The organism is Desulfocastanea catecholica, from assembly GCF_054657295.1.
Genome location: NZ_BAAHYZ010000010.1, coordinates 1 through 56967 on the forward strand (window position 1 = coordinate 1; position 56967 = coordinate 56967).

Genomic DNA, 56967 nt, shown 5'->3' on the forward strand with positions numbered 1-56967 from the left:
ATGTGACGAAATTCAAAATAGAAGATCTGACATCAGGCTTCAGAATGGTTAGAAAGAGTACTGCCGCACAGTACATCTATCTTTTGCCAAACACCTTTTCGTATCCAACCACCCTGACTATGTCCTATCTGCGTAGTGGTAGAAGTATCAAATACCTGCCCATTGAATCTAAAAAAAGAGTGGGTAAAAGCAAAATACGCCTTGTCGAAGATGGGATTCGCTTTTTCCTGATAATTTCAAAAATTGCCACACTCTATTCACCGTTTCGTATTTTTCTACCTATAAGTGTTTTGCTTTTCTGGGTTGGGTTGGGATATTACTGTTTTGCCTTTGTTACAGAAGGGCGGTTTACCAATATGTCGGCCCTGCTTATTACGACGTCGATTGTCATCTTTATGATAGGCTTGGTTTCAGAGCAGATATCTCAGCTGCGTTATGAGAGAGTTAAATAAGCCATGTCTACTACCATTTTTGTGAACGATGTTCAAAATTATACTTGGCATCAAAACGCAGTTTTTCAAAATAGTATTGGTGGTGATACTGATAGGAAGGAAATAATATCAACGGGTAGTAGTTACATTATTTAGGGGTGGAAAGAGGTAAAATAATAGAAACAACTCCAAGAGTCGCCACGTAGCAGATGAGAATGACATGTGAAGAGATGGCTAAAATTAAACTCTCAGATGCTGTATATCCTAATATTCCAAGAGCAACAACCCAACTTGCCTCATGGTTACCAGCACCAGCAATGCCTTGTAAAGGAAGAAGTTGTAAAGGGAGCTGAACTGCAACAAGAAACCAAATATCAACAAAAGACAAGCTTATTTTCAAGGCATGAACCACACAGAACAGTGTTGCTCCTGTCCAAAACCAGATGATTAGGCTGATAACAGTTTCTAAGAAATTTGGTGTTTGGGGTGATTCTGAGAGCAATAAAAAGCTAAATTTGGCAGGGAAGTAGTGATTTTTTATTTTAATTAAATACACACCAATATATGGAAAAAGCAAAAGGAATAGGGCAAAAGCCAAAAAGATCGCTCGATATATGGCATCAATCTGTAGTGTTGAGAAAAAAGATGTAAAAGTGAGCAAGATACCTAAACTAAATAAATCAAGTATTCTGGCTCGGATGAGAATTCTGGTGCCCTGTGTAAGTGAAATTTTTCCGTACAAATTGAGTAAAAACGGAAGTGTTAGGTCACCACTTCTGAAAGGAAGAAAATAAGAGTTGAACCCGTGAAAGCTAGTGATTTTTATGCACTCTGGGAAAAAAGGCAATTTTTTTTTCAGGTAAATGTGTATCCGATAAGCTCTAGCCAAATAATTACAACCATAACATGCAATACCCATTAAAATCCAAGTGCGATCCGTACTGAATAATATGTCTATTGTTGTTTTCTTATTTCGGTAGAAGATAATTACAACAACAGTAACTAATGCTGCTGTAAATCCAATAGAAAGCCATTTGTTTCGTAAAAACTTCATCAATAATAAGTTAATTAATTCATCAATAGCGAGTATCCTATTGATAGGAAATAGACGTGCTGTCTTCTAGAAACTTCTTGCAGAGATGGATCTGCCACGGAAAGCAAGAGACTGTTTGTGACTTTTCAATTGTCATGAATTCCAGTAATAAGTTTTTAAATTTCTCTTTACCCCAAAATGAAAGATGAGCAGGATTTTTACCTAAATGCTTTACATGACTGCCCATAAATAGTGCTCCATAATGAAAATAGGGTTCATTAGGCACCGATACTATCAAATTGCCTTTTGGCTTCAAAACCCTAACTATTTCCCTCAGTAATAAACGAGGGTTTTCTACATGCTCAAGGAGTTCTGTGGCAATGATAAAATCAATGGTTGAGTCGCCAATTGGTAATATTTCACCTTTTGCCTGTATACAAGTTAGATGAGGAAATGAATTTCTCGCATAGAGAAGATCGTCCAAGTTGAGATCACAGCCAATAACTGATTTTATACATTTACGATTCATGAGCTGGTTAGTGAGATGTCCTTCTCCGCAACCTATATCAAGTCCCTGTTTATTAGGTGCTTGTATTTCAAGTAGCAAAGATGTGATGCAATCAGCGAATCTTTTTCCAATAAAACGAACAATAATATTTGAACTTTTATAAACAATGTGGTGATGATCTTGCTTCATTGTTGACATTTCTTTATTAAACATTGTGTAATTAATTATTAGCAATTTAGGATGAAATTTTCTCAGAAACTACTTTAGTTCCTTGTTGGCTTCCATATCAAACCACATAGCAAAGAGTGTAAATTGACTGCATGCCGAAAAGGAAAACATCGTTGTCAACAGTGTTGTGGGTGGAAAATAACCTCCAGTGAGCTTAAGAATAAATGCACGTGCACAGAGTATTAAAGTGGCAGTACCGAAGAATAACCCAAGAAAATAGAAAAAAACGAGCGGATGAAAATCTCTAATTACATATTTCTGAAACATTCTAGCCCAGAAACCTTTTAAAAGAATCCAAGGAATAGTAAAAATGACTTTACGAATTTTAATTCCAGATACTTCCCCTACTTTGTAGACTGGCCGGGTAGATATATCTCTAACTCTGAAGTTTGAAATATTGAGCTTAATCAGAAGATCATTAGGCATGCCATAGCGTGGATAGATTGATTCCAAATCAATGGCTTTGAGAGCCGGTAAGGAAATGGCAGTATAGCCGCTTTGGGAATCTGCAATATGCCAGTAGCCTGATGCGATTTTGGTGAGGAGAGAGAGAAAAGAGTTACCAAGATATCGATGGTGTGGGATCATCTTCCAGGATTCTCCGCGAAAAAGTCGGTTCCCTTTAGTGTAATCGCAATTATCATTACAAACGGGGCCCAAAATGCGCTCCAAGTCGTTTGGGTCCATCTGGAAATCAGCAGCCATTACTGCTGTAACATCGATCTGGTTATCTCTTGCCCACTTATACCCCGTTGCAATAGCGGCCCCGACTCCTTGATTCTCTTTATGCTGAATATAAACAATTTTTTCATTGCTCTCTGCTATTTTCTTCACCACACCTGCGGTGTTATCTTGGCTCATATCATCAACGATCACAAGATAATCGACATAGGCCGGCATGGTATTAATCACTTTATCAATAAGCTTTTCTTCGTTATAGGCGGGGATGACAACAGCTATTACTTTATCAAGAAACATGAATGTAAGACCTTATGGTTGGTAGAGAATTTAGCGAAAATTTGTTAAAATCTGTTGCATGTCGATTATAGTTTTTAAGAACCATATTCATATTTACGAACGATATCATTAATGAATGCTGTAAGCAAGTAAGTCTTGAACAAAATTTTCGATGATAATTGCGGCGGGTAAAATTTTAACATTTAAAACAATTATCTGATCTGAAATTTATTCTTATAAATTTCAAAATTGTTTTGAATAAAAATTATCATTTTATCATCTACTATCAGTGGCGCTTGAGTGTCGCTTATTAAGTTTTCTATAGAACTTTTAGTTTTTTCAATCCCTGTCATTCGAAAAAAAGCAGTTAATACTTTTAAGGCTTTTTCAGAATCTCTATTTAAATAATAATTTTTAGACATTCTTAGATATACTTGTGGATCATTGGGTTTCTTAGCGACATATATGTTATAAAATAAATTCGCTTTGTTGTGATAGCCTGCTAGACTGAGAGATTCTGCTATGTTCAATAATGAGTATAGATTGTCTGGATTGCTCCTGTAATTTTCTCTACTTAGACTAAGCGATTGTATATAATCTCCAGTATGTAGAAGACAAGCAGATTTTTGGGTTTTGAACGTGGTTGGAGTAAGACTATCGTCAATCGCCTGAATTGCTTTATCCCATTTGCCTTCCTTCATATACGTTTCTATTAGGAAATGATTAGCTAACATAAATTTAGGATCTTTATCTGTTGCCAGCTTAAAAAAATGTCGAGCTCTTTCATAATTTTGCAGATGAAAAAAAATTAGTCCAGCATTGGCTAATGTTGACGCTGTTTCTTCTTTTGGGCTATGCATAAATCCGTTTAATGCCATTGAATAATAATTCAAGGCCTTTTCAGGATTTTTCATTCCAATCACATATCCCATAGATTGCTTTGGTCGAGAATTTCCAGGCGCTTTATTCATTGCATCATACCATATTGTCTCACTATCGGACCAATCAAAATTTCTGGAATACGTAGCGAGGCTAGACATAAAAATGATGATGGTGATAAAAGATATGATAATTGTCGACATAAACACTTTTCTCAATCTAAAATGATCGTACAATCGGTACAGATAGAAAGCTACAGGAGGAAAAAGAAAAGCTGATGGTAGATAATTTCTATGTTCAAAAATCATTTCAAGAGGAATAATAGTTGATTCAATGCCGTGAGCGATGAAATAGAACACAATGCCAATTCTTATTAACAAGTTGATTCGTTTATAAAAAATGCATACACAGAAAGAAGAAACGCAAACAATCAAGTATAAAAAAGTCAGGGGGGGGGAAAATAATCCGGTGGATATAATTATTTCATGCTCAAGAGAAAGACGTTGAGGTAAGGGGTAAAATATAAGAGACAAATAATATAGTAAGATTTTTGGTTGTGTGAGAAGCCTCTCCGTAAGGGAAAAGGATCTTTTTTCATTCAGTTTCAGAAGATTAGAAAAAATGTCAGAGTAAGTAAAATAAAAGGTGATTAGGAGTATAAAAATTAAAAAAGCGAGTATAAATTCTTTTTTAAGAAGTATTTTATAGTCACCTTTTCTGAAAAGAAAATATTCTAATACCAGAATTAAAGGAAAAGTTATAAACCCATTTTCTTTAGAAAAGATAGCGCACATAAATGCTGTTATGCAACAAACAATATAACAAATTTTTTTCTTCCAAAATTCAGCAAGTCGGGCTTTGATAAAAAAGCCGAGCGACATAAATGAAAAAAGAGCGCATAGCGCAGCCATTCGCTGAACAATGTAGGTTACTGCCTGAGTCTGAATAGGATTAACTGTCCATAAAATAGTTGCTAGTGCAATAATAAAATTCTTTTCTCTTTCGGACATTTTTGTAAATGCTGGCGTCTTAAAAACAAGAACTAGCAACCACATTAGGGTCAGTGAAGTTGCTGCATGAACTGAAATATTCACAAAGTGATACCCAAAGACATTTTGCCCGCTTATTAAAGCATTAAGCGCAAATGTCAAGCAAGATAAAGGACGATAAAGCTTTTCTGGAGTGGATTGGTAGGAGAAAAAACTTCCTTTTATATTTTCTAATGAGAAGTTGCTGATTTGTATCTTTTCGTTATATTTTATACTATGGTAGTCATCAAATATCCAAGGAGTTTGGAACGTATTTGAGTATATTAAAAAAACGACTACAATAAGCATGATCCCTACTAACGTATATTTATATTTTGACATTGGTGCCATGGTTAAAGGACCTCGACTATCTGATTATACAGCCTTGTAGAAAATTTTAGCATCGTTTCATGAGACATAATTGTAAATATTAAAATATTGTGTGTACTCATTAAATGTGTTTATTTTTTAAGAGTTTCTCTATAGAAAAGTTAAAACAAGATGTGATAAATAATCTTTTTTAGCAACACCTTTTGGTTGGTGCCATTTTAGCAGATTGCTTCTTAGCAATGTTAATTTTTTAGATTTTAATCTTATACAAAGAATAATTCAAATTTGAAAAGAGTGGAATAAAATTATCTTTAGCCAGTTTAGCTGTAAGGTTTTGTCTGTCCAATGTAAGATTTTGCTGAAGCCATTGTAGAAATAGATCTGTTCGCAGCATGATGTGAGTAATTCCATGCTCTTTAAATCGTTTGGCTATCTCGGTTTCGCTCATACCGGGTTCCCCGAGCCAAGCTAACAGCCATTGACTCCTGATGTTATCCTCAAAAATATGGTTTGGTTGTATATAATAACCTCTGCGGCCCATGAAAATGCAGAGAATTTTTGCCGTCTCTGGTAAGGTGGTGTTGGCATACTGAATTACCTTATATTCTGGACGATATCTTGTCAGATATTCAACTCGAGTCACTTGGCCGCTGATATAACTAAACGGTTCGATCAAGTTAAACTGCTGGTGGATGTACTGTCCATTGTAGACCAACATTAGAATTATCGGCAAAAGTAAGAATGTTTTTTGTATGCACCGATTGGAAACAAGCCTGCTTAGTTGTTGCACCAAGTTGTGAAGGCCGAACATGGACAGGAGGACAAGAAAAGGTATGATTGGGACGAGGTAGCGAATTCTTAACGACCCTGTGTTGAAGGCAAAGAGAAAATAAAGAAAACAGAAAGAGAGAAGGAAGATTTTTTCAATTTGTTTATTATTGTCCTTTGTTGTTCCTTGCATAAAGGCAAAGAGCGGTAGCAGGAGGAGAAATGGATTGAGTCGTCCATCAAAATAGCGAGGATCATTGTCCTGGCCTTCAAAAAAAATCCGAACCGGTAATAACAATAATTGCCAGATGTTTTCCCTATATAGGACATACCTAGTAGAAAAAACACCATGAATATTTGTTTCCTCGCTAGATAAAAAGGTGTCAGCAATAGCCTGAGGGTTGAAAAAGCCATTGTATAATGGATATACCGGGTTACCGGTCCAGATCATATTCCTTATTAACCAAGGGGATACAGTCAGCAGAGCGCATACCATGAAGAGTAGAGCAGCTTGTATTGCTGGTGCCGCGACTCTTTGTTTGGAAGATATATTTCTCATGTAGAGAAAAGGAATAAAAAAGGTCAGTAAAAAAAATACAATTAAGCCGTTGTATTTTGTTCCAACAGCGAAACCACAACAAAAGCCGGCAAAAACCAGATAACGGGTACTGAAATCACTCTCTATCCACCTGAAAAGGAGAAGAATTGCTGCAGTTGTGAAGAAGACGAGACCCAGATCGACGTAGACAGTTATGGATAATTTAACAATTATCGGTATGCTCAAAAAAAAGAGTGCTCCAAGTAGGGCATAATGCGAAGGCAGACTTTTTTTGATGTAACGATATATCAAATACCCAGTGGCCAAGCCAAAAAACATGTGGATGTACTTGGGCAATATGTCACTACCTAGATACATAGCTCCCATATATAACAGATCGAGATTCATGGGATAATAAGAAAATTCCAGCTCAGGAATCTCATATATACCGCCATGTTCGAGATAAAGCCTTGGTACATAAAGGTGATGTGTTAGTGCGTCACGACTTATGGGTGGCACATAAGCAAGCAGTATTGTGGCTAAAGACAGGAGGATAAGTAGAACTGTCAAACCGTAGACAACATATGTCACACGAAAAGAAGGCTTAATTTTTAGCCGGTTGGGCAAGCTCATTGTTTGATCGCCTCAAGGATATCTGCCGGGATTGTGCCCTGATAGACCTTACCGTCGATCACGTAAGCGGGGGTTCCAGTTATACGTAATTTCATGCCCTGGCGTATATCATGAAGGAGAATATCACGGATTTTTGTGTTCCTGATAGCATCTGCCAATTCATCTGGGGTGAATCCGGTAGTTGAAGCAAGTGCCTTGGTATTAAATGGTTGTTTGCTTCGTCCCAATGCATAAAGGGCGTCATTCATTTCCCAAAATTTATTTTTAGCCGCAGCATAAATACCAATCATTGCCATTTTTCCTGAACCTATATGAAATGGTTCTGGAACAATTATGTTATTAAATTGGTGGTCCATTGGGTAATGATGATGAATCAGCTGAATCTTTCCAGGGTGGGCAACTATTACTTTACGCAGCAAAGTGTTCATCTTACTGCATTGAAAACACTGATAATCTGCATAAACATGAATGATTATTTCCGGATTTGCCGTACCAATCCAAGGGTGACCATCATCAGTCATTCCTGCAGGAATTGAAGCTGTGTTTGGAGAAAAAGAATAATGCCAGTAGTGAGGAAGATAGAACTTAATGCCAATAAAAACTCCAAAAAGAAACAGAATGGAAAGTTTGAGTTTTCGAGAGTTAATAATATAATTTAACCCATTTCTTAGCCCAATAAGTAAAGAATCTGTACAGAAACGACGCAGGATGATCCAACTATATACTAACAAAGAAATACTGATAGCGTAACTGACAAGACAGAGAATACAATATGACTTAATTTTTGATGTGGATATATATCCGAAATAAACGGCAGTACCTGAATATAGCAATGCCAGAAGATATAGTACGTACCAGAGTTTTTTTGAGTCGTTTACCATTTTAAAAGCATTGAGAAAAATAACCAAAAATAACAAGTATGCGAAAAAACCCCAGTATGCAAGTGGCAATCCAAGCAGCAGGGACCAAGGGCTTTGTGAAACCGTGTCGCAGTTTATAGCCTTAGAGAGGGCGCAAAAACTGTTGAAAGAGATTTCTGTGTAGTTTTGATAATGTGAATAAGCGAGATAAGATGTGTCAACCAGCCCCAAGATTAGCAGGAGGAAAACAGGAGTGCTGTAAAAAAAATATGGAAGTCTTCTTGTAGACATTGAACTACTTGTCAAATTCATGGTTGTGTATTGGAACATGTGTTCTCATTTTGGCGACAGTACGTTCTGCAGTTTCGGTGATGATTGGCATAATCAAATCAATATCAACTGGGACGGCTGAATAATCGGTTTTTAAACTTTCCAAATTATGGTGAAAAGAAACTATGCCTTGCAGGTTAAGGAGTTGCAACGTATATTTTTGCACACCAATGGTGTCGTCATTTAGTAATCTGTTTTCAATCAAGCTGCAGAGTATTCTCGTATCATTAGGGAAATGTTGTATTGCTCTTTTAAGAAACCATTCACCTTGGCTATGATGTCCAGCTCTACTTAACGCTACACCAGTGTTATAAAAATAGCGCTCCTTGTTGACAAAAGTCTTATGCATGGCCTGATAGCTGCTGACAGCGGCATCCTTTGGTCGATCAAGCCATAGAAGAATCAACGTCCTCAAGTTGAAAAAACGGCTTTGCTGGTCATTTTGGATTATGGCTATATTGATTTGTTCTAAAGCCTGGGAAAATTTTCCCTGCAGGACAAGTGATTCTGCAAAATCATAACGGGAAGTAATAAAGTCAGGGTTAAGTTGCAGAGATTTGTTGAAATATTCAATAGCCAAGTCAAGCAAGCCGTAATTTCGATAGACTTTGCCTATATTGCCGACAATTGCCGCTTTAAATGAAATACGAGGGCTTTCGCGATCAAGAGCTTTATGTAGCAGTGCGACAGAGATTTGCAAATTTTCCGGAGTTTTTTCCTTTTGCCAACCATAGATTTCACCAAGTTTGGCATACGGTCTGGCGTTATATGGCGCTTTGGTCAGTGCGTCTGACCAGAGTGATTCTTCAGTCGCCCATACGGCATTGCGACTGTATGTACCAAATCCGATCACAATCAGAATAAATGGAATCGCCGTTAATAATGTAAAATATATTATCCTTCTTGTGCGAGCGTAGACTTTAAGTGCATGCCATATTCCAGCGGATATGGGGAGAAAGAGAAAAAAAGATGGCAGATAATTGCGATGTTCAAAAATCAGTTCTAACGGGATTATGGTTGATTCTATAAGATGATTGACGAAAAAAAACAGAATTGCAAAAGAGAGTAAAGGATTCTTCCGGTAACGCAGGATTGCCAAAAGGAGCAGTGCTGTTATGAACAGGATAGCGGCTAATGTTGTCCAAGGGTGGAACAGTGAGTTCGCCAAGGGAATACTATGATCTATCGATAATCTCGCCGGATTCGGAAAGAGAAGCAGGGAGAGATAAAAGAGAAGAATGACTGGTTGAGTCAGCAGTCGCTCATAAATGGAAAAAGGTCTGCTTCCAACTGAGCCAAAAAAATTCTGAAAGTAGTTTTGGTCAAAAGCATAGTATAGTGCAGCCAAGAAAAAGAAGAGATTGGCAATGACGAGTCCAACAAAGAAAATATTTGAAATGCGATTTTTTTTATAGAAAAAGAGCACTTCCACCAAAAGCAGGCTGGGAATCAAAGTAACCGCATTTTCTTTACAACCCAAAGCTAGCATAAACGAAATACTACATAAAAAAGTATGGATGATGCATTGTTGCACTTTGTCCGTCTGACGAGCGCGTATGTAACTATAAATTGCCAAGATAAAGAACATAGCCGCAAACGAAGCCATCCGTTGGACTATATATGTGACGGCTTGGGTTTGGATAGGATGTATTGCCCAGAGGATTGTGCTAAGTAACGCAATGGCATAAGCGTCTTTTTCTGTGAATGTATCTCGTTTAAAAGAAGATAAGAGTAGCCAGATGCATTTGAAAATGAAAAAAGTGGTAATAAAATGAACGAACAGATTGACAAGATGATACCCGAAAGGGTCAGCTTGTCCAAAGTACCAGTTTAAGGCAAAAGAGAGATTGGCAATTGGACGGTACAGCTTTCCCTCAGCAAAGGGATAGGCAAAGAATGTTTGCCAGAGAGTCGATGGGTATAGGTCGGTAATATGAAGCAGGTAATTGGCGGTAATATTAGGGGGATCGTCTAACTGCCAGGGGACATTAAAAGTATTAGCGTAACAAAGAAATATAATCGTTGCTAAAAATGGGATTATCCTTGATGATGAGTTGAGCTTATTAGAATTCGTCAATTTCTGCAGTTATTAATTATGAGAAAATTAGTGGTCCTCTATCAGGAGTTATACTATCAAAGAAAGAGGAAAATCAATCCTTCTTTCTTTGATAGTGATGGTCGTGCAAGCAAATTATTGTGCAAGGACCTTTTGGTAAACACCATTTAGCCATCCATTACCGTCTGAATTTACTGGGACTGCTGTCATGTAATCAGTGGGGCAACGTCCCGAAACATCGGTTACGGTAATTGTGATAGCAACATTAGGGGAAGTTGCAGCTATAGTAAAGGTATTCTCATCTGGTAGAAAAGCGGAATTCCAAACATCATAAGTAGCATCGCTTATGGCTGTATGAGTTGGTATCGCGAAGTAATCAGCAATAGATGCAGCAATATTATTACCATCAGATTCCGCTGCTGAACAAAAAGCTTTGTTCCTATAATTAATAAAGTTAGGAATAGCAATAGCAGCTAAAATACCGATGATCGCGATAACAATCATAAGCTCGATCAGGGTGAAGCCTTTTTCGTCGCGATTAATTCTCAGTTTTTTCATTTTTTTCTCCTTAAAAAAATTGTTGGGTTGAACGCCTCTTTTGGAACATCTACTTCAAATCTGGGAACATCTACTTCAAGCCTGGCATTGTTCTATCAAAATCAATGCCAGATGTCAAATCGAGCGAACAGATATTTTTTGTTATTATATTGCAATTATTTATATGATAAGATCTGGTGGATGGGCAAGGGAAAGCTTAATGTGACGCTAGATTTCTCCTGTGCAAAGTGACAAAATTAAGTCGTTGATTGACAAAAAATGTCACCTTCACTCTGGTGAAGGGCACAAGCTTGTTCTCTATGAAAAAACAGAGAGTATGGGTAACTGACCAGTATGAATTTTAAATTTCAGTTTATTTCAGGGGAATGACACAAGGACGCAGAGATGCTCTTTAGTCGATTAAAACTGCGGATTGCCGGGACACTTGCAGTCTTGCTCACTGTTGCCGTTCTGCTCAGCAGTCTCGTTATTATCGCCTTTTGGCAGAAAGCTGTGTTTCGATCCGAGTTGGAACATGAACGAGCGGTTTAGTCAGCTGCCCTCCCAGAAAATAGTAATGCCCAGCCTCCAAGCCGGTTCGAATCCCAGGAAAAACTTTAGCTTCTCTGTAGCGCTACCGGCAGACGTTGTGCTGGCGTGGTCCTTTCCGGTGGTGCGCATTGGCTGCAGACTGATATGCCGGACTTAACGGCAAATGCTATACTTTTAGCCAAAGTAACGACGGTGTCGCAGACGAAAATTATACGGCTTGAAGGTGATCGCTAATGAATTCTCTCATTGAAGAAAAAGTATCTGCTTATCACCGAACCTTTACATTCCTGTTGTCTGCGAAAAGCCGAGAGCTGTGGTAGTCGTTATCGCCCTGGATGCAAGCACTGCCGTTATCTTCAAAAAAACGTCATGCAATATTTGTCTATTTGCCGGTCAACGTGATATTGTTAACGGTAGTCGGTTTTCATCGCTTGATCACCTTACCGTTAAACCAATCCAGAAAAGATCGGCTTGTCCTTTTCCTATCAAGATCCCGATGTGTTGTTTTTTTCTGGGGAATCCGGCATTGGAAATGCGCTGGTGGCACGGGGGTGCACAGCTATTCAGAGCGCAGTGAAAGAAAGGAAAATATCCCGCTCTTATGTTATGATTTCATAAGATATAATAACCGGTTTGCCGCCAGCATAAAGGCGGTAGCGCCTGGGGCGATGGAAACGATATTCAACTATTCCTGGCCGGGCAATGTGCGCGAACTAGAGAATGTTATGCAGTGGGGCGTGGTGTTAACGAGTAGTGAGATGATCGAACGTGAGCATCTGCCCGCACATTTGGGTACCATGGACCGGCGTTTTGATGCCAACGTGCAGGTCATGGACGAGCTGTCCCTGAAAGTGGCACAAAAGACTATGGAAGAAAAATTGATTGCCCAGGCGATGCGCCGCTTCCAGGGCAATACAAGCCAGGCGGCCAGGGATTTGCAGATTAGTTATCCTTCTATGCTGAGTAAGTTAAAAGAGTATGGGGTTGAGTGAACACTATTAAAATATTTAATAGTGAGAAATGTTTTAATAGTGGCTTGCCGTTTATGGCGTTGAAACATGTCTTTTCTAGTTGAGAAAAATTTCATTAATTTTGTTTAAAAACAAATAGTTGGATATAGATTATTTTTAAGTAATTATATGGTTCGTAATTTGCTAGCCAGTACAGGTAGTCACAGAGGCAGCTATTTCCTCTGATATATTATGGCAGGCACAAAAAAGCCAGTGCACTCTGGAGATGTAACATTGAGGAGTAATTCTACATGGCAGTATTAAGAAATAATAGGGGAGTCTCACTCGTTGAAGTGTTAACGGTGGTTGGGATCATAGGTATTTTGAGCGCCGTTGCCATTCCGAATATGTTTTCCTGGCTGTCAAATAAAGGATTACAAAGCGCTGGGCGGGATTTGTATTCGAATATGCGTAAGGCCCAATCGACAGCAATCAAGAATAACAGGAACTGCGCGGTTTCTTTTGATGATGACAAAGGCTATATGGTTTATGTCGATACAGATAAAAGTTTTTCCCATAACGGCGTAGAACAGATAATCGCGCAAGTGCTTTGGTCGCAATATAGAAATGTTCAATTTGTTGGTGTTAATTTTGCCGATAATGATGACGGAGATCCAACTATTGCATTTCGACCAAATCTTTTACCAGATGTTAAGCCACCCAGTTTTCCCAATGGAACAGTGACATTGAAAAATTCCGTACCCAGACAACTTGAATTAAAAGTTAGTAGAAGCGGGAATATTTCCTTAGAATAATTTAATTTATTTTTCACTGAAGATAGAATTTGTGACAACCATGAAAAATACTGAAAGTGGATTTACACTCATTGAATTAATGACAGCCATGGCCATGGCAGGAATAGTTATAGGCGTAATATATGCAGCCTACAATATTCAGACAAAAATTTACACAGAACAGGGCAAGGCTGCAGAAATGCAACAGAATATCAGGGCGGGAATGGCTTACCTACGGAGTGAAACTCTTATGGCCGGATACGATCCTGAGGACGCTACGGATGCTTCTTGTGGTGCCGGGGGAGTTCCCGGTATCCATACCGCCACAGCAACAACATTTGGTTTCACCATGGACCTAGATGAAAACGGGAAATGTGATGGCACCAGTGAAAATGTGACGTATTCAATTTACACAGATGCAGATGGAGTGAACAAACTTGGCCGAAAAGCCCCGACACTTAATGACCCTGTTGCTGAACATATAGACGGAATTAATTTTGTCTATATGTTCCCGTCTCCAACAGCCCCCACTTCATCACCTACCGCAGCTCAACTTGATGATATAGTAGCCGTGCAAGTTTCGCTACTGGCGCGTGCGAGCACGCCGGACCGGAAAACTCCCCGCACAACCTCTTTTGCTGTACCAATGCCGGATGACTCGGGCTCACCAACTGGCACAGCTGTGACCTGGGGGCCTTTTACTGATAGCATCAGTCGACGTTTACTGACTACAACGATCAACTGCCGTAACATGGGGCTATAATAATGAAATATTTCAATGACAATAATGGATTTTCACTTTTGGAAGTCGTCATTGCCCTGGCTATATTTTCCTTAGGTATTGTTGGACTCTATGCCGTGCAAACCCGAACAATTGGCCAGAATTATACTGCAAGTCGTATAACGACAGCTGTCACCTGGGCATCGGAAAAGATCGAAGATTTGATTTCTCTTCCATATGCTGATGTTAAAGATAGTGTTGGCACTGGTGAAACCTCACCTGATGGCGTTTACACTGTGACCTGGGATGTGTCTGCTGACAATGTCCCACTGCCCAACACAAAGACCATAAAAATGGTCGTTACCAGCCATCGGGCAGGTACGGGAAGTCTGGTTGAATTGGAATACATCAAATACAAGTTTCACTAGGTGGTAATATGGAATTTAAGAAAATTTCAGATGAAGAGGATGGATTTGTTTTAGTTGTTGCTTTGATGGTTATGGTGATCCTTTCTCTTATAGGTATAGCCGGCCTTAATACCTCCATATTCGAAGAACAGATCGCCGGCAATGAATGGAATGCTAAACGGTCTTTTTACAAAGCAGATGGTGGAATTTCGACTGGAGTTGAATTGCTCGAACAGAATTTCAACTGCCCCATCGGGTTCAAAAAAACTGATCCCGTCGAAGGTACTATATTAGTTAGAAATATGAAGTTTTCATCTAATCCGCCAATGAGTGTTGACTCTATCAAAACCAAGCTCAACGACCCTGTCAATAAGTACGATGCTGCCTATCCATCTGATACCAATGTTGCTCTTCCAACGCTGGATGTCGGGTATCTCTATTTTGGCGGTCAAACTAAGGTATTGCCGGGCGGCGCTTTGCAGATGGCTGCAGGTTATGAAGGAAAGGGCAAGGCTTCCGCGCAGGGTGGCGTCGCCACATTTGTTAATGTTTATTCACAGTTTCTGGGACCGAGGGGTAGCGAAGCGATCATTCTGTCTGGCTGGCGTCATCTCATCGGTACGGAAGGAAGCTGTATTTATTAGATCATTCCGGTGTGGTTGAAGTTATTCTCGTAGGATTTTTATAAAAAAGGAGTTCAGGAATGTCTGACCAGGAGTCGCAGGGTTGCACAATCTTCTTTAAAGGTGAGTTTATGTATCGATACATTTCTTCTATAAGGTTCGCGATCTTGTTAGCTGTATTGACACTGGTCCTTTCGGTTGGGAATACTGCCGGTGCAGTCGACGGTGTTTGTGATGCAGGTACCGGGATCCCGCCGTTTCTCCCTCCCGATGGAGACCCTAATTTGCTGTTGATCATCGACAACTCGGCCAGTATGTATGATCTGGCCTATGTGAATAATAGCGACTACTGCTATGATGGTAATGATGATGTTGGTGGCGAAAAATACGATCCGACTTATGGGTATACCGGGTATTTCGAGAGTGATTCCTGGTATGCCTACGAAGGTGCCCAGTTTGTAACCAAGACAGATGCCGAGGCAAAGTCATTGTGTGACGTGGCTACCAATCGTAAGACTGTAGATGGAACTGTAGATGGTGCAAACAATATTTGTCTCAAAGCCACTGAGAAGACCTTTGACTCGCTCGTCGCCAAAGGGAATTTTCTCAACTGGGTGGCGGCCTCCAAATTAGATATTGAAAAAAAGGTTCTCACGGGTGGCAAGTATGAGAACGGGAAACTGATCATGGAATCCCGTGGTTGCTTGGAGCGGCGCTTTATTAAAAAAACTGCTTTTGATGTTGGGGGTGGTTATTTTACCCTGGCAGTTCGACCGCCTACTTCCGAAGAGGAGGGATCAGCCACTCGTATAGAACTATTCCCGGTAACGGAAAAGGGATATAACCATGCCGCCTGTCAGCAGGCCGTTGATGAAATGCGAACAGGTGACCCCGCATTAGGTACATTGAAAGGCTATATTGACGAATGCATGGGGTACACCCCTGGGGGTAATACTCCGGAGACGGCTTCAGAGTCGGCATTTAATCACTCGGTACAGAATTGTTGGTATCTGGCAAAACATGGGGTGTGGGAACCGGGGGAGGGCTCGGTCAGCCGTATCATGAACGATTGTGCGAATGTTTATAAAGCTGTTTTACCTGCGAGTATCGAGCCGGATCATAGTGGTTACGTTTGCTTTGGCGACTACACTAGACCCGTGACTGATCTACTTTCTGTGCGTGGTTATGTGGGGCGCTGTTGGGATCCAGTTGGTGAAGGATCTCCTTTAGTTTGTGTGGATCGAGTCTGCAAGAATGAGAAGGCAACTGGTAATCCGAGGTGCGATATTGATGGCTTTGTCTATCAATGTGACGGTATATATGATAAAAAGACAGATACGTGTGATACTACTTGGGTAAGGATTAAAGATTGCACCGGTGGTGGAGTAGTGGGTGATGTTGGCTGGACGAACGATCAATGTGTTGACCAGGGGTTACGTGACTACTGCGGATCGATTGATTTTCCCGAAGTGGTTGACCCCAGTGATCAGGTAGATGGTTCGGGTGATGCAACAGGCGAATTCTGGAACCTGCCCGCGATGATGGTTGATTCCGGTGTTTCTGGACAATTAGGACAACCGTTGGCTGTCCTGGTCGGATCGATAGCTCAAGATACCGCCCCTACGGGGTTGATTCAAGAAAATGCTGCCTATCTGCGAATCGGGGTTATGGAACTTAACCGGGATGGCGCAAAAAGCGAGTGTCTTCCGGAAGAAGACCCATATGTCACCTATGACTGTGAGGATCCCACTACTCGAGACGGTGGTAGAATAATTACCGACATTGACCAGGGAACGGATCATACAGCGAAGCTGGTTGAGGATATCAACAACATTGTCGCCGATACGTGGACGCCCTTGGCCGAGGCCATGTACAATGCCCTTGGCTATTATCGCCAGGATAGCGAGATGCGACTTGATGGTTCTGATTTTATTGTCGGTCCTGATCCTGTCATCGACTGGTGCCAGTTTAACAATATCCTGCTAATCACCGATGGAACTTCCACTGCCGATCAGAATAGAGCGATGGAAGATTTCGTCGAAACCACATATAACTACGTCGATTATGAAGGTCGAACCGAGATTCTCCATGGCAGCACTTACCTGGCAGATCTGGCCTATTATGGACAACACGACATTTGGAAGGACAGCGTCGTCGCGGACGATAATTTTAACCAGCCTATTAAAACCTCTGTTGTCGCCCTTCGTGGCTCTGCTGAGGCCGTCACACTGATGACAGAGACCGCCGAAAATGGCGGTACCGTGCCCTACCTGGCAGATGACATTAGCCAGCTGGGTACTAAGCTAGGCGAAGCTTTTGCCAACATGCGAATTGGAGCTTCAGCCGGTTCCGCCGCCTCGGTGATTTCTTCTTCCCGCAGTGGCGAGGGTGCCATCTACCAGGCAATCTTCTGGCAAAAATTGGTGCGTCAGGGTACCCCCCTCGGCTGGGACCAGGAAAAGACATATGATTTCACGATTGAATGGGTGGGTGACGTGCATGGGCTATTTATTGACGATAACGGCTTTATGTATGAAGATAGCAATAAAAACAGGGCTCTGGATCTGGAACCTGATGATAAGAGAGTTTTCGTGTATTACGATACCGATCAGGAAGAAACAAGGGCCTGCAGTGAAGCTCCGATATTGATCGCTGGGGCGAGCAGCTGTGGTGATAGTAACGGTGGAAAAAGTCTGCAAAATATTGACTACCTCTGGTCTGCCAACGACACTCTTTCCAGTCTGGAGGACGTAAAAACAAACAGAAGTGAAACTAATTTCATATCAGATGATTCGAAGCGATATATTTTTACCTGGAGCGATGGTTTGAACGGAACTAAGGATGGAATTGTCAACAGCTCCGAGGTGGTTCCTTTCGTGGCTGCTAATGATGACACCGCGACCTGCGGAGGAACCTCCGGCGGTTTGAGCGCTTTGTGCAATGAGTTCAATGCAGACAGCCCTGCTGTGGTGGACGATATCATTAATTGGATCCGTGGCGATGACAGTGTTGCAGATTATCGCAGCAGACAGAGTATACGGGAGGAAAATGACTCCACTGTAGCATTCACCTGGCGGCTTGGCGATATCATCCATTCTACCCCCCAAACGGTTGCCGCTCCGGCAGAGAATTATCATCTGCTGTACAATGATGCCTCGTATGCTACGTTTGCTGATAAGTACAAAACCCGCCGTCACATGGTTTATTTTGGCGCCAATGATGGTATGCTGCATGCGGTTAATGCGGGTTTTTACAGCGACACGCTGAAGAAATTTTGCCTTTCCAAGGTCAACACAGACGGCAGTTGTCCAGTTAACGATAGTGGACCGAAACTTGGTACGGAAATGTGGGCCTACGTCCCGTATAATCTGCACCCCCATCTTAAGTGTCTTACTGATCCGGAATATGAACATAAATACTTTGTCGACCTCAAGCCCCGAATATTTGATGTGCAGATTTTCACCGAAGATCCTGTTCATCCTGGAGGCTGGGGTACCATCTTGGTTGGTGGACTTGGTTTTGGTGGTGCGGAGGCCACCTCGACATATAATGATCCAAATAATAACACAATTACACAACCTTATATTTCATCCTATTTCATCTTCGATATTACCGATCCCGAAAAACCACCGGTACTACTTGGCGAAATGACCCAGGAATTCTATGCTGGAATATATAAATGGGCCGATCTCGGCTATTCGACGGTCATGCCCACCATGGTTGTTCAGAAAAATGAAACGACGAACACGAGTAACTGGTATTTGGTGTTTGGCAGCGGCCCACAGGGGGATTATGGGCTGCAAGGCGTGAGTGACCAGCCAGCCAAGGTAAGTGTACTGGACCTCAAAGATATGGTCAGTAATAACAAGGCCATGCGAATTTCCAAGGATTTGAGTACGGGAAATGCTTATTCATGGACAAAACCATTAGGTGCGTCGAATGGTTTTGTGTCCGATATGATTACCATCGATTTTGACATCAATCCGGCTAACAACGGCACGTATATTTCAGATGCGGTCTATTTCGGCACGGTGGAGGGCAATTTTTCCGATGTCAATACCGATTGGAATGGAGGGGGACAGCTCTTTCGAATGGTAATGAACGGCAGTGGGCATGAAATAGGTGTAGACAACGCTACTACACCTGGTTTTTGGGAAATAAAGCCCCTGCTTGATCTCAGTGGTGTGGGCGGCACCCCCACTGTACCTGGTAATCCAATTCAACCGATAACTGCCGCCCCTTCCGTCGGCACTGATGGTTATAATTATTGGATCTATTTTGGCACAGGTCGTTTTTTTGATGCAAAGGATAAAATCGACTCAACCCAACAAAGTTTCTATGGTATCAAAGAGCCAATGGAAATAACACCTGCTACAAGTACAGTGGATACTATAAAAAAACTCACTTGGGACACTGTAACGGTTAGTCAAAGTTCTGGATCTAAAGGGTTGTGGCGGGCTGATGAAATCCTGGTGAAGGATAGTGCTATTAATGATACCAGCATTTCCGAATTGGCATGTAGTGATGTTAACAATACTTGTCTTCCATCTGGTGTCACAACGTTTACCGAACTGGAAAATTATATTGCCGGTGACAAATTAAATTACGGCAATAGCAGCTGCACTGAAGGCAAAAATTGTGCCGATGGTTGGTACATTAATTTCTTTCCCGATTATGAGAATAGAGAAAGAAATCTTGGTCAAGCCACCTTGCTCGGCGGTCTAGTGACTTTCACCACTTACCAACCGTCAGATGATCTCTGCTTAGGGGAGGGCAATTCTTTTCTGTATGCCCCTTATTACAAGACGGGCACACCATGGCATGAGAATGTATTTGGAGAAAATGGACGTAGTGGGGATTACGTCCTAGATAAAATAGGACTTGGTCTCGGTATGACCACAACTCCGAGCCTCTTCGTTGGTAGCGGCACTGATGCCAAGGGGAAAGTCAAAGCATTTATTCAGACAAGTACCGGTGAAATAGTTGAGATCACACAGGAAAATCTTCCAGTGAAGCAATTTGCTACAGGTCGAGATAAGTGGAAGGAATACCAACGACCTTAAATATAAATCTGAAAACCAAAGACAGGGGGAAACAACGCCTCCTGTCTTTGGTTGCAGCATATTTTGTCCATGAGTTGTCGGGGCCATCTTTTACCGCGCTTGGGCAAATTTTTGGTAGAGATATTGCCTCGCTTGGTAGAGCCGGTACCCGGATTATGAGAAAATTACCTGATAATGCCAGATTGAATTCCCTGATTGAGGAGATCAGAAAAGAGCTCTCCGAATTGGCAAAAAGACAAGCCTGGCCGGATATGTCCCCGGATGTATTTCGCTATGGACTATGTTATTGATATGTATTGCCAGAGTATTTTATCCAGCCGTCTAAATGATAACCATCTGGATCATGATGTGTCCAATGGATGACACCGCCTTCCGTGTTCCACTCATATTCTCCGTAAAACTCTACAGTATCATTTATATTTAAGCTGGGAACTCTTGGTGCAATATCTATATTGTGTGATATGAGTACCGTTTGTTTTGGACTTACTCGCAAAATAAACCTTTGGTGTCGGTCTCCCTCAAGATCATCGGGCAAAAGTCTTGTAACAACACCTTCCCCTTGAACCTGGATATCACTCAGATGATTATCATAAGCTGCTTGGAGGATTTGGACAAAATCTAGCGGGGGGGCTTGAGGCTGGGCTGTAACTCCAGCTAAAATTGCGGTAATGGTCAATAAAAGACTGCTGTTCATCTACCTTCGATTCTCCATGAGTGAGTTTTTGCAAATTGTGATTGCTTTCCGTAGGTAGCCGGAACCTTTTTTCAGCTTTCATTTTGTTATCGTAACTGTGTCCTGTTTTGTTATGTCACTGATGTCTACTCAATTCAGGCCGCATTGGCAAGATGATATTTTGCCAGGAAATGAAGAGCCAGGATGACCATATCACACCCTCTGTTGCAAAGATTATTTCTTCAGATAAAGTCTTCTCAGCTTTTCGAGGTATACACTACCTTTGAGATTGGTGGTAAAGGAAAGGACTTTAAGCAGATAAACGACGTTGAGAACAGTTACGTGGTGGCGGATGATATAGAGGTTGGATTTAAAAACAAGCTGCCTTTGTGGCTGTTTGGCTTTATGTATTAGCGATTGGCGCTATGCTGGCCTCCATGGTAATTTCGCCAAGGAGGTTTTAACCGTAAAACCTGTGGGGTATTGAGCGTGTCACTTCCTCATCGCTACCATCCCCCATGCCACGAACAGCCAGACTAGACGCTCCCGGAACCTTGCATCATGTAGAACCTTTAATTTGCATGCCCCTGGGATAGGTTATGCGGTCGTCAGGGGAGAGAAGATTGCAGAAGATAAGAATTTAAACTTAGTTATTTAAGAGCGTCCCCGCCATAATGCTCTAATGCTCTGGCCTTGACAAATTGGCTCCTCTTGTTTAAACTGCGTATAAACATCAAGCACAACTGAAACGTACTATATAACAATGGGTGATCAACATGACCGAAGCAATGCTGAATATCAAACAGTGGGGAAACAATCTTGGTGTTCGCCTGCCTGTAGCAGTGGCAAAGGCTGCACATTTACATGTCGATCAGCGTGTCCGCATTTCGGTGGAAGACGGGACTATCGTTATTCGGCCCATTGAGGATGTTGCTCTGACCCTGGAACAACGCCTGACCAGGTTTGACCCAGCTAAACATGGAGGCGAGGTAATGCAGAGTCAGGTTGTTGGGGCCGAGAAATGGGAGTGATGGGACGCAAAAACGCCAAAGACATAGACGGCCCGTGGGTGCCGGATCGACAGGATATTATCTGGATTGATTGCAATCCCCAGGCAGGACAGGAAATGCGTGATGTACACCCTTTTCTTGTGCTTTCTCCGCGCAATTTCAACAACAAAACATCGCTGGTTATCGGTTTACCTATGACCACAGCGGAATACAATACCGATAACCCCTTTGCTCTTGCTGTTGGTCAAGTTAAGGGTCGCAACAACGAGGGGAAAACCAGCTTCGTGCTCTGCCATCAGCCAAAGTCATTCGACTGGCGTGTGCGCAAGGCTAAGCCGCATCCACTTAAAAAGCTCCTCAAGGCACATTTCACTGAGGTATGTGAGCGGCTGAATCAAATCATCAAATTAAATTAACAAAGGTCAAAAACACACAAACATAGGGAAGGAAGGGGACGCTCTTAAGTAACTGGCGTGTAATTTTTGAGTTCATCAATGGTGACGCATAGATAGTCGATTATGACGACTCCTCATTAGGAGATATCATATAGGAACGAGAGCAATGAAAAGACAACCAACTCACCCTGGAAAAATCTTAAAGGAAGATTATTTAAAACCATTATCCATCACCATTCAGGACATGGCTTCCGGATTGGGTGTTTCGCGTAAAACTTTATCAAAAATCATTAATCAACATGGAGCCGTGACGCCTGACATGGCCTTACGGTTGTCCAGGGCATTTAATACTACTCCTGAATTATGGTTGAACCTCCAACAAAGCTATGAATTATGGCATGCTGCCCATGACTCAACAACATGGAAAAAAGTTAAGCCCGTCTTGCCTGCCATTATGGACTCACATGCATAGGATTGTATGCTTATGCATTTCAAATAGAGAGTGTTGGAATCTTCTACACCCGGTCGCCAGTGCCTCATCGCCAGCGCCAGAAGTCTGGTTTGCTTTTGGGCTGCCAGGGAATTGGGCATGTCTTTGTCGGAATTGGCCCGAACTTTTAATATGAGTGCCCCTGGGATAGGTTATGCGGTCATCAGGGGAGAGAAGATTGCAAAAGATAAGAATTGATATGACCGGACATCGCGATAGCGAAGATGCCAGGCACGTAAACCTCGAATTCATCTGCATCGGTCATTGGCCAAAAGCCCATTTGTCAAGCCCGTCCCCACTCACACCGTGAATGTAGACGAACAAGGCTGATGACATAGAATATCAGGGATTTACATTTGATTGTCGTTGCCGACTTTGGAGAGCACCGGTCAAGTGACTCTGTTTACCGCCGGTGAATCTGAGACCATTGCCGCCTTTGCCAATGTCTCGGGAGGGACTGTACAGTCCGGTGCCAAGTCTTGTAATCAATTAAGCAGAGTCGGCGACAACGCTCAACGACAACAGAAGGGAAGGTCGGATGTTGATTTTTTATTGATTAATCTCTATCCCAGATAGTCTGGACATGCGGGTAATCAATTATCTTATTATCGCGGGTAACAAGAGGTAAACCCATAGTCATTGCCGTGGCTGTAATAATCCTGTCTGCTGGATCAGGATGGAAGTGGCCTGGCAAAGTTACAGATCGCAAGCTAATGGTATTATCCACTGGTACAAAACGAACAAAAGGCAAACCTTCAGTTTTACGGACCCAATCTCGAACATCAATTGTAAGTTCCAGTCGCCCCTTATCAACTAAAAGCGCTATCTCCCATGTCGATATGCTTGAAATAACGATACCATTTTCATCAACTGCTCTTGATATGGCCTTGGTCGCACTCGTTGAAAGATTTTCAGGGTTGCTTATCCACCAAAGCCATATATGAGTGTCTAACACAATCACTTCAGGACGTCCCAATCATCTTGACCGACGGGTTTTAGTGGATCATCAAAGCGACGAACTGAATTGCGCAATTCCTCCAGAACTGACTGGGGTTGTTTCTGAAATGGAATTATTTTAAGTACCGGCTTGGCGCGGTCTGTAATTATTAACTCCTGACCCGTCTCTTGTACTTGGCGGAAAAACTTAAGAGCCTTGAGTTTGAAACATGACTTCGATACGATATTTTCCATGATTTCTCCTTACTTTAACTACAACATATGCACCATGTGACTATTGTATGGTGGTCATATGGTGCCGTCAAGCATAAAACTAGTTATTTAAGAGCGTCCCCGCCATAGAATTCCGATGTTGATTTTTTATTGCTTATCCATGGGTAACGATATAGCGTACCATTTGACATTCAATGACATCTGATAACATTTTTCACACTACCTATCAAGGGGGCGGCAATGAGTCAAATTACTGCGAGATTACCCGATGAGCTGGTTGCTTTATTAGATGAAGCGGCTTTTCGATTGCGTCGGACCCGGGCTGACATCGTTCGGCAGGCAATAGAATATTATCTGGATGACTTTGAGGATATCGCCCGCGCGATTGAGGTGTTGCGGGACCCCGCGGATGTTGTGCTGGATTGGGAGGTTGTTAAGCGTGAGCTTCTGCATCAGGATTAAGCAGAGCGCGGTAAAGGCTTTGCAGAAGATGCCAAAGGAAGATCGGCTGCGCATAATTACAGCCATCGACCTGCTTAAAGATAATCCTGCCGCCGGAGGCGTGTTGAAGGGCGAATTCTCAGGATTACGCCGTATACGCATCGGCAACTATCGTGTGGTATTCGAGGTGCACGATCAAGAATTAGTTGTGCTGGTTATTCGAATCGGTCATCGTCGCGATGTTTATCGCTGACATATTCCGAGATTTACGACGATAGCCTCCGATATTTACGTTGAAGATTTCCAAGCTTAAAAAACTTCTTTATCTCTTGTCAACCGGGGTGCTGTTTAATAAGCGAGATGAATTATGAGAAAGAAACTGCCGATAGGGGTGCAAACCTTTGCCAAGATTCGTGAGACGGATTATTACTACGTTGACAAAACAGCTTTTGCTCTCACTTTGATTGAAAATGGGAGTTACTACTTTCTCTCCCGTCCTCGTCGCTTTGGCAAGAGCCTGTTCCTCGACACCCTGAAAGAGCTGTTTGAGGGCAACGAGCTGCTCTTTCGGGGGCTGTACTGCCATGACAAATGGGACTGGATACGTAAGTATCCGGTTATCAGGATCAGCTTTGGCGGCGGGGTCGTCGGCGACCGAGGCGAACTTGGTGATATCCTGCATCAGCAATTATGCTACCACGAAGGGCGCTTTGGCCTCAAGCCACAGTTCTCTGATGCCCGTAGCCGCTTTCTTGACTTGATCCGACGGGTATATGAACAGACCGGTCAACGGGTGGTGATCCTGGTTGATGAATACGACAAACCGATCCTGGATCGAATCGAAGAACCGGATGCAGCATATGCAATCAGTGAAGGGCTGAAAGATTTTTATTCCGTAATCAAAGATTCTGATGCGCATATTCGTTTTGCTTTCCTGGCCGGGGTCAGCAAATTTTCTAAAGTAAGCCTGTTTTCCGGCCTGAATAATCTGCACGATATAACACTGGATGCTCGTTACAGCGCTCTTTGTGGTTATACCGATCATGATGTAGATACTGAATTTGCTCCGGAATTGGATGGTCTTGACCGTATTCAGGTCAGGCAGTGGTACAACGGATACAACTGGTTGGGGGATGCCGTCTATAATCCTTTTGATCTTTTATTGTTGTTTGATCATCGGCAGTTTCGGCCCTATTGGTTTGAGACGGGAACGCCGACTTTTTTGATCAAGTTGCTTGCGGAACGGCAGCAGTTTACCCCGGATCTGGCACGCATCATGGCTCCTGAGTCGTTGCTTTCGACCTTTGAATTGGGAAATATTCCTGTGGAGGCGCTGCTTTTTCAGACCGGCTACTTGACTATTCATTCTGCTCGGTATCTTCCGGGGCGGTTGGAATTGACGCTGTGTTATCCGAATAAAGAGGTGCAAGCCAGTTTGAATGATAGCCTGCTCCAGGTATTATCCCTGGATGCGATGGTGCCTGCACATAATGTCAGCAAACTTTATGATATCCTGGTGGCTAACGACCTGCCCGCCTTGCGGGATCTGTTCCACAGCTTCTTTGCCTCCATCCCCCATGACTGGTACCGCAAGAACCAGCTGGCCGGGTACGAAGGGTACTACGCCAGCATCTTCTACAGCTATTTTGCCTCCCTTGGGCTTGACATTACTCTGGAGGACAGCACCAACAAGGGCCGGATAGACATGGCCGTTCGTTTTCATGGCCATATTTACCTGTTTGAGTTTAAAGTGGTGGAAATGGTACCGAAAGGCCGTGCGTTGCAGCAAGTCAAGGATAAAGGTTATGCCGAAAAATACCGTCACCACGGTGAACCAATCCATTTGATCGGCGTCGAGTTTAGCCGCGATACCCGCAATATTGAAGGGTTTGAGATCGAGGATGTGTAAATTTTAATTTTTACCGCCGGCTATTTTTTCCGATTCATATTTTAGAGGTCGGAGTCGGGCAACCAGCTTGACACTCTTTCCTCCAGGCGCGTTACCATTACTAAGGCCGTGGTAGTTGGATTTTTCTGCATGGTGTTTCACCAACTGCTATGAGGATTATTCGAAGATCGGTGTGAGCTTCGCCAGCACTTCATCCACTATCTCTGCCGGGACGCTTTCCAACTTACGTCCAAAGCGCGAACCTGAATCAAGGGCGCGGGGCTGGTCACATCGGACGACACCAGTTGTGTTGGTACCTGCCCCCGTCAAAGATACGGTAAAGCCTGCGGTGCGAGCGAAGTTGCCACCGCTGGTAATCGGTAGCACAACCGGTGTTTTCGTCAGCCGATTAAAAGCGGAGGCAGACACAACCAGCACAGGTCGCGTTTCCTGTTGCAAGCAACCTTTGAAAACAATCCGCTCTAACCCGTCATCTATAGAACCTGCATCCCCTGTAGGCTGTGTGTCAGATTGGGGACAGCGTAAACTTACAAGAGGCAGGTGACAAGTAAAGTTGAATGATTATGTCCAGTTAGCAAGCTTCAGGCCCGGAATTCTGCCGAAATGTTTTTGATTGTTTGTGATCAAAGTGAGATTGTGAGTCAGAGATATTGCGGCAATAATAAGGTCCATGTCGGCAAGGCGTAATCCCTGGAGTTCCAGGCCGGCCTTTAATTTTCCAAAAACCTCCACGGTTTCCTGACCCGGTGATAAAAGGATAAATGAGTTTTCTATGGTCTTGAGCTTGGCGAGATTTGCATCAATATTCTGTGATTTATATGCCCCATAATAGAGTTCCATCATTGTAATAATGCTAAGATGCAAGATGGAGTTAAGGTTGAGCCTAAGGTTTGACGCTACTCTTTCATGCCCCTTCAAGGCGTAAATTACCGTGTCGGTATCAAGAAGAAACACTATAGGCCTCCTTGCAAACGTTCGCTGTTTTCATGATGATTCCTGATTTCGGCAATAATCTCATCGGCTGTCCGTTGGTCATCCCAGGAACCGGATAGTTGCAAAAGCACCTCAGCTGGAGTTCGTGAAGAAGAGGCTGTTTTTTTTACAGAGAGATGTGTTTTGATCAGAAAGATTATTTCTTGGCTTATTGACCTGTTTTCGTTGAGGGCCAGTTTTTTTAGTTTATCATACAGATCATCGTCAATACCTTTGACTTGCAAATTTGCCATGATGTCCTCCTCTGCTCCCTTGGGTGCAGGCATATTTTCTTAGCTTATCTCTTCTGTCAATCATGGATGAACAGAACACCTCTTGTCATGAAAAAATATTTCTTTTTCATGATACAGTCAAGGTTTTTCAGGTTATACTGACAAAGCACTGACTTTATCTCTTGTTTTTGACCATAACACTCCCTCCTTGTTCAGGTTTGGCAGTATATCCAACCAGGGTTGGAGGGCACTGGGTTGGCATCCTCGAAAAGAAATTTTCATACTGAGGCTCCTTCTGCGTTTATCTCACCAGCAGGGAAAACAGTCACGTCTTGCTAAACGTTACCCAAGCTCTTTTCCCTTGACTTTCTCGCCATTTTTTTTATATATATGCGCTGTAAATGAATAACGGTTCAGTATGCTATGCATAGGTTTGCAGTGGCGTAAGCTTTATCAATATAAAATTTTTAAAAAGAGGAATTCTATGTCTAAATTAGTTGCACCTCATGGTGGAAAAGGTTTGGTATGTGCTTTACTCGAAGGCGCAGCACGTGAAGCAGAGCTCAAAAAAGCCGCCGGACTCAAGCAGATTGAGATTTCTGCCCGGGCCAAAGGCGATCTGATCATGCTGGGCATCGGTGGTTTTTCTCCGCTGTCCGGTTTCATGGGCAAAGCTGACTGGAAAGGCGTTTGTGAGAACTTTCAGCTGGCCGACGGCACCTTCTGGCCGGTACCCATCACCCTCGACGTTACCACCGAAGAAGCCGCCGCTATTAAAGAAGGTGACGAGATTGCTTTGGTTCGCAAAGGCGAGACCTTCGCAACCATGAAAGTGACCGAGAAATACGCCATGACCGCTGAAGACAAGAAGTGGGAATGTGAAAAAGTTTTCATGGGTGAAGGCGAAGAGTCTGTCGGTGGTAAATTCTGGGAAGTCGCTCCTGAAGATCATCCCGGCGTTATCATGGTAATGGCCCAAAAAGACGTTAACCTCGCTGGTCCGGTTAAAGTTCTCTCCGAGGGCGAATATCCTAAAGAATACCCAGGCGTTTACCTCAAGCCTGCAGAGACCCGCGCCATGTTCGACGAGCGTGGATGGGCCAACGTTGCCGCCCTGCAGCTGCGTAACCCGATGCATCGCTCCCATGAGTATCTGGCCAAGATCGCCGTTGAAGTCTGTGACGGTGTGTTGATCCACTCACTCATCGGTAACCTCAAGCCAGGTGACATTCCTGCCGAGACCCGTATCCAGGCAATCGACATCCTCATCGAGAATTATTTCGTCAAGCAACACGTTATCAATGCCGGCTACCCGCTGGATATGCGTTATGCCGGACCTCGCGAGGGACTCCTCCACGCCACCTTCCGTCAGAACTATGGCGTCAACAACATGCTTATTGGTCGTGACCATGCCGGCGTTGGTGACTTCTACGGTCTCTTCGAGGCTCAGGAAATCTTTGATCGTATCCCCACCACCGGTGATGCCGCAAAAGATCTGCAGTGCCGCCCGATGAAGATTGACTGGACCTTCTATTGCTACAAGTGTGACGGTATGGCTTCCCTGCGTACCTGTCCGCATACCAAGGATGACCGTGTTATCCTTTCCGGTACCAAACTGCGTAAGGCTCTTTCCGATGGCGCCGAGATCGTACCGCATTTTGGCCGTGACGAGGTTCTTGATCACCTGAAGATTTACTACGGTAGTCTGAAAGAGAAAGTTGAAGTCAAAATGCAGGGTGCTGCCTCCGGCGACAAAATGTAATTTTTGATTTTCAATTGCTTTATTGGGAGATATCACCTTAGCGTGATATCTCCTTTTTTTTTCTCGTTCCCATGCTCCAGCGTGGGAATGTACAGCGTTGGAATGCTTGGTGATGTAATGCTTGGTGATGTATGACGCTGGAGCGTCCAGTGTTCGTTACCACGCTGGAGCGTGGGAACGATGGGGCCTCTTGAGCGACTGGGGGATGTATGACGCTGGAGCATGGGAACGATGGGGGGCTATTTGAACGATTTGCACGATTTGAGGGTGTTATGCACGAATTACAGGTTGGACTGGGGGATCGAAGTTATCCGATCATCATTGACAAAGGGTGTCTGCAGCGGGTAGGCGACGACCTGCGCCGGCGCAAGATCGCCAAGCGTTACGGGGTGGTGGCTGATGACCTGATTGCCGACCTCTATGGCAACGAACTGATGGCCGGCCTGCAGACGGCCGGCATCGAGGCTGAGCTGCTCACCTTCCCCCATGGCGAGGCGAACAAAACCTTGCAGACCATCGGCGATCTTGCCGGGAAGCTGGCGAGGCTCGGTTTTGATCGCACCGACGCCCTGATTGGTCTTGGCGGCGGGGTTACCGGCGACATCACCGGCTTTCTCGCCTCTGCCTATATGCGCGGCATTCCCTTTGTGCAGATTCCAACGACACTGCTGGCCCAGGTCGACAGTTCCGTCGGCGGCAAGACCGGGGTGGATATTCCCGAGGGGAAAAATCTTATCGGCGCCTTCTACCAGCCGAAGGCGGTCTATATCGATATCTCCGTGCTGCGCACCTTGCCGCGAGAAGAATTACTGGGCGGCTTGGCCGAGGTTATCAAGTACGGCGTTATTTGCGATAAGGCTTTCTTTCACTTTCTGCGCGATAACCACCAGGGAATAGTCGATCTTGATGCGGCACTGATCAAGAAGACCATCCACACCTGCTGCCGGATCAAGGCGGAGGTGGTTTCCGCGGATGAGCGGGAAGGGGGGAGCAGAAGGATTCTCAACTACGGCCACACCATTGGCCATGCGGTGGAGGGCGCCTCGGATTACAGCATTATCCACGGCCTTGCCGTGTCCATTGGTATGGTTGCCGCGGCTCGGCTGGCGGTACTCAATGGGCTTCTTGCCGAAGAAGCTTGCCGGGCGATTATCAGTATTCTGCAGTTGTATAAGCTGCCGGTTGAGGTGCCGAAAAATCTTGATCGGTCGCGGATCAAGCGCTATCTTCTCACTGATAAAAAGACGGTCGGCGGGAAGGTTTTTTATGTGCTGCCGACGGAAATCGGCAAGACGGTTATTACCGATAAGGTGACTGAGCTTCAGGTTGATGAGGTTTTAGATCGAACAACAACAAATATTATTTGATAAGCTATGCCAATCTACGAATTTTACTGCGACCAGTGCAACGTGATTTTTAATTTTTACTCGTCCAGGGTAAACACCACGAAGATTCCATCCTGCCCAAAATGCGGCAAAAAGGAACTGGCCAAGCAGATCTCGCCCTTTGCCACCATCGGCAAGTCCAGGGATGAGGGCGGTGACGATCAGTTGGCCGGGCTCGATGAATCGAAAATGGAGCATGCTTTTGCCTCACTCATGCGTGAAGCCGAACATATCAACGAAGATGATCCAAAACAGATGGCCAGTCTGATGCGAAAGTTCACCTCGCAGACCGGCATTCATCTCGGCGATTCCATGGAGGAGGCGATTTCGAGGATGGAAGCCGGTGAAGATCCCGAGCAGGTCGAAAAAGACATGGGTGACGTGCTGAACGAAGATGATTTCAGTCTCGAATCGATGAAGAAGAGTGTCTTGCGCCAGCGAAGTCAGCCGACGCACGATGAAAAACTCTATGATTTATAGTAAACGTCCACCAGGACCGAATCTAATCTGCTTCGTCAGTGAACCGTGCCGGTCCCGTCTTCCTCAAAGAGATGCAGAAGTTTATGCTCTTCGTTCTTTTGTTTGAGGATTTCCCTGGCTTCATCTTCGGTAATGCCCAGCGATTGCGCCAGCTCGCCGATGTCATAACAGGCCTGTCCGTCCGGGGTATAGTGGGTTGGCTTTAGCTGCGGAAAGGATGCGGTTGTTGCGATGGTCGAGGCTTCGAGCAGCAGCTGACGAATTTCCGGCGGCCCATAGAGCATCAGCCACTCCACCGCCTCTGCCCATAATTTACTGTCGACACTGTCGTGGGTCAGCACCTTCATGGCACTTTCCAGATCCCAGAGATCTTTTGCTTGCATTGCTATTTTCTCCTGCAATAATAACTGCCGTTTATGCTATGATATGTCTCCATTGAGTCTACTATAATAATCTTAGATGGTGTCTACAATAACGCTTTCACCAATGAAAGCATAATGCGCGGAGGTTACCATGAACCGCTTCGATGGCGGGTTGTTTCTGGAGAATATTGAATGGTTTGATGAGTCCGGCAAGGAGCTGGTCCACCGTCTGCCGCAACAGGGCTCGGGCGAGATCAAATTCGGCGCCCAGTTGACCGTTCGCGAGAGTCAGGCTGCGGTGCTTTTTTATAAGGGCAAGGCCTGTGACTGCTTCGGACCGGGGCGATATACCTTAAGAACCGGTAACCTGCCCCTGCTCACCAAACTCCTGTCCATTCCCTGGCGGGGCGATAGCCCGTTACGGGCGGAAGTGTATATGGTGAACCTGAAATATTTTCCCAACCTGAAATGGGGGACACAGAATCCGGTGGCCTTCCGGGATAATGAACTGGGCCTTATCCGCCTGCGCGCCCATGGCATGTATAATTTTCAGGTGGTGCAGCCGGTATTGTTTATCAATTCCCTCGTCGGCACCATGGGCAGAATGGACACCGACGGCATCGCCGACTACCTGAAAATGGTCATTGTCTCCCGGTTCAATGACTACCTGGGCCAGACCCTTGATTCCATCTTCGACCTGCCCGGCACCTTTGACACACTGTCCGATGAGCTGCAGACACGCCTGGCCGACGATTTTGCCCATTTTGGTCTTCGGCTCAGTCAGCTGTATATCACCTCCATCACCCCGCCGGACGAGGTGCAGAGCGCCATTGACGACAAAAGCCGCATGGGGCTGATTTCCGACATGGATAAATTTCTCCAGCTGAAAGCGGCCATGGCCATGGAAAAAGCCGCCACCGCGCAGGGCGAAGCCGGGGCCGGGCTGGGCATGGGCATGGGGCTGATGCTGCCGGGTTTGTTTACCGGGGGCAAGATGGTGGCAGCCCAGGCCGGCGGTCAACCGATGGCCGTTCCGGTGATACAATGTCCGGACTGCACCAGTGATATTGCCGCTGATGCGCGTTTTTGTCCCTTGTGCGGGCATCAGCAGCTGCAGCTGGTCAGATGCAATACCTGCGGCAAGAATCTGACCCCGAAGGCCAGATTTTGTTCCCAGTGCGGCGAGCCTACCGATCGCCGGCCACAACCGAAACGCTGCCCCGGCTGTAACGCGGAAAATCTGCCGGATTCGATGTATTGCAATGAATGCGGTGCGCGATTGCCGGCGTCTGGCGTGAAGTAGTTTTGGTGGTCTTGGATGGATGTGACGATAGAACAGAGCTGCCCTTCCTGCGGTGCGTCAATAGTTCTCCGCGAGGATGACCGGCTGATAGAGTGTGCCTTTTGCGGGGTGCATAATTACCGCATTGCCGGGGCGGCCAGTCGGTATATGCTGCCCGCGGCGCTGCCCGCCGGGGTTGAGGAAAAGCAGCTTATCTATGTGCCGTATCTGCGCTTCAAGGGGTCGATTTTTTATGTCCGCGATAAAGAGGTGCAGCATAAGATCGTCGATACTACCCGGCTTGGACTGGACAGCACGCTCTTTCCCGCCTCGCTCGGCCTGCGGCCCCAGGCGATGCGCATCCGACCTGTCGTCTCCGCTACGCCGGGGCGTTTTCTTTTACAATCGATTGCCAGCAAAACCGTCTTTGCCCAGGCCGCCATGGTCATCGATCTTTTTCAGGGGCGGGGCGATCGGCGCACCCACCATCAGGCCTTTATCGGCGAGACGCTCAGCCGCATCTATCAACCGTGTTATGTGCAGGATGAGCAGCTGCACGATGCGGTGACCAGGCGGGTGGTCGGGCAGCGCGCCCATGTGGATAAACTTCTGCAGCAAACATGCGCGAGCAAGGTTGCCTGGGAACCGCAGTGTATCACCACGCTTTGTCCCGGCTGCGGCGGACTGCTGGACGGCGAACGCGACAGCCTGGTTCTGCAGTGCACCAATTGCCAATCGCTGTGGCAGGAGCAGCAGCAGAAATTTGTTCCGCTGCCATGGCAGGTGGTCGCCTCGGAAGAACGCCGGGCCCGCTATCTGCCGTTCTGGCGCATTACCTTTTCTGCACCGGGCAGCGGCTTGAAAAGTTTTGGCGACTATCTGCGCTTTACCAACCAGCCGCTGATCGTCCTGGAAAAATATGACCGGCAGCCGCTGGCCTTCTGGATCCCGGCATTTAAGCTTAATCCCAAGGCGTTTCTGCAGCTGGCCGGCCAGCTCACCGTCGCCCAGATGCGCATTGCTGAAGGGCAAAGCAGGCCGGTGCGCAACCCCTATCCGGTGACGCTGGAGCAGGCCGAGGCGGTGCAGGCCATAAAAACCGTGCTGGCCTCTACAACGCTCAGCAAGGAAAAGAGATTTCCCTTGCTGCCGAAGCTTTTGCTGGAGAAATGCCGGGGTGAACTTGTCTATCTGCCCTTTGTCGGCCAGACCCACGATCTGGTGCAGGAACACACCCGTGCCACGCTGCAGACGGCGGCACTGCGTTATGGCCGGGCGTTATAGCCGGTTCTTGTTCAATTAACAACCAAGAGATGTCTATGTCGCAACATGTAAAATATATGCAGGTAGCCTTGCAGCAGGCCCGTATCGCCCTGGTCGCCGGAGATTTTCCGGTCGGCTGTGTCGTCGTCTACCAGGAGGAAATTGTCGCTACTGGCAGGCGCTATAACAGCCACGGTCAGGTCAACGAAATGGATCACGCGGAAATGGTCGCCTTGCGCGCCCTGCTCGACAGCGGCCAACAAAGAGATCTGGGTCAGGTAACCCTCTATTCGACCATGGAGCCCTGTTTGATGTGTTTTGCCACCCTGGTGGTTAACGGTGTGCGCAGAATTGTCTATAGTTATGAGGATGCCATGGGCGGCGGGACCAATCTGCCGCTGCACCTCCTGTCGCCTCTTTATCGCGATATCGAGGTGGAAATCACCGGTGGACTCTTGCGGCAGCAGGGGCTTGATCTGTTCAAGGAATTTTTTGCCAATCCGGACAACGACTATCTGCAGGATAGTTTGTTGGCATCGTATACCCTGAACCAGTAGGTAATTAGAGGTAACAGATGAAAAACGTAGCGAGAACCGTCGGTTTCAAGCCGGGGGAGCGGAACATATTTTTCCATATATTAACGGCATGCAATCTCTCCTGCCGCCATTGTTATATCAACAAAAAACAGCACGGGACCGAGCAGTTAAGCAAGGAACAGATGGTCCAGTGGATGACTCTTTTTGCCGATGCGGACAAAAAATCCAATATGATATTTCTCGGCGGCGAGCCGACCTTGCATCCTGATCTGCCCTTTGCCATCGAAAAGGCCAAGGAGCTCGGGTACTTCGTCACCGTTGACTCCAACGGCTATCTGTTTCATGACCTGCTGCACAAAACGACCCCGGACCTGCTCGATTTCCTGAGCTTCAGCCTTGATGGGCCGGACAGTGAGACCAACGATCCCATCCGGGGTGAGGGGGTGTTTGATATCTGTACGGCCAACATTGCCCGGGCGGTCAGTGCCGGATTTCATGTCAGTGTCATCTACACCGTGAGCAGAAAGAACCTGCATGCCCTTCATCGCATGGTCCCGCTGCTGGAGAAGCTGCAGGTGAAAAAGTTTTTTATCCAGGTGCTAGGTTTGCGGGGGAAATCGGCACGGGCGGACAGCGAGGAGGTGTCTCGGGTGAGCCGGGAACAATGGCTCGATACCGTGCCGGAGGTTGCCCGTCTGGCGGCGGAAAAGGGCATTCATGTCACCTATCCCAAGGTGTTTCTTTCCGCCGACGAGAAGTTTGAATGCGCCGGGGTAGTGGCCGAGAACTATTTTATCTTCCCCAACGGACGTGTCTATCAATGCCCTCTCTGCGAAGATCACCCGATCAACGCCTATATGATAGAGAATAACCGTCTGGTTAAAAACGAGGGTCTGCGTGAGGATAGTTTTTTCAAGCTGAATATCGCCGAGGGCTGTGTCATGAATAAACTGCTGCAACCGGACACCATCGAATATGACGATAAGGGAGTGCCGCTGTATCGCATTTCCTGCTGTTTATTGAAGCAGGAGATCGGCTGATTTATGAAGCGCTACGATTTTTCCGGTTAAACAGGGCACTGAGGAAGATCCCGGCCTCGTAGAGGAGGAAAAGCGGAAAGGCCATCAAAATGGTTGCCATGAAGTCGCCGGCGGTCAACAGAAAGGAAAGGACGACAATGGCCATGTAGAAATACACGCGTTTCTTGCGGAAATAGGCAGCCTGGACGAAATTGGCCTTGGCGGCCATGACCATGAGAAAGGGAATCTGGAAAGAGAGACCAAAAGCGAGAATTGTCCGGGCGACAAAGGTGAGATACAGGCCGAGCTTGGGCAGGGGCTCCAGCCCGTCACCGGCGTAACTCATAAAATAGACCAGCATTTTCGGCAGGACGACGAAAAAGGCAAAGCAGGCCCCGCCGCTAAACAGCAAGGTGCCCCAGAAGACGATGGTGACGGCGAGTTTTTTTTCATTTTTGCGCAGGCCCGGGGCGACAAAGATCCACAGCTGGTAGAGGGTCACCGGCATGCTGGCGATAATACCGATCAGCAGGGCAAGTTTAATATAGGCGAGAAAGGCCTCGGGAAGGTTGGTGTAGACAAGTTTATACACCAGGGGGCTGGCGGCAAAGAGCGGGGAGATAAACAGCGCCGCGATCTGTTCGGCAAAGATATAGGCGACGGCGGTACAGGCGATAACACTGACAAAGACAGTAATCAGCCGCCGGCGCAGTTCCAGATGATGCGGCCTGAAAAATGCGAGACTCCTCTCAATGACCGGAAGAGTGCTTTGCAGTTGGTGTTTTGCCATTGTCGTCGATACCGTCTACCGATCGTCCTGCTGTTGACGGGGTTCAGGCGGTTTCTGTACAGTATCGCCGGTACCCTCCGGCGCGGAGACTTCGGGGGTGTCGGCAGTATCGGCCGCGGCTGTTGTATCGGCTGCATCAGGTGCGGATGCGTGTGCACCGCTGGTCCTCTTGAGCAGCTCTTGGTAGGCCATCTTGGCATTTTCCTCCGGTGGATACACGCCGGTGGCGTCAATGGTCTCGTCTCGTTTATTCTGCGGCAGCTCGAGGAGATTGTTTTTCAACGATTTTGACGCATCTTCCAGATTCTCCCTGATCTCATCCAGAGGGTTTCCTTCCTCGGTAAAGGATGCTTTGAGGCCTTCGGCGGTCTTTTTCAACTCCACGAGACCCTTGGCCATGGACCGGGCCAGGTCGGGAAGCTTGTCCGGGCCGACGACGATGAGGGCGAGGGCCAGAATAAGGATCATTTCAGGCAAACCAATGCCAAACATAACTGTATCCTCTGTAAATGTAGGTAACTGCGACTTCCGATACGCTGCCAATGTAAGGTATTTAGCCGGTGGTGTCAATGTCGGAAGAGCTGTACTCCTTCTGATGAATAACCTAATAATCCAGATAACATACTGATTATGCATCCATTATTCACCTAATTGTCGTCATGGAGAGAGGTTCATTTGATTGATTGACAAGAGCCTGCCACTTGGCTATACTCAGCGGTTTGTCTTGTGCGGATATGCGGTGATTTTTCTTAGTACCTTGGAGATTCGTCAAGGTGCTTATTTCGACTTAATTCCCGTCGATCGGGTTAGAATATAAACGTCTGTGAGGAGATGATAAATGTCCAGTGTTGTGGTTGTTGGAACTCAATGGGGAGATGAAGGTAAGGGGAAAATAGTCGACCTGCTTACCAGATACGCCGACTTTGTCGTGCGTTTTCAGGGTGGAAACAATGCCGGACATACCCTTGTCGTTGAAGGGAAAAAATTTGTCTTTCATATAATACCTTCAGGCATCCTCTATAGTGACAAGATGTGCATGATCGGCAATGGGGTTATCATTGATCCCGGTGTCCTCATCAGTGAAATCGATCAACTGCAGAAAAAAGGTCTGAGCGTCAGCCCGGCTCGGTTGATGATCAGTGAAAGAGCCCATCTCATCATGCCCTACCACGCGAGTCTGGACCAGGCCAAAGAGGCAGCCCTCACCGAAAACAATAAAATTGGCACGACCGGGCGCGGCATCGGCCCCTGCTATATGGACAAGGTCGGCAGAACCGGCATAAAGGCCGGAGATCTGCTCGATGATGCACTTTTTCGCGAGAAACTGAAAGTCGAGGTGGAGGAAAAAAACTTCCTGTTAACGAAAAAATACCATGCCCCGCCGCTGCAATACGAGGAAATTTACCGACTCTTTCAGGGCTATGCGGAAAAATTAACCCCATTCTACGGCAACGTATCAGTTGAGTTGGACAAGGCAAGAAAGAATAACCAAAATATTCTTTTTGAAGGCGCCCAGGGAACGCAGCTGGATATTGATCATGGCACCTATCCCTTTGTGACCTCTTCAAATACCATCGCCGGTAATGCCTGTAATGGATCCGGCTTTGGTCCAGCCTATATCGATGCCGTGGTCGGCATCATGAAAGCCTACACGACCCGTGTTGGCGCCGGCCCGTTTCCAACCGAATTATCTGATGCAACTGGCGAACAGCTGCAGGTAAAAGGATGCGAGTTCGGCGCGACTACCGGAAGACGTCGGCGATGCGGCTGGCTAGACGGGGTGGTGGCAAACGATGCCGCCAGGCTGAACGGCCTGACCGGCCTGGCTATCACCAAGCTCGATGTACTGAGCGGCCAGAAAAACATTAAGTTTGCCACCTCCTATACCCTGGAGGGGAAAACGGTTTCGGCAATGCCGGCAAATATTACCCAGGCGGGTGCCGTTGTGCCCGTCTATGAAAGTCTTGAAGGATGGCAGGAAGACATCGAAAATGTGCGGGAATACGATGATCTGCCCATCCAGGCAAAAGAGTATATTCGGCGTATCGAAGATTTTACCGGGGTACCGGCAAATATTGTTTCGGTAGGCCCGGACAGAGAGGAAACGCTGTTGTTGGCGAATCCTTTTGACAAGTGATAACCACAGTGCCGGACGGTCGGAATATACACTCCTGCCGCCGTGCATTGGATACTAGAAAAGGTTGGTACTACATGGCTAGAATTACATGTGAAGATTGTTTGGAAAAGGTTGGCGACGATAATCGGTTCAACCTTATTCATCTTGCGGTGGATCGCATTAAACAGCACCGGCAGGGCGAACCGTTTCTCGTGCAGGGAAAAAATCAAGAAATAGTCATGACCCTGAGAGAGATAGCCGCCGGGAAGGTCACCTTCGACAACATCAAGGAACTGCCGGACCACTTGGGTGAAACCGGAAGCGAAAGTGGCGCTGTCGACAAGACGTCCACGGTACTTTCCTGATAACGCACAGGTAACCCAACTTTTTACGAGTTTATTACAGTCTTAAAAAACGATTATGAGTGAAGATTATTACAAAATCTTATCCGTCGGCAGGAACGCTACCCCTGGTGAGATAAAGAAGGCCTATCGCAAGCAGGCGATGAAATATCATCCCGACCGAAATCCGGACGATAAAGAGGCGGAGGAGAAGTTCAAATCCTGCACCGAAGCCTACGAGGTCTTAAGTGATGAGAACAAGAGACAGATCTACGACACCTACGGTCACGATGGGTTAAAGAACAGCGGCTACCGGGGACCTGGTAATGCCGAGGATATCTTTTCCAGTTTCGGCGATATCTTTGGTGATCTGTTCGGTTTTGGCGGCGGCAACCGGGCCCGGGCACGACGGGATGGCCCTATATCCGGCAATGACCTCCGTTATGATGTGGAAATTTCCTTCATGGAAGCGGTACACGGTGTTTCCAAGGAGGTGCAGCTGACCCGAAGGGACACCTGCTGGACCTGTGAAGGGAGCGGCAGTCGACCGGGCCATAAAAAAGCAACCTGCCCCACCTGTAATGGCCAGGGCCAGGTTATCCGCTCGCAGGGCTTTTTCCAGATGAGTTCGACCTGTCCGCAATGTCATGGGGAAGGCACTATCGTCACTGACCCCTGCAATGACTGCCACGGAACCGGGCTGGTCGAGAAAACGAAAAAGGTCTCCTTGAAGATCCCCGCCGGTGTCGACACCGGCGCCCGGATGCGTCTGCGCGGGGAAGGTGAGGGTGGCCGTCGCGGCGGTGCGGCAGGGGATTTGTACGTGGTTGTTCATGTTCAGGAACACGAGTTTTTCAAGCGCGACGGTGACACCATCTTCTGCCGCTATCCCATATCGATGGCCAAGGCCGCCCTGGGCACGACAGTGGAGATTCCCACCATACACGGCAAGAAAAAACTTGATATCCCGGCCGGCAGTCAATCCGGCCATCTCTTCACCCTGCGCAAAGAAGGGGCGCCAAGTCTGCGCGGCCATGGCCGGGGCGATATGATCGTCGAGCTGCAGGTGCAGACCCCAACCAATCTCTGTGAAGAACAGAAAAAAGTCTTACGGGATTTTGACACGCTGTGTGAGAAGCATGGGCAGCACGCGGAAGAGGAAGGGTTCTTCAAGAAATTATTCAATGAAGTGTTAGGTAAAAACTAATTTCGGTACACTGGAATTTACACATGACAAAACAAGACAAAGCCGCTTTTTCACACTTTGATGACCAGGGCCATGCCAGAATGGTTGATGTCAGTGAAAAACTGGAAACTGTTCGGGTCGCCGAGGCGGGCGGGAATATAAGCATGTCCGCCGAGGCATATCAACTGGTAAAAAGCGGTTCCATGGCCAAAGGGGATGTTCTGGGGATTGCCCGGGTCGCAGGGGTCATGGCGGCAAAAAAAGTTGATGAACTTATCCCCCTTGCTCATCCGCTTATGATAACTAAAGTGACTATCGATTTTTCCCTGCTGGACGACGATAGCTCTATTGATATTTTTGCAACAGTTGGTATAAGCGGCAAGACCGGCGTGGAAATGGAGGCCTTGACCGCCGTGTCCATCGCCGCCTTGACCATATATGACATGTGTAAAGCCGTCGACAAATCGATGGTTATCAGTAACATACGCCTGTTGAAAAAAACCGGCGGCAAGAGTGGAACCTATATCCGGAAGCAGTGATGCCCGGCGATATTTTTTTGATTGATGCGTAAATTGATACGTGTAATGAGGAGAGCGTGAATGGACAAAGAGAAACTCGAAATATTTCGTATGCAGCTGCTGGCGAAAAAAGAAGAAATTCTTAATGAGGCAGGGAAGACGCTGTCGGAAATGACCGACCAGACTTCGAATGTGCCTGATCCCAACGACAGAGCGACCATCGAGTCGGGAAGGAGTTTTGAGCTGAGGATTCGTGATCGTGAGCGTAAACTGGTCTCGAAAATCGAAGATGCAATTGCCAGAATCGACGACGGAAGTTACGGTATCTGCGAGGATTGCGGGGAAGAGATCGGCTTAAAACGGCTGGAAGCCCGTCCGGTGACCATGCTGTGCATCGATTGCAAGACTCTCCAGGAAACTCGAGAAAAATCAAAGGGACTGTAAAGGCGCATGCCGGAACTTCGAAGAGATCCTGTACTTGGCCGATGGATAATCATCTCCAAGGAGAGGCGGAAGCGACCGACTGATTTTCTCGTCGAACCAGTTCAGGGAAGCGGTGGATTCTGTCCTCTCTGTCCTGGTAACGAGTCTTTTACCCCACCTGAAGTGTATGCTTTCAGGTACAGGAACTCGGTGAGCAATGGACCCGACTGGCAGGTCAGGGTCGTCCCCAACAAGTATCCTGCTCTGGTCATTGAAGGGGATCTTGCCAAGGAAGGGGTCGGTCTGTATGATCGGATGAACGGCATCGGTGCCCATGAAGTCATTATCGAAACCCCGAGGCATGAGGAGAATTTCTCCGATTTCGCCCCCGAGCAGATGGCCCTCGTTTTCAAGGCGTATCAGGAAAGGACTATCGATCTCGCGAATGATAAAAGATTCAAGTACGTTATGGTGTTCAAAAACCATGGTCGCGCGGCAGGCGCCTCCCTTGAACACTCCCATTCGCAGTTGATTGCCTTGCCTATTCTACCGAGAATGATTGTTTCCGAACTCGCCGGCGCGCAATCGCATTACCAATATAAAGAGCGTTGTATCTTTTGTGATATTATCCGCCAGGAGATACAGCAGAAAGAGCGGGTTGTCTGTCAGAATGACCGATTTATCACCATTACCCCTTTTGCCCCCCGCACGCCTTTTGAGATGTGGATTTTACCCAAACGTCACTCTTCGGCCTATCATAACCAGAGTGATGCGGATATTCTGTCACTGGCGCAACTTTTTTCCGAGTCTTTGCGCAGATTGGGCAAATGCATCACCGATGTGCCGTATAATTTTGTCCTGCACACTGAACCGTTACGTTCAGGGGGGTTGGAATACTACCACTGGCATTTTGAAATCGTCCCCAAATTGACCTCCATTGCCGGTTTTGAGTGGGGCACCGGATTCTATATCAATCCTCTGCCCCCGGAAGAAGCTGCCGGCTACCTGCGAGAAGCGCTGGATATACCATCAGAAGGTGTAAACGATGAAAAAGATATTGCTGGTTGATGACGAAGAATCCATTCAGATCGTCTATCGGGAAGAATTCGAAGACGAGGGCTACCAGGTTTTTTCTGCCTTGAATGGCATCACTGCCCTGGAAAAATTCAAGGAAGAGGAACCGGATCTGGTTATCCTGGATATTCAGATGCCGGGCATGAACGGTGTAGAGGTTCTGCGTCAGATGAAAATGCTGAAGGCCTCTGTTCCGGTCATACTCAGCAGCGCCTATCAGGAGTTCAAGCGTGACCTGGGGACCTGGGCATCCGACGAATATATTGTCAAATCAGGAAATCTGGATGAGCTGAAAAAAGCAGTTCGACGACTGCTGGGGGAACAGTAGCGCAGAACCGGGCTCAGTGACGTAGAGCAACATGGTGTCTCTTTTGTCCTCCTGTGGCGGAAGTGCAGGGGACGTATAACATCTGACATTTTCATCCTATGAAAGATATCCAGAGTCAACAGGACAGCCGAAGAATAAATATCAAAAAGGTCGGCATCAAGACCGTCTCCTATCCCATCACTGTGCGTGACAAGGCGCAGAAACGCCAGCAGACGGTCGCTACTGCCAATATGTATGTCAATCTGCCCCATAAGTTCAAGGGCACGCATATGAGTAGGTTTGTTGAAATCCTCAATGAATTCCACGGTGCAATCGATCTGAAAAGTTTTCGCATCATTCTTCAGAAAATGAAGGATCGGCTGGAAGCGGAAGCGGCGCACCTGGAAATCGAATTCCCCTATTTTCTCAAAAAAATCAGGAACGGCACTTCCAGAAACCTTGGCCACTATAAGTGTTCCATGCACGGCAGTCTGGAAAAGGAAGATGAACTGACCCTCAGTGTCGAGGTGCCGATAAGTCTGCCTATTGTCGAGAAAAGCATCCACCGTTTACCCGGTTCCATGGGGAGATGGGGCAAAGCGGACGTCAGCGTCCGCTTTCGTCAGTTTTTCTGGATTGAAGATATTATTCTCCTCATCGAAGAAACGGTGGAAGAGGAGCTGAATGACCTGATAGTAAAGGATCGTACCGTTCTGTCCGTGGAATCGCTGGCCAGGCGGGTCGGGGCGTGTCTCGAAGGGATTGAAGCGATCAACTGGTATTCGGTCACCGTGCATAATTTTGGTGATGAGTGTTCGACCTTTGCAACTCTGGAATCCTGCGAGGAGCCTGTCGGATAATAAGCTCGACGTAAAGAAAAATCCCGCTTTGTCGGGTCAGTCAAACCGTCAGGTATCCTACTTATTAATTTTTTACTCTATAATATCCTCATGCGTGATCTACTCTTTGAAATAGGAACTGAAGAAATTCCGGCGGGCTTTCTTGAACCGGCACTTGCCCAGCTCGAGACGCGGTTTGTCCGAAAGGCCGCAGAGCTTAAAATCGATCACGGTGCGGTCAGCGTTCTGGGTACGCCGAGAAGGCTAGCCCTGATAGTTCGTGATGTCGCCGAAAAGCAGCAGGATATTCGCGAGGAGCTGCTCGGTCCTTCGAAAAAGGCCGCCTTTGATGCGGATGGTAAAATGACCAGGGCGGCCGTCGGCTTTGCCAGGTCGAAAGGTGTCGAGGTCGATGCATTAACGGTCGTCGACACCCCGAAAGGGGAGTACCTTATGCTGGTGCGGGAAGTGCAGGGCGAGGACACGCAGCGCCTGCTTCCCGAAGTGTTACACTCGCTCATTGTTGAGCTCTCTTTTCCGAAATCGATGCGCTGGGGCAGTAACCAGCACACCTTTGCCCGGCCTATCCAGTGGCTGGTCGCCCTTTTCGGTACGGAAATCCTGCCCATCGAGCATGAAGGTATCGTGTCGGCAAACCTGACCCGCGGCCACAGATTCCTGGCGAAAGAACAATTTGCCATAGAAAGCGCCGCTACCTATGAAGCGCAGCTAGCGGAAAAATTTGTTCTTGTCGATCCTGCCAGGAGACGGGCGGAAGTCGTTGCCGCCATTAAACAGGCAGTCGGCGAATCCCCCGAGCTGGTCGGCGGCAGGGTGGCAATTGATGAAGAGCTGGTCGATACGGTGAACAACCTGGTCGAGACACCTTTTGGTGTCTGCGGCATCTTCGATGCAAAATTCCTCCAGCTCCCCGCCGAGGTACTCATTACCTCAATGCGGGTGAATCAAAAGTATTTTCCGGTGGTCAACGAAAAAGAAGAGCTGCTCCCCGGTTTCGTCGCCGTGAACAACACCCGGGTCAACGATACGGCTATAACCCGCAAGGGACATCAGCGGGTTTTGCGGGCCCGACTGGAAGACGCCCTGTTCTTTTTTGACAGTGACCGGCAAACCCGCCTGGAAAGCCGTATCGACAAGCTGCAGGGCATTATTTTCCAGGCCAAACTGGGCACCATGCTCGAGAAAAATGAGCGAATCGTCAAGCTGGTACGCATCCTTGCGGAAAAGGTCGATCCGTCGCTTATCGACGATGGATGTCGGGCGGCCCTGCTGTGCAAGACCGATCTTTTGTCGGATATGGTCGGCGAGTTTCCTTCCCTGCAGGGCATAATGGGCGGCGCCTATGCGCTGCACGATGGTGAAAAACCAAGTGTTGCCACCGCCATCAAGGAGCATTACATGCCGAAAAGGGCCGAGAGTGCTATTCCCTCCACCGATATGGGCGCCCTGGTGGCCCTGGCTGACCGGTTTGATACGCTGGCCGGCTGTTTCGGCATTGGCCAGGTGCCGACCGGGACGGCAGACCCTTTTGGACTTCGGCGCATCTCGCTGGCCATCCTGCATATCATTGAACAAAAGAACTATACACTCTCTCTTCGCGAGATTGTCCACAAGGCGCTTGCCCTGTATGGCGGTAAAGTTGCCGGCGGAAATGAGACAGTCGAGGCCGTCCTGCAGTTTATTAAAGGGCGGTTTTCCAACGACTGTATCAGCCGAGGATTTGCCGCCGAGGCGGTTGACGCCGCTGTTTCCGTGCATTTTGATAATGTCAATGAGTGTTTGCAGAGAATCGAGGCCATCGTCAAGATCAGTCTGGAGCCGGCCTTCAAGATTCTGGCCGCTTCCTACAAGCGCATCAGAAACATCATCAAGGATAATCAACAGACCAGCGTCGCTCCGGATCTGTTTGAGCAGAAGGCGGAGGAAAATCTCTACGCACTCTTTCTGGACGTGAGCAGAGAAATGGCGCAACATATTGCGGTGAGTGATTATACCAAGGCACTCGAGGCAATGCTGCAGATGAAGGAGCCCGTCGACACCTTTTTCGACGAAGTCATGGTCATGGCCGAGAATCCGGCTATCAGGCAGAACCGACTCAATCTTCTCACGGCTCTGGGCGATCTTATTTTGCAGATTGGTGATATCTCGAAACTACAGGAAAACTAGCAAGTAGCAAAGCAAAGAGTGGCAGGCACAAAAAAGGCGGGGTGTTCATGTAACATGAACACCCCGCCTTTTTTTATTCATGAAACGGCTCGAGATTGTTACTTTTTCGGATGACAGGCCGCACACTTGTCGATTTTCTTTTCTTTCAGCGCGGGATCTTTTGCCGCCATTGCTTTATGACATTCCAGGCAGTTGCCGTGTCCGGCACCTTTCAGCTCGTCGAGCTTGAGTTTGTCTTTCATTTTACCGCCGAGAACTTCAGGGTTGTGACATGTCTCACATTTCTGGATTTCCATACCTTCGGTGTACGGTACCGCCTTGCCGTCAGCCATGCCATGATGACATTCAGCACATTCGAAGGCATCCTGGTGCATCTTGTGTGGAAATTGAGCGGGTTTCGGCTTGGCGCTTTTGCTGTCGACGATAGTAATATCGGCAGGTCCCGCGTCGGCGGCAAAAGAAGAAATAAGCGAACCGCATAAGACGAACATTGACACGACACTACAGACAAGCAATTTTTTCAGCATCATAAGTCTCCTTTTATAAAAATTTAATAAGTTGTCGTACTTTCCTGCTTCATCTTTGTTCCACTCTATATACAGCTTTTGCTTAAATTTGTCAAACCCGATAACGCACGGGAAAGACAGAGGAATACCACACTGTGGCGCAGAAAGTGATTAACTGGAACCATAGCTGTGCAGCCCGGAAAGGAGGAAGTTCACGCCGTAATAGGTGAAGAGGACGGAGACAAAGCCAAATATGGCCAAATAGGCGATTGTTTTTCCGGACCAGCCTCGGGTATAGCGGGCATGCAGGATGATTGCATAAAAGAACCAGGTGATTAGTGACCAGGTTTCCTTTGGATCCCAGCTCCAGTAGGTGCCCCAGGCGGAGTTGGCCCAGATAGCCCCGGTAACAATGCCGGCTGTCAGCCAGATAAAGCCGAACACCATGACTCTATGAGTGATATCGTCAATGATCGCTAAAGGAGGGAAGCGACTGGAGAACGATGTCGAGGTCTCACCTGGTTCAGATGACAGGTTTTTCAGTAAATACATGATCCCCAGGGCGGCTGCCACGGCGAAGGCCGCATAGCCGACAAAGCAGGTAACAACATGGGCAATGAGCCAGTTGGATTGCAGGGCCGGGACCAGAGGGCTGATGGATTTGCTGATTTCCGTGGAAAAAGACGCGTAGGCCATGGCCAGAAAAGCAAAAGGAACGGCAAAGGCGCCAATGATCTTCGTTTTAAATTTCCACTCTATCAGGAGATAGAGAAGGATAATGGTCCAGGAAAAAAAGACCACCGATTCATACATATTGGTCAGCGGGGCGTGGCCGATGCCCATCTGGTAGGACTCGATCCAGCGCAATCCGAGACCTGCCGTTTGCACAAGCCAGGCCAAGGCCGTAAATGCAGTGGCCACGCCACCAAGTTTTGGGGCTTTAAAGACCAGTATTGCAACGTACAATACTGTTGAGAACATATAGGTGAAGGTAGTAATACCAAGTAGTTGAGAACTATCCATGCTTTATACTCCGTTTGATTCCCTGAGCTGAGAGTTGTAAAAGAGAGTGAATTCCATACATCGCCATCTTATCGTTGTACCGCCTGCTCAATATGATTTTTCAGTTGTGCAAAATTTTTCGCAAAGGCCATTTTGTTTTTGTTGGCCGAGCCGGACAGCCAGAGTTGCGGAACAGATGAGCCATTGTTCTTGTACAGCCATATTCTCTGGTGGGACATGAAAAAGGCCATATACAGACCAAGTAGCATAATGCCGCAGCCGATGTAGACGACCCAGACGCCCGGGTCCTTCGCTACCTGCAAACCGGTGGCATACATCTGTTTGGCGGACAGAGTATATTCCTTTGTTCCGCTGGTGAACGTTGCCTGCTCGTTGTCTTTCAGCCATTCGACAGAGGGGGGATTTTCACCGGATTTAAACCACACTTTTGCGCGAACCACCCTTTGACCGACGGCTTCAGCGTTGATGATGCCGAACTTCAGGTCTTTATCTTCCCAGGCCATCTGCTTTTGAAAGGGGATGGTGAAATGTTGCGCATCGCCGGAGGTATTTTCAGTAATGTTGACGATGAAATCCTGATACCCTTGATAGCTTGATTGATAGAAGGTTATGCCTTTGTAGGTGAGAGGATCATTCACCTCGATGTCTCGGTTTAACACCTCCTGTCCGTCCTCGAGCACAGTAAGGCTGCTTCTATACACCTTCGGCATGCCGTTATCGTAAAATTCGATGACAAAGGAGTTATTGCGCACCTCAAAGCCAAGATCCAGGGTGCCACCATTTTTGTAGGCAAAAACCTTTTGTGTGGAGCCCATTTCCGGAATCATGACACTTCCCTTGAAACCTAAAAAGTGCCCGATAATGGCGCCGACAAAAATGAGCAGGATAGAAAAATGAACAATATAGACACCGGCACGGCTCCATTTCCCTTTCTGGCTGAAAAAGAGTTCATTGCTGCCGAATTTTTTGGAGCTTGCCGTCCAGCCATTTTCCTTGAGTAGACCGGCAAGGTGAATGTGGTCGAGTTTATCGGTAGCAAACTCCCACTTCTGGCAGTTGGGCATCTTTTCAATCCGCTCGGGAGAGACGGTCAGGTTATCGGCAGTTATTATTTTCCATACCGAGGGGAAGCGTTCCAGGCTGCAGATAATGAGGTTGGTGCTGAGTATCCCGAGCAGGCCGAGAAACCACCAGGAGTAGTACATTTCCGGGATGTCGAGGACCTGGAAAAACTGCGCGGTTTTCGCTCCATAATTTTTGACATAAAAGGCGGCGGACTCACCTTGGGGGATGATGGTGCCGATGATTGAGGTGAGAGCAATGGCGCACAGAGTGAAGATCGCCAGTTTCACGGAAGCGAAAAAATTCCAGATTTGAGTAAGTAGTGTCATTGAATTAATTTTGTAATGAGAATTATTGTTGATTAAGGATTTTTACAATAGCTTATGCAAAATTGCAATGAGAGAGCGATTAGGAGATAAGTACTTGGCAGATGGTCAAAACAGCAACAACAATAAACCTCATTGTTCAATTTAACCAGATAATTCGTATTTTGAAAGGTACCACAATAGTCTCTATAATTTTTAGTGCAAGTAGTACACTTCGGTCGCTCATCAAAAATCCAGGCAATATGTAAGGTTCGTCCGTGCCCGGTTCAAGAAAAATGGTCGATGGGACAAGGAAGTGGTGGGAAATACCTTGCCTAAAATTTTAAAAGCGGGTAAAAAGTCAGATTCTTAACCATCGTTTACCAGCACACAATTCATGCATTTCTCCATTTGACCGGCCGGAAGGCAGGCGAATGGGATATAAGGAGAAAAAAATGGCCAAAGTATGTGAAGTATGTGGAAAAGGACCAATGGTTGGCAACAATGTCTCCCACGCCCACAACAAGACAAGAAGGCGCTGGCTGCCAAACTTGAAAATGGTGCGCATGGCCACCACCGGTGGCAACACGAAGAAAACGAAGGTATGTACTCGTTGCATTCGGTCCGGAGCAGTTGTAAAAGCTGCCTGAAATTCTATCATTATGAGTGATGTGAGGCGAGAGGATGTCATCCTGCTCGCCTTTTTCTATTTGAGCTTCCGGGGTACGCTATGAGTGAAGAAAAGGTAACATTTCTTAGTTATGAAGAGGCCGCGAAACTGGTTGGGGCGATTCAGGAGGAAGAAGATATTGAGCAGGCCAACAAAAGAATTCTGACCGTCTACAGCAAGGACGATAGAGAATTGTGCTGGTTTGACTTTGCCGAGGTGACGGCTGCTGTTGGTGAAGTTGAGGCGGGTGACAGAAAAGCCGCCGTGCAGAATTATATCCTCAAGCATATACCGGATTGGGTCCACGAATTGTAATTCGACTTTCTACGAGTATATCAACTTTGATGGCGTCGTAAAAACTCATCCTCTGACTGGTTCATCCTCTGACTGGTTGTTTTATACCATCTCCTCCAGCCATTTGCGCAACGGCAGCGGGAAGATTGCGCATCGGGAAGAGAGAGGGGTGCAGTATTTATTGACGATCTCCCGGCCTTGCTGGAATATGGAGACTGGTCGGTCGGAAGAGACGACAACGACTATAGTCTGGTGATGTTGCGCCGTAAAACGCAGCGCGGAATTATACCGTGCCCCGCGTGCCCTATTTTCATTTTCTACCCGGTGACCGTCGAGCAGACAGGCAAAACCATGCAGATGCAGGTCGGAGCGGATATGCAGTGCCCCATCTACTTTTGACAGGCCGGCCGCAAGCCGCAGGATGTTTGGCTCCTGCAGGTTCACCGGCGGGGTCAGCATCTGCCCGGCGGTTGGCGTTGGTTCAGGGGCCAGATCAATGACAAAGGTGCAGCCGAACATCTTATCTTCCGCATTGTGGACAAGTGCGGCAATAATTTTAAATATCCCTGTTCTGACCGAAGGATCGATGTCGTAATCCAGCAGCGTCTCTTCAACCTCAAACAGCTTCGCCCGGTGGGTATCGGAGCTGTATCTGCCATCCTGAAAACTGCAGACAATCTCATCCTTGACAAAGAGAAAACCGAGTTTGCCCTGGAAATCCGCAGTAATATGAAATGGTTTTATATCTTTTTCGGCAATCCCCAGAATATTTGTCCCATCAGAGATAAGCGTTCGCCGGGAATGTTCCACCGCCAAGAGGAGTTTGCGGACATGTTTGAAATTGTTCAGCGGCGGTTGTTCCGAACTCTGAAATCGTGCCAGAAAATTGATATCTTTAAGAAATCTCGGTTCGATAAAGGTTAAGGAGCCGTGCGGCCGTACGCCCTCTTCATTGGTTTTTGAAATGCCCAGCAGGGCATTGAGTATCGGGTAAATATGTACCTGAACGTCAAGTCCCAGAACGAGCCCGGCCATATCGACGATGCAATCATGGACGGCGTGCAGCGAGTATTCGCGGAGAAAGCTGCCGGAAATGCCTGTGTAGAGATTGCTGTCGTTGGCCATATCGTGGGATAATCGCAGCACGGCATGCTCCAGCCAGCATCGCGTCGGACAAAGAGAGCACATGTTTGGATGGTGCTCGGTAAACCACATTTGATAGTAGACCGAAGTGGAACTGCCGCCGTTGGAAATAAGTCCATCCAGGAGAAGGTCGGCCTGGGGTTCAATGTGATTATATTCAAGATAAGGACTCTGCCTGTCGATTGGCGTGCACCAGTCATCGTTGTCGAGATAAAGAGTTTTCAGCTTCGGCTCGTAATCGCGCAGCAGATTCTGTGGATCACAGATAGACAGCTCATCTGTTTGTTTTAACGCAAAAATGACCGCTGAGCGACTGGTCCCGGAAAATAAAGTCAAACCATCTCGTAAGCCGCTCAAAGTTTCACTTATGCATCGGTTAACGAAATAATTCCCCTGCACCATGGTCCCCCTGTCTTCATAAAGAAAGGACATTCAATAGCTTGTGTCATCCATTTCTGCGCTATTCTACCATAACTGGAGCTTTTTTACTCATTTTTAGGGTACTCGCGGCAGGTGGCGGCAAGATGAACACAGATACGGCAGGGCCGGTGGCTGGATGTTGTCGCGAGGATTGGTGCTGCCCCGGAAGATCTAGCGGCGACTTCCGGGGCAGCAGGTCCAGGTATTTTACAGGACAGTCAGTTAGCGATGGAATCGATCATTGAATCGATCATTGGATCGGTATTTATTGTTAAAGGGGTGGCGCTCAGGCTGTTGATACCGCGGCGATTTGCCACAGACGGTCGAGACAACCCGCTTTGACCCATAATGTCCTTTCTGGATGGTAACAACTTTCCGACAGTTGTCTCTGTCGTACCGATAATGTTTTCTCGGCGGATCCCTGAATACCGGTCGAACTCGCCTGTCATACCGATGATTGTCATACCTGTAGTTATCATACCGGTAGTTGTTATACCTGTGGTTGTCATAAACCTGGCTGTGGACAAGCACCTGCGAATGTTGCGGCATTGCCCCGTGCTGTCTCTCTAACTGAGTGCCGACCAGCAATCCGACAACTCCTCCGACAGTGGCACCAACGATTGTCGATTCAGCATTACGGCCGACAGCCTGGCCGACAATTGCGCCGGTGCCGCCCCCGAGGATAAGGCCGCCGACCTGTTTGTCACCGGCCTGAACATTGGTCAGTGAGAGTGCAAAAAGAGCTATCATCGCTACTGTCATGTTTACTGGTTTCATAACTGTCCTCCATTGATTGAGTGAGTACATCTGCCTGCTGTTACCTTATTTGTACGCTCAATCTATCGCTTTCCCAAGAGGACATATGCAGATGTCGGTGGAGATGTCGGGCGGGAAAGCTACCCGACATCCAGGAGCCTGCTGGGGAATTTACGGAAATTGCAGTGAGAAGAACAGGAGGGGGGGACAGGGTAATGCCAAGCGGAGGTGTCCTACTCGATGATTTTAAAGGTGGCTGTGGCACTGTCCCACTGGTAAGCCGATCCCATCCATATTTCTTCGATGAGATCGATGTCGATGTCCAGGCCGGTTATCTCACTGTATTGATCGTAAACCGCGAGAATCTCATCATCGCTGATGATATTGTCCTTGTCGCTATCGGCCCAGTGATGCCGACCGAGGATAATTGTATTTTGGCCCTGAATGGTTGATTCGGTTTTGCTGCTGATGGCCGCCGTGCCGCTGAAATGGACGATCTCCTCCTCTTTGCCGGCGACAGTGATGACATACGCATAGAGTGCCGTCTGGTCAATTTTTTTAAGCCATCTTATTTGGTTGTTTTTCAGGCCACCGGCAGGTAAGGTCGGCGAGATAGCCTGAACGGCTGCGCTTTCGGGAATGGTTTCTTTAATGATCAGGGCGTTCGCCGTATCCGGTGCCCCGGTAACTTTGATGATCACCGGAAAGGGTTGTCCGCTGATACAGTGGCTCGGCACGATACGTTCAGCGGCAAACGGGGCTAAACAGGGGGCGCGCAGAAAATACCAGGTGAAAATCAGGGCAAGGCAGAGGATTGTCGCTGCAAGAAGGAACAGTATGTGCTTCTTCTGCAACCCTGATGGTGTTGCTGCAGAAGGCTCGACTGACTGTACGTGCTCCAGGGAGGTCGTTTCATTTGCAGATCCCTCTTCCTCGACGTCTTCGGTGATTTTTTCCAGAAGGTCTTCAAGCTGAACATTCAGAGCCTCGGCAAGTCTCAAACCGTTGTCTCTCTTGATACTCGGATAGCGGCGATTTTCCCATCTCGAGATCGTGTCGGTGGTTACCTCGACTGCTGTCGCCAGGTACAATTGGGTGAGGCCCTGCTGTTCACGCAGCATTTTGATTTTTGCCCCATCAATTTTCACCATGCTCATTGGGCCGATAAGTGAATTGTCAGTCATCTGTCTTTTTATGATTGTGGTAAGTTGCGGATTTGTTTCATCTGGTTATACCAATTTCCTCCGCCCCATTAAAGAACAAATTCCTGCAGTTGCTCCTGCTTATGCGCTATGTGCTGATAGACATCGCTCGACGTGCCCCTATGTCGGCTTTTCTTGTCTGTGAAACGATGTATTTTACAGCCAGAAATCAGTGAAAAGCTCAAAAAAAATGCGGGGGGCGAGATGAAGACACTAGTGGTGCTGTTCTGTCTATTTATGGTAAGCGGATTTGCCGTGGGAAGTGTGCTGGCGGCAAGCGGGAAATGTACCGTCGTAAAGGTAGATGGAACACAGATGGTAATTGAGTGTAAGAAGGAAACCAGAGGCTTTAGCACGGGAAATCAAATAAAAATAAAGTCGGACAGTCAAAAAGCCGACCGGAATAAATAGCAATCCGTTTCACCTCCGAGCCGCAAACGTTTGCATAGAGAGCTACCAGTCGAACCGCACAAAGTTATCGAGAGGCTCGGATTTGACCACGCGGATCTTGACGAGGGTATTCGGCGCAAGAGTTTTGTTGCCCGGCGTGGGAAGATCTACATCCATAAGAATGTCGGTGAGCAGCAGGTTGACCCGCTTCGGCCCGGACTGAATAACCAGGGCGTCGAGATATTGACCCTGACGATCGGCGAGGAATTTGAGCAGCCAGTATCGTTGTCTCTGGTGGCGGACGTTGTTGGCGGTCGTCAATGTGCGGGTCAGTACAGAGGTGAAATCCTTACACATTTCCTCAGTGAAGCACGGTTCCTTTCTTCGGACGACACTATTCAACTGATGCTGCATAACAAGATCCAGTAAGCGCCTGATAGGGGAGGTGACCGTTGAGTAATGCGATACGCCCAAACCACTGTGGGGTTTTGCGGTAGTCGACAGCTCGCCCCTCGACATGTTTTTTCGTTGCAGGGTATTCTGGAAGAGATCGTCATCTTCACCGTGGACGATCCTCTTCTGCAGCATCGGCTGAGACCTATAAATACCGGGAACCATGCGGTCGGCGACATATTTTGCCGCCTCGCTGTTGGCGAGAATCATCATTTCCGAAACAATAGTCCTCGCCGGGGTGTCGCTTTTGGCAAGACTGACGTGGACTTTGCCGTGATGATCGATGAAAATATTGACATCGGGAAAGGGAAGAAGAAGGGCGCCGCCGGCCAGGCGCCTGGTCCGCAGCTTTTGGCGAAGCATATCCAGCAGGCGAATTTCCCGATCAGTCGTCAGCATCTTGTCGACCTCATCGTAGGTGAGTCGTCTTTTTACCCGAATGATCGATGGGTTGATCCGCACCCGCAAAACTTCGGCCTCGGCTGAGAGGAGGATCATAAAGCTGAAGGCGGCTCTGGTCTCATCCTGGATAAGGCTGCAGATCCCCTGGGAAAGATGCCGGGGAAGCATCGGCACCTGACCTTCCGGAAAATATATGGACGTACCGCGCCGCATGGCTTCGGCAAACAGCTGATCTCCAGGACGAACATAATGCGCGACGTCGGAAATATGGATGCCGACCAGGTAGTTGCCATCCTGTTCCTCGATAGTCAGGGCGTCGTCAAAATCAAGGGTGGTCGGGCCATCGATGGTAATCGGCGAAAGATGGGTCAGATCCAGTCGCCCCGGGTCATTGAACAGTTCACTTTGTCCGCGCTGGAGAATGAATTCAGCCTGTTGTCTGGCGGCAAGAGAAAAATTGACCGCCAGTTCATTACGCAGCAGGGGGATATTCTCGTTGGCCCCCCAGAGTCCGGCCTTGACGAGCAGGTGAAAGGGGTCATGAAGTTTATGCAGGCCGGCGGATTGGAGGATGTTTCTGGCGATATCCGCATCAGTGGCCTCGTTGCCGAAAAGATAGAAGTCACGGATAATCGACAAAAGCTCCATCTGGATGGCATCGAGATGGACGGGGGAGGAAGGTGCTTCGATAATCCGGCCGACGGCCCTGGCGCCTTCGCGGACCAGTTCGGCTCGTTTTGCTTCCTTTGCCAGCTGACGCTGCAGCTGCTCGACCTTTTCCGGACTATTGACCTGGATCCTGCCTTCCTTGTATTTAAAAAACAGTTTGTCCTCAAAAACACATCGCAGGAATGCAGCAACCGTATCGTCGGTGGCTTCCGAGCCGAAGATGAGTTCGGCGAGAAAGGTCGGACTAAAAGACGTCGCACCATCTTCGGCGGTCAGCTCCCAAATTTCTGCAAGATCAATAAGGGCCATGAGGGCGCTGCGTTTTTCGGTCGTGTCTTTCAGATGTCTGGTGATGGCTTCCCTGCTCAGTTCTGTCGGATGACTTTCAGTCGAACAGTGGATAACACGTGATTCCGGCAGGTTAAGCTCACGGCCATTCTGGTTGATAAGGCGCAGCCGTTTCGGCTGGCTTTCTATAACCAAAGCACAGATGAACTTGCCGTTATCGAGGTATTCTATCAGTTTTCCCGTAACAATCATTTAATCACAAGGTGTTCAATATCTGTTTTGCTTTTCTATTACCGGACTTTCCGGTGCCACAGCAAAATAGTGTAAGCAATATATTCACGGCGTATTATAATTTCAAATTCGTTGGTTTGTCTATTGCAAATGGACAAACGTCACACAGTATAGTGTGGAATGTTATTTTGCCTACACTTATTATTGTCCTTATGAAATTATTATTATTTTTAAAACGCTATGGATCTTTTTGAGAAGCCGGTCAAATCCGGCATGGTGGCAATAGTAGGGCCGCCGAATGCCGGAAAATCAACATTGATGAACCATCTTCTCGGCCAGAAGATTTCAATTGTTACTGCCAAGCCCCAGACGACCCGGAATCGCATTGTCGGGATAGTCAATGATGCAGACTACCAGGTCGTTTTTCTGGATACACCGGGACTGCATAAATCCCGTGAGCCAATGAACGTGGAGATGGTCAAAGTGGCCATGGAAAGTCTGACGGAGGTTGATCTCGTGCTGTTCCTGGTCGATGTTTCTCTGCCGCTGCCGGAAAAGGTGCAGAGGGAAAAAGCGGCGGAGCATGCCGAGTATCTGCAGAGGATCAAATGCCCGGCGATCATGGTGCTGAATAAAATTGACCTGATCGACAGGAAGAAGGTTCTGCCGTTTATCGATTCCTATGCAAAACTCTATCCTTTTCATGCGGTGATTCCGGTATCCGCCCTGGGCGGTGACGGCCTGGACAGCCTGTTTGCCGAAATTCTTACCCTGCTGCCGATGGGACCACGATATTTCCCCGAGGATATTCCGACAGACGCCTCGGAGAGATTTTTATGTGCAGAGATCATCAGGGAAAAAGTCTTTCTGCTTACCGGCCAGGAAATCCCCTATTCCACAGCCGTGCTGATCGAATCTTTCAAGGAAGATGACCTCAAAAAACTGGTGACGATTCACGCGGCGATTGTCCTCGAAAAACAATCGCAGAAGGGAATCGTCATTGGCAAGGGCGGCAACAAACTGAAAAGCATCGGCATCGCAGCCAGAAAGGATATTGAAGCCCTCATCGGCGAGAAGGTCCTTCTCAAGTTGTGGGTGAAGGTGAAAAAGAACTGGTCGCAGGATGAACGGTTTCTCAGAGAACTCGGCTATTAAATGTCTATTCTTGGACAGACTCCCAGGAGCCTGTCCGATTATGCCCTTTCCACCGCCCCGTCACGGAGCGTTTTCTTTAAACTCATAAAAAAGATCAAGGCTCTTGAGAATGTTGTAGGCGGAGCGCAACTGGTTGTCGGTCTCCATTCGCTGTTCCAGTTTATCGGCTTCCCGAGCCTGCCCATTGTCCTTGTCCGGCTTCATGCCCGGCAGGTGGCGGGCAAGATCCACTTCTTTCAGCAGGCTTCTTTCGGGCTTGGTGTCTTCCGGGGGAAGGCAGGTGATGAATGGTATTTCAACATCCGGAGCGATGCCCAGGGCCTGGATGGAACGATCATCAGGGGTGTAGTATCTTGCCGTGGTCATGCGCAGCCCGGCTCCGTCCGGTAGAGGGATGATTGTTTGCACCGAGCCTTTACCGAAAGTCCGGGTTCCGACGATAATCGCCCGTTTATGGGCCTGCAGGGCCCCGGCGACGATCTCTGCAGCACTGGCCGAACCTTCATTGACCAGGACCACCAGAGGGTACATGTTTTTTTCGCCATTGGCGTGGGCGACATAGACGTTATTCTGGTCTTCTCGTCGGCCTTTGGTATAAACGATAGTTCC

The 56967-nt window shown here is 47.0% G+C and carries 57 protein-coding genes and 2 pseudogenes (1 of these 59 only partly in view); 34 read left to right on the forward strand and 25 right to left on the reverse strand.

The genetic code is table 11. The annotated features are described in order from the left end of the window. Positions 1 to 452 (forward strand): annotated as a pseudogene (locus tag ACYQ8U_RS10605) (glycosyltransferase family 2 protein); the annotation flags it as partial. Positions 453 to 579: 127 nt separating this feature from the next. Here the strand turns inward: ACYQ8U_RS10605 and ACYQ8U_RS10610 are convergent. The 8 genes from ACYQ8U_RS10610 to ACYQ8U_RS10645 form a co-directional block, all read right to left on the reverse strand. Continuing rightward, positions 580 to 1485, reverse strand: coding sequence for a lysylphosphatidylglycerol synthase domain-containing protein (locus tag ACYQ8U_RS10610; protein ID WP_459945518.1), 906 nt, complete (start codon positions 1483 to 1485; stop codon positions 580 to 582). Between the two features lie 37 nt (positions 1486 to 1522). Beyond that, on the reverse strand, positions 1523 to 2161 hold the full coding sequence (locus tag ACYQ8U_RS10615) for a class I SAM-dependent methyltransferase (RefSeq protein ID WP_459945519.1): 639 nt from the start codon (positions 2159 to 2161) through the stop codon (positions 1523 to 1525). Between the two features lie 69 nt (positions 2162 to 2230). After that, positions 2231 to 3178: a glycosyltransferase family 2 protein gene (locus tag ACYQ8U_RS10620; RefSeq protein WP_459945520.1), complete on the reverse strand. Its 948-nt coding sequence runs from the start codon at positions 3176 to 3178 to the stop codon at positions 2231 to 2233. A 191-nt stretch (positions 3179 to 3369) separates the two neighbouring features. Then, on the reverse strand, positions 3370 to 5373 hold the full coding sequence (locus ACYQ8U_RS10625) for a tetratricopeptide repeat protein (protein WP_459945521.1): 2004 nt from the start codon (positions 5371 to 5373) through the stop codon (positions 3370 to 3372). 271 nt (positions 5374 to 5644) lie between these two features. Further along, complete coding sequence (locus ACYQ8U_RS10630) at positions 5645 to 7333, reverse strand: ArnT family glycosyltransferase (protein ID WP_459945522.1); 1689 nt, start codon at positions 7331 to 7333, stop codon at positions 5645 to 5647. Then, positions 7330 to 8484 (reverse strand): vitamin K epoxide reductase/DsbA family protein, encoded by a 1155-nt coding sequence (locus ACYQ8U_RS10635; RefSeq protein ID WP_459945523.1) that lies wholly within the window; start codon positions 8482 to 8484, stop codon positions 7330 to 7332. Before ACYQ8U_RS10635 ends, ACYQ8U_RS10630 begins: the two co-directional genes overlap by 4 nt. A 4-nt stretch (positions 8485 to 8488) precedes the next feature. Next, positions 8489 to 10600, reverse strand: coding sequence for a hypothetical protein (locus ACYQ8U_RS10640; RefSeq protein WP_459945524.1), 2112 nt, complete (start codon positions 10598 to 10600; stop codon positions 8489 to 8491). A 114-nt stretch (positions 10601 to 10714) separates the two neighbouring features. Continuing rightward, a complete protein-coding gene (locus ACYQ8U_RS10645; protein ID WP_459945525.1) occupies positions 10715 to 11137 on the reverse strand; it encodes a prepilin-type N-terminal cleavage/methylation domain-containing protein in 423 nt (140 codons plus the stop codon). A gap of 384 nt (positions 11138 to 11521) precedes the next feature. On the opposite strand from ACYQ8U_RS10645, the gene ACYQ8U_RS10650 reads away from it, so the two are divergent. From ACYQ8U_RS10650 to ACYQ8U_RS10680, 7 genes are all read left to right on the forward strand, one after another. Beyond that, positions 11522 to 11668, forward strand: coding sequence for a hypothetical protein (locus ACYQ8U_RS10650; RefSeq protein WP_459945526.1), 147 nt, complete (start codon positions 11522 to 11524; stop codon positions 11666 to 11668). A gap of 551 nt (positions 11669 to 12219) precedes the next feature. Next, positions 12220 to 12660, forward strand: a complete 441-nt coding sequence (locus ACYQ8U_RS10655) for an AAA-type ATPase lid domain-containing protein (protein ID WP_459945527.1) — start codon at positions 12220 to 12222, stop codon at positions 12658 to 12660. A 269-nt stretch (positions 12661 to 12929) separates the two neighbouring features. Further along, complete coding sequence (locus tag ACYQ8U_RS10660) at positions 12930 to 13433, forward strand: GspH/FimT family pseudopilin (protein ID WP_459945528.1); 504 nt, start codon at positions 12930 to 12932, stop codon at positions 13431 to 13433. Between the two features lie 40 nt (positions 13434 to 13473). Then, complete coding sequence (locus ACYQ8U_RS10665; protein WP_459945529.1) at positions 13474 to 14175, forward strand: prepilin-type N-terminal cleavage/methylation domain-containing protein; 702 nt, start codon at positions 13474 to 13476, stop codon at positions 14173 to 14175. A gap of 2 nt (positions 14176 to 14177) precedes the next feature. Continuing rightward, complete coding sequence (locus ACYQ8U_RS10670; protein ID WP_459945530.1) at positions 14178 to 14561, forward strand: type IV pilus modification PilV family protein; 384 nt, start codon at positions 14178 to 14180, stop codon at positions 14559 to 14561. Positions 14562 to 14569: 8 nt separating this feature from the next. Further along, on the forward strand, positions 14570 to 15184 hold the full coding sequence (locus tag ACYQ8U_RS10675) for a PilX N-terminal domain-containing pilus assembly protein (RefSeq protein ID WP_459945531.1): 615 nt from the start codon (positions 14570 to 14572) through the stop codon (positions 15182 to 15184). A 59-nt stretch (positions 15185 to 15243) separates the two neighbouring features. Continuing rightward, positions 15244 to 20226 (forward strand): pilus assembly protein, encoded by a 4983-nt coding sequence (locus ACYQ8U_RS10680; protein ID WP_459945532.1) that lies wholly within the window; start codon positions 15244 to 15246, stop codon positions 20224 to 20226. 283 nt (positions 20227 to 20509) lie between these two features. Here the strand turns inward: ACYQ8U_RS10680 and ACYQ8U_RS10685 are convergent, their stop codons facing one another. After that, positions 20510 to 20920, reverse strand: a complete 411-nt coding sequence (locus ACYQ8U_RS10685; RefSeq protein ID WP_459945533.1) for a DUF3465 domain-containing protein — start codon at positions 20918 to 20920, stop codon at positions 20510 to 20512. Between the two features lie 258 nt (positions 20921 to 21178). Between ACYQ8U_RS10685 and ACYQ8U_RS10690 the strand changes: the two are divergent. The 4 genes and pseudogenes from ACYQ8U_RS10690 to ACYQ8U_RS10705 form a co-directional block, all read left to right on the forward strand. After that, positions 21179 to 21313, forward strand: a pseudogene (locus ACYQ8U_RS10690) (ATP-binding protein); the annotation flags it as partial. Between the two features lie 362 nt (positions 21314 to 21675). Continuing rightward, on the forward strand, positions 21676 to 21930 hold the full coding sequence (locus tag ACYQ8U_RS10695; RefSeq protein WP_459945534.1) for an AbrB/MazE/SpoVT family DNA-binding domain-containing protein: 255 nt from the start codon (positions 21676 to 21678) through the stop codon (positions 21928 to 21930). Next, positions 21930 to 22325: a type II toxin-antitoxin system PemK/MazF family toxin gene (locus tag ACYQ8U_RS10700; protein ID WP_459945535.1), complete on the forward strand. Its 396-nt coding sequence runs from the start codon at positions 21930 to 21932 to the stop codon at positions 22323 to 22325. The genes ACYQ8U_RS10695 and ACYQ8U_RS10700 overlap by 1 nt, the downstream gene beginning before the upstream one ends. A gap of 145 nt (positions 22326 to 22470) precedes the next feature. Continuing rightward, a complete protein-coding gene (locus tag ACYQ8U_RS10705; RefSeq protein ID WP_459945536.1) occupies positions 22471 to 22776 on the forward strand; it encodes a HigA family addiction module antitoxin in 306 nt (101 codons plus the stop codon). A gap of 574 nt (positions 22777 to 23350) precedes the next feature. Here the strand turns inward: ACYQ8U_RS10705 and ACYQ8U_RS10710 are convergent. Both ACYQ8U_RS10710 and ACYQ8U_RS10715 read right to left on the reverse strand, forming a co-directional pair. Beyond that, positions 23351 to 23755: a type II toxin-antitoxin system VapC family toxin gene (locus ACYQ8U_RS10710; RefSeq protein WP_459945537.1), complete on the reverse strand. Its 405-nt coding sequence runs from the start codon at positions 23753 to 23755 to the stop codon at positions 23351 to 23353. Continuing rightward, on the reverse strand, positions 23752 to 23985 hold the full coding sequence (locus ACYQ8U_RS10715; RefSeq protein ID WP_459945538.1) for a type II toxin-antitoxin system Phd/YefM family antitoxin: 234 nt from the start codon (positions 23983 to 23985) through the stop codon (positions 23752 to 23754). The genes ACYQ8U_RS10710 and ACYQ8U_RS10715 overlap by 4 nt, the downstream gene beginning before the upstream one ends. A gap of 219 nt (positions 23986 to 24204) precedes the next feature. On the opposite strand from ACYQ8U_RS10715, the gene ACYQ8U_RS10720 reads away from it, so the two are divergent. The 3 genes from ACYQ8U_RS10720 to ACYQ8U_RS10730 all read left to right on the forward strand — a co-directional run bounded on the left by ACYQ8U_RS10720 (position 24205) and on the right by ACYQ8U_RS10730 (position 26314). Beyond that, positions 24205 to 24426: a ribbon-helix-helix protein, CopG family gene (locus ACYQ8U_RS10720; protein WP_459945539.1), complete on the forward strand. Its 222-nt coding sequence runs from the start codon at positions 24205 to 24207 to the stop codon at positions 24424 to 24426. Next, a complete protein-coding gene (locus ACYQ8U_RS10725) occupies positions 24404 to 24658 on the forward strand; it encodes a type II toxin-antitoxin system RelE family toxin (protein WP_459945540.1) in 255 nt (84 codons plus the stop codon). Before ACYQ8U_RS10720 ends, ACYQ8U_RS10725 begins: the two co-directional genes overlap by 23 nt. Before the next feature lie 111 nt (positions 24659 to 24769). Further along, positions 24770 to 26314, forward strand: a complete 1545-nt coding sequence (locus tag ACYQ8U_RS10730; protein ID WP_459945667.1) for an ATP-binding protein — start codon at positions 24770 to 24772, stop codon at positions 26312 to 26314. Positions 26315 to 26470: 156 nt separating this feature from the next. Here ACYQ8U_RS10730 and ACYQ8U_RS10735 read toward each other — a convergent pair whose 3' ends face one another. From ACYQ8U_RS10735 to ACYQ8U_RS10745, 3 genes are all read right to left on the reverse strand, one after another. Then, positions 26471 to 26791 carry a type II toxin-antitoxin system PemK/MazF family toxin gene (locus tag ACYQ8U_RS10735; RefSeq protein ID WP_459945668.1) on the reverse strand — a complete coding sequence of 107 codons (321 nt, stop codon included), beginning with the start codon at positions 26789 to 26791 and terminating at the stop codon, positions 26471 to 26473. 84 nt (positions 26792 to 26875) lie between these two features. Next, on the reverse strand, positions 26876 to 27268 hold the full coding sequence (locus ACYQ8U_RS10740; protein WP_459945541.1) for a PIN domain-containing protein: 393 nt from the start codon (positions 27266 to 27268) through the stop codon (positions 26876 to 26878). Beyond that, positions 27268 to 27540, reverse strand: coding sequence for a hypothetical protein (locus tag ACYQ8U_RS10745; RefSeq protein WP_459945542.1), 273 nt, complete (start codon positions 27538 to 27540; stop codon positions 27268 to 27270). The genes ACYQ8U_RS10740 and ACYQ8U_RS10745 overlap by 1 nt, the downstream gene beginning before the upstream one ends. Positions 27541 to 28003: 463 nt before the next feature. Between ACYQ8U_RS10745 and sat the strand changes: the two genes are divergently transcribed. The 3 genes from sat to ACYQ8U_RS10760 all read left to right on the forward strand — a co-directional run bounded on the left by sat (position 28004) and on the right by ACYQ8U_RS10760 (position 31146). Next, the gene (gene sat / locus ACYQ8U_RS10750; protein ID WP_459945543.1) at positions 28004 to 29281 is read left to right on the forward strand and encodes a sulfate adenylyltransferase; all 1278 of its coding nucleotides are present in this window, start codon (positions 28004 to 28006) and stop codon (positions 29279 to 29281) included. Between the two features lie 272 nt (positions 29282 to 29553). Beyond that, entirely contained in the window at positions 29554 to 30648 is a 1095-nt protein-coding gene (aroB, locus tag ACYQ8U_RS10755) for a 3-dehydroquinate synthase (protein WP_459945544.1), read from the forward strand. A gap of 6 nt (positions 30649 to 30654) precedes the next feature. Beyond that, positions 30655 to 31146: an FmdB family zinc ribbon protein gene (locus tag ACYQ8U_RS10760; protein WP_459945545.1), complete on the forward strand. Its 492-nt coding sequence runs from the start codon at positions 30655 to 30657 to the stop codon at positions 31144 to 31146. 35 nt (positions 31147 to 31181) lie between these two features. On the opposite strand, the gene ACYQ8U_RS10765 is transcribed toward ACYQ8U_RS10760, so the two are convergent. Next, positions 31182 to 31529, reverse strand: coding sequence for a hypothetical protein (locus tag ACYQ8U_RS10765; protein ID WP_459945546.1), 348 nt, complete (start codon positions 31527 to 31529; stop codon positions 31182 to 31184). A gap of 130 nt (positions 31530 to 31659) precedes the next feature. On the opposite strand from ACYQ8U_RS10765, the gene ACYQ8U_RS10770 reads away from it, so the two are divergent. Genes ACYQ8U_RS10770 through ACYQ8U_RS10785 form a run of 4 tightly spaced genes read left to right on the forward strand, consistent with a single transcriptional unit; the run spans position 31660 to position 35629 of the window. Then, positions 31660 to 32811, forward strand: coding sequence for an SPFH domain-containing protein (locus ACYQ8U_RS10770; protein WP_459945547.1), 1152 nt, complete (start codon positions 31660 to 31662; stop codon positions 32809 to 32811). Positions 32812 to 32826: 15 nt separating this feature from the next. After that, on the forward strand, positions 32827 to 34074 hold the full coding sequence (locus ACYQ8U_RS10775; protein WP_459945548.1) for a hypothetical protein: 1248 nt from the start codon (positions 32827 to 32829) through the stop codon (positions 34072 to 34074). Positions 34075 to 34109: 35 nt separating this feature from the next. Further along, the gene (locus tag ACYQ8U_RS10780) at positions 34110 to 34610 is read left to right on the forward strand and encodes a nucleoside deaminase (protein WP_459945549.1); all 501 of its coding nucleotides are present in this window, start codon (positions 34110 to 34112) and stop codon (positions 34608 to 34610) included. 17 nt (positions 34611 to 34627) lie between these two features. Then, positions 34628 to 35629, forward strand: coding sequence for a radical SAM protein (locus ACYQ8U_RS10785; protein ID WP_459945550.1), 1002 nt, complete (start codon positions 34628 to 34630; stop codon positions 35627 to 35629). Between the two features lies 1 nt (position 35630). On the opposite strand, the gene tatC is transcribed toward ACYQ8U_RS10785, so the two are convergent. Both tatC and ACYQ8U_RS10795 read right to left on the reverse strand, forming a co-directional pair. Next, positions 35631 to 36398, reverse strand: coding sequence for a twin-arginine translocase subunit TatC (gene tatC, locus ACYQ8U_RS10790; protein ID WP_459945551.1), 768 nt, complete (start codon positions 36396 to 36398; stop codon positions 35631 to 35633). Between the two features lie 15 nt (positions 36399 to 36413). Continuing rightward, complete coding sequence (locus ACYQ8U_RS10795) at positions 36414 to 36890, reverse strand: twin-arginine translocase TatA/TatE family subunit (RefSeq protein ID WP_459945552.1); 477 nt, start codon at positions 36888 to 36890, stop codon at positions 36414 to 36416. Between the two features lie 346 nt (positions 36891 to 37236). Here ACYQ8U_RS10795 and ACYQ8U_RS10800 point away from each other — a divergent pair, with 346 nt between their 5' ends. The 9 genes from ACYQ8U_RS10800 to glyS all read left to right on the forward strand — a co-directional run bounded on the left by ACYQ8U_RS10800 (position 37237) and on the right by glyS (position 45389). Continuing rightward, entirely contained in the window at positions 37237 to 38535 is a 1299-nt protein-coding gene (locus tag ACYQ8U_RS10800; protein WP_459945553.1) for an adenylosuccinate synthase, read from the forward strand. Positions 38536 to 38609: 74 nt separating this feature from the next. Beyond that, a complete protein-coding gene (gene rpoZ / locus ACYQ8U_RS10805) occupies positions 38610 to 38879 on the forward strand; it encodes a DNA-directed RNA polymerase subunit omega (protein WP_459945554.1) in 270 nt (89 codons plus the stop codon). Between the two features lie 55 nt (positions 38880 to 38934). Continuing rightward, positions 38935 to 40062: a molecular chaperone DnaJ gene (gene dnaJ, locus ACYQ8U_RS10810; protein ID WP_459945555.1), complete on the forward strand. Its 1128-nt coding sequence runs from the start codon at positions 38935 to 38937 to the stop codon at positions 40060 to 40062. Positions 40063 to 40085: 23 nt separating this feature from the next. Further along, the gene (gene moaC, locus ACYQ8U_RS10815; protein WP_459945556.1) at positions 40086 to 40580 is read left to right on the forward strand and encodes a cyclic pyranopterin monophosphate synthase MoaC; all 495 of its coding nucleotides are present in this window, start codon (positions 40086 to 40088) and stop codon (positions 40578 to 40580) included. A gap of 60 nt (positions 40581 to 40640) precedes the next feature. Further along, positions 40641 to 41003: an RNA polymerase-binding protein DksA gene (dksA, locus tag ACYQ8U_RS10820; RefSeq protein ID WP_459945557.1), complete on the forward strand. Its 363-nt coding sequence runs from the start codon at positions 40641 to 40643 to the stop codon at positions 41001 to 41003. 6 nt (positions 41004 to 41009) lie between these two features. After that, entirely contained in the window at positions 41010 to 42050 is a 1041-nt protein-coding gene (gene galT, locus ACYQ8U_RS10825; protein ID WP_459945558.1) for a galactose-1-phosphate uridylyltransferase, read from the forward strand. Then, entirely contained in the window at positions 42028 to 42384 is a 357-nt protein-coding gene (locus ACYQ8U_RS10830; protein WP_459945559.1) for a response regulator, read from the forward strand. The genes galT and ACYQ8U_RS10830 overlap by 23 nt, the downstream gene beginning before the upstream one ends. Before the next feature lie 98 nt (positions 42385 to 42482). Beyond that, positions 42483 to 43223, forward strand: a complete 741-nt coding sequence (locus tag ACYQ8U_RS10835) for a GTP cyclohydrolase, FolE2/MptA family (RefSeq protein ID WP_459945560.1) — start codon at positions 42483 to 42485, stop codon at positions 43221 to 43223. Positions 43224 to 43313: 90 nt separating this feature from the next. Then, on the forward strand, positions 43314 to 45389 hold the full coding sequence (glyS, locus tag ACYQ8U_RS10840) for a glycine--tRNA ligase subunit beta (protein WP_459945561.1): 2076 nt from the start codon (positions 43314 to 43316) through the stop codon (positions 45387 to 45389). 98 nt (positions 45390 to 45487) lie between these two features. On the opposite strand, the gene ACYQ8U_RS10845 is transcribed toward glyS, so the two are convergent. The 3 genes from ACYQ8U_RS10845 to resB all read right to left on the reverse strand — a co-directional run bounded on the left by ACYQ8U_RS10845 (position 45488) and on the right by resB (position 48309). Further along, positions 45488 to 45919: a cytochrome c3 family protein gene (locus ACYQ8U_RS10845; RefSeq protein ID WP_459945562.1), complete on the reverse strand. Its 432-nt coding sequence runs from the start codon at positions 45917 to 45919 to the stop codon at positions 45488 to 45490. Between the two features lie 147 nt (positions 45920 to 46066). After that, positions 46067 to 46918: a c-type cytochrome biogenesis protein CcsB gene (ccsB, locus tag ACYQ8U_RS10850; RefSeq protein WP_459945563.1), complete on the reverse strand. Its 852-nt coding sequence runs from the start codon at positions 46916 to 46918 to the stop codon at positions 46067 to 46069. Positions 46919 to 46986: 68 nt separating this feature from the next. Beyond that, a complete protein-coding gene (gene resB / locus ACYQ8U_RS10855; RefSeq protein ID WP_459945564.1) occupies positions 46987 to 48309 on the reverse strand; it encodes a cytochrome c biogenesis protein ResB in 1323 nt (440 codons plus the stop codon). A 431-nt stretch (positions 48310 to 48740) separates the two neighbouring features. On the opposite strand from resB, the gene rpmB reads away from it, so the two are divergent. Then, the gene (gene rpmB, locus ACYQ8U_RS10860) at positions 48741 to 48935 is read left to right on the forward strand and encodes a 50S ribosomal protein L28 (RefSeq protein WP_459945565.1); all 195 of its coding nucleotides are present in this window, start codon (positions 48741 to 48743) and stop codon (positions 48933 to 48935) included. A gap of 80 nt (positions 48936 to 49015) precedes the next feature. Continuing rightward, positions 49016 to 49270, forward strand: a complete 255-nt coding sequence (locus ACYQ8U_RS10865; RefSeq protein ID WP_459945566.1) for a hypothetical protein — start codon at positions 49016 to 49018, stop codon at positions 49268 to 49270. A gap of 81 nt (positions 49271 to 49351) precedes the next feature. Here ACYQ8U_RS10865 and ACYQ8U_RS10870 read toward each other — a convergent pair whose 3' ends face one another. The 4 genes from ACYQ8U_RS10870 to ACYQ8U_RS10885 all read right to left on the reverse strand — a co-directional run bounded on the left by ACYQ8U_RS10870 (position 49352) and on the right by ACYQ8U_RS10885 (position 55224). Continuing rightward, positions 49352 to 50824: a DNA integrity scanning protein DisA nucleotide-binding domain protein gene (locus ACYQ8U_RS10870; RefSeq protein WP_459945567.1), complete on the reverse strand. Its 1473-nt coding sequence runs from the start codon at positions 50822 to 50824 to the stop codon at positions 49352 to 49354. Positions 50825 to 51034: 210 nt separating this feature from the next. Further along, positions 51035 to 51589, reverse strand: a complete 555-nt coding sequence (locus ACYQ8U_RS10875) for a YMGG-like glycine zipper-containing protein (RefSeq protein ID WP_459945568.1) — start codon at positions 51587 to 51589, stop codon at positions 51035 to 51037. A 212-nt stretch (positions 51590 to 51801) separates the two neighbouring features. Beyond that, the gene (locus tag ACYQ8U_RS10880; RefSeq protein ID WP_459945569.1) at positions 51802 to 52752 is read right to left on the reverse strand and encodes a helix-turn-helix transcriptional regulator; all 951 of its coding nucleotides are present in this window, start codon (positions 52750 to 52752) and stop codon (positions 51802 to 51804) included. Between the two features lie 471 nt (positions 52753 to 53223). Beyond that, complete coding sequence (locus ACYQ8U_RS10885) at positions 53224 to 55224, reverse strand: ribonuclease catalytic domain-containing protein (RefSeq protein WP_459945570.1); 2001 nt, start codon at positions 55222 to 55224, stop codon at positions 53224 to 53226. A gap of 219 nt (positions 55225 to 55443) precedes the next feature. Here ACYQ8U_RS10885 and era point away from each other — a divergent pair, with 219 nt between their 5' ends. Beyond that, positions 55444 to 56358, forward strand: coding sequence for a GTPase Era (gene era / locus ACYQ8U_RS10890; RefSeq protein ID WP_459945571.1), 915 nt, complete (start codon positions 55444 to 55446; stop codon positions 56356 to 56358). Positions 56359 to 56418: 60 nt separating this feature from the next. On the opposite strand, the gene ACYQ8U_RS10895 is transcribed toward era, so the two are convergent. Further along, positions 56419 to 56967, reverse strand: partial view of a S41 family peptidase gene (locus tag ACYQ8U_RS10895; protein WP_459945572.1) — the end only. Its footprint extends 771 nt past the window's final position; 549 of the gene's 1320 nt are visible here — the last part of the coding sequence; the start codon falls outside the window, past its right edge; its stop codon occupies positions 56419 to 56421.

Coding starts and splice junctions, on each gene's coding strand:
- ACYQ8U_RS10765 (WP_459945546.1), bottom strand. CDS start 31,529: ATGCAAGCAAAAGATCTCTGGGATCTGGAAAGTGCCATGAAGGTGCTG.
- ACYQ8U_RS10715 (WP_459945538.1), bottom strand. CDS start 23,985: ATGGAAAATATCGTATCGAAGTCATGTTTCAAACTCAAGGCTCTTAAG.
- ACYQ8U_RS10880 (WP_459945569.1), bottom strand. CDS start 52,752: ATGACTGACAATTCACTTATCGGCCCAATGAGCATGGTGAAAATTGAT.
- ACYQ8U_RS10870 (WP_459945567.1), bottom strand. CDS start 50,824: ATGTCCTTTCTTTATGAAGACAGGGGGACCATGGTGCAGGGGAATTAT.
- ACYQ8U_RS10620 (WP_459945520.1), bottom strand. CDS start 3,178: ATGTTTCTTGATAAAGTAATAGCTGTTGTCATCCCCGCCTATAACGAA.
- ACYQ8U_RS10885 (WP_459945570.1), bottom strand. CDS start 55,224: ATGATTGTTACGGGAAAACTGATAGAATACCTCGATAACGGCAAGTTC.
- ACYQ8U_RS10795 (WP_459945552.1), bottom strand. CDS start 36,890: ATGTTTGGCATTGGTTTGCCTGAAATGATCCTTATTCTGGCCCTCGCC.
- ACYQ8U_RS10610 (WP_459945518.1), bottom strand. CDS start 1,485: ATGAAGTTTTTACGAAACAAATGGCTTTCTATTGGATTTACAGCAGCA.
- tatC (WP_459945551.1), bottom strand. CDS start 36,398: ATGGCAAAACACCAACTGCAAAGCACTCTTCCGGTCATTGAGAGGAGT.
- ACYQ8U_RS10695 (WP_459945534.1), top strand. CDS start 21,676: ATGACCGAAGCAATGCTGAATATCAAACAGTGGGGAAACAATCTTGGT.
- ACYQ8U_RS10785 (WP_459945550.1), top strand. CDS start 34,628: ATGAAAAACGTAGCGAGAACCGTCGGTTTCAAGCCGGGGGAGCGGAAC.
- ACYQ8U_RS10835 (WP_459945560.1), top strand. CDS start 42,483: ATGAAAGATATCCAGAGTCAACAGGACAGCCGAAGAATAAATATCAAA.
- rpmB (WP_459945565.1), top strand. CDS start 48,741: ATGGCCAAAGTATGTGAAGTATGTGGAAAAGGACCAATGGTTGGCAAC.
- ACYQ8U_RS10635 (WP_459945523.1), bottom strand. CDS start 8,484: ATGTCTACAAGAAGACTTCCATATTTTTTTTACAGCACTCCTGTTTTC.
- ACYQ8U_RS10675 (WP_459945531.1), top strand. CDS start 14,570: ATGGAATTTAAGAAAATTTCAGATGAAGAGGATGGATTTGTTTTAGTT.
- ACYQ8U_RS10685 (WP_459945533.1), bottom strand. CDS start 20,920: ATGAACAGCAGTCTTTTATTGACCATTACCGCAATTTTAGCTGGAGTT.
- dnaJ (WP_459945555.1), top strand. CDS start 38,935: ATGAGTGAAGATTATTACAAAATCTTATCCGTCGGCAGGAACGCTACC.
- moaC (WP_459945556.1), top strand. CDS start 40,086: ATGACAAAACAAGACAAAGCCGCTTTTTCACACTTTGATGACCAGGGC.
- ACYQ8U_RS10760 (WP_459945545.1), top strand. CDS start 30,655: ATGCCAATCTACGAATTTTACTGCGACCAGTGCAACGTGATTTTTAAT.
- rpoZ (WP_459945554.1), top strand. CDS start 38,610: ATGGCTAGAATTACATGTGAAGATTGTTTGGAAAAGGTTGGCGACGAT.
- ACYQ8U_RS10680 (WP_459945532.1), top strand. CDS start 15,244: ATGTCTGACCAGGAGTCGCAGGGTTGCACAATCTTCTTTAAAGGTGAG.
- ACYQ8U_RS10660 (WP_459945528.1), top strand. CDS start 12,930: ATGGCAGTATTAAGAAATAATAGGGGAGTCTCACTCGTTGAAGTGTTA.
- ACYQ8U_RS10700 (WP_459945535.1), top strand. CDS start 21,930: ATGGGACGCAAAAACGCCAAAGACATAGACGGCCCGTGGGTGCCGGAT.
- ACYQ8U_RS10775 (WP_459945548.1), top strand. CDS start 32,827: ATGGATGTGACGATAGAACAGAGCTGCCCTTCCTGCGGTGCGTCAATA.
- ACYQ8U_RS10875 (WP_459945568.1), bottom strand. CDS start 51,589: ATGAAACCAGTAAACATGACAGTAGCGATGATAGCTCTTTTTGCACTC.
- ACYQ8U_RS10780 (WP_459945549.1), top strand. CDS start 34,110: ATGTCGCAACATGTAAAATATATGCAGGTAGCCTTGCAGCAGGCCCGT.
- ACYQ8U_RS10625 (WP_459945521.1), bottom strand. CDS start 5,373: ATGCTTATTGTAGTCGTTTTTTTAATATACTCAAATACGTTCCAAACT.
- ACYQ8U_RS10830 (WP_459945559.1), top strand. CDS start 42,028: ATGAAAAAGATATTGCTGGTTGATGACGAAGAATCCATTCAGATCGTC.
- ACYQ8U_RS10645 (WP_459945525.1), bottom strand. CDS start 11,137: ATGAAAAAACTGAGAATTAATCGCGACGAAAAAGGCTTCACCCTGATC.
- ccsB (WP_459945563.1), bottom strand. CDS start 46,918: ATGGATAGTTCTCAACTACTTGGTATTACTACCTTCACCTATATGTTC.
- dksA (WP_459945557.1), top strand. CDS start 40,641: ATGGACAAAGAGAAACTCGAAATATTTCGTATGCAGCTGCTGGCGAAA.
- aroB (WP_459945544.1), top strand. CDS start 29,554: ATGCACGAATTACAGGTTGGACTGGGGGATCGAAGTTATCCGATCATC.
- sat (WP_459945543.1), top strand. CDS start 28,004: ATGTCTAAATTAGTTGCACCTCATGGTGGAAAAGGTTTGGTATGTGCT.
- ACYQ8U_RS10770 (WP_459945547.1), top strand. CDS start 31,660: ATGAACCGCTTCGATGGCGGGTTGTTTCTGGAGAATATTGAATGGTTT.
- ACYQ8U_RS10615 (WP_459945519.1), bottom strand. CDS start 2,161: ATGAAGCAAGATCATCACCACATTGTTTATAAAAGTTCAAATATTATT.
- ACYQ8U_RS10745 (WP_459945542.1), bottom strand. CDS start 27,540: ATGGCAAATTTGCAAGTCAAAGGTATTGACGATGATCTGTATGATAAA.
- ACYQ8U_RS10670 (WP_459945530.1), top strand. CDS start 14,178: ATGAAATATTTCAATGACAATAATGGATTTTCACTTTTGGAAGTCGTC.
- galT (WP_459945558.1), top strand. CDS start 41,010: ATGCCGGAACTTCGAAGAGATCCTGTACTTGGCCGATGGATAATCATC.
- ACYQ8U_RS10800 (WP_459945553.1), top strand. CDS start 37,237: ATGTCCAGTGTTGTGGTTGTTGGAACTCAATGGGGAGATGAAGGTAAG.
- resB (WP_459945564.1), bottom strand. CDS start 48,309: ATGACACTACTTACTCAAATCTGGAATTTTTTCGCTTCCGTGAAACTG.
- ACYQ8U_RS10705 (WP_459945536.1), top strand. CDS start 22,471: ATGAAAAGACAACCAACTCACCCTGGAAAAATCTTAAAGGAAGATTAT.
- ACYQ8U_RS10650 (WP_459945526.1), top strand. CDS start 11,522: ATGCTCTTTAGTCGATTAAAACTGCGGATTGCCGGGACACTTGCAGTC.
- ACYQ8U_RS10845 (WP_459945562.1), bottom strand. CDS start 45,919: ATGATGCTGAAAAAATTGCTTGTCTGTAGTGTCGTGTCAATGTTCGTC.
- ACYQ8U_RS10630 (WP_459945522.1), bottom strand. CDS start 7,333: ATGAGCTTGCCCAACCGGCTAAAAATTAAGCCTTCTTTTCGTGTGACA.
- glyS (WP_459945561.1), top strand. CDS start 43,314: ATGCGTGATCTACTCTTTGAAATAGGAACTGAAGAAATTCCGGCGGGC.
- ACYQ8U_RS10665 (WP_459945529.1), top strand. CDS start 13,474: ATGAAAAATACTGAAAGTGGATTTACACTCATTGAATTAATGACAGCC.
- ACYQ8U_RS10865 (WP_459945566.1), top strand. CDS start 49,016: ATGAGTGAAGAAAAGGTAACATTTCTTAGTTATGAAGAGGCCGCGAAA.
- ACYQ8U_RS10720 (WP_459945539.1), top strand. CDS start 24,205: ATGAGTCAAATTACTGCGAGATTACCCGATGAGCTGGTTGCTTTATTA.
- era (WP_459945571.1), top strand. CDS start 55,444: ATGGATCTTTTTGAGAAGCCGGTCAAATCCGGCATGGTGGCAATAGTA.